At 59.1% G+C, this 54,063-nt stretch carries 59 protein-coding genes, 1 tRNA gene and 1 riboswitch (2 of these 61 running past the window's edge); of the genes, 22 read left to right on the top strand and 38 right to left on the bottom strand.

The window, feature by feature from the left end; genetic code table 11:
* The 9 genes from AC2FD8_RS05205 to cbiE all read right to left on the bottom strand — a co-directional run.
* Positions 1-742, bottom strand: the 5' portion of a protein-coding gene (locus AC2FD8_RS05205; protein WP_496854363.1) for a CaiB/BaiF CoA transferase family protein. It extends 443 nt beyond the left edge of the window; the window shows 742 of its 1,185 coding nt (coding positions 1-742); its start codon is at positions 740-742; its stop codon lies off the left edge, out of view.
* Positions 729-2,348 (bottom strand): thiamine pyrophosphate-binding protein, encoded by a 1,620-nt coding sequence (locus AC2FD8_RS05200; protein WP_496854362.1) that lies wholly within the window; start codon positions 2,346-2,348, stop codon positions 729-731. Before AC2FD8_RS05200 ends, AC2FD8_RS05205 begins: the two co-directional genes overlap by 14 nt.
* Before the next feature lie 81 nt (positions 2,349-2,429).
* Positions 2,430-2,888 (bottom strand): DUF302 domain-containing protein, encoded by a 459-nt coding sequence (locus AC2FD8_RS05195; RefSeq protein WP_496854361.1) that lies wholly within the window; start codon positions 2,886-2,888, stop codon positions 2,430-2,432.
* A 77-nt stretch (positions 2,889-2,965) separates the two neighbouring features.
* Positions 2,966-3,709, bottom strand: coding sequence for a precorrin-6A synthase (deacetylating) (gene cobF / locus AC2FD8_RS05190; protein WP_496854360.1), 744 nt, complete (start codon positions 3,707-3,709; stop codon positions 2,966-2,968).
* A complete protein-coding gene (gene cobA, locus AC2FD8_RS05185) occupies positions 3,702-4,430 on the bottom strand; it encodes a uroporphyrinogen-III C-methyltransferase (RefSeq protein ID WP_496854359.1) in 729 nt (242 codons plus the stop codon). Before cobA ends, cobF begins: the two co-directional genes overlap by 8 nt.
* Entirely contained in the window at positions 4,427-5,755 is a 1,329-nt protein-coding gene (locus AC2FD8_RS05180) for a cobyrinic acid a,c-diamide synthase CobB (RefSeq protein WP_496854358.1), read from the bottom strand. The genes cobA and AC2FD8_RS05180 overlap by 4 nt, the downstream gene beginning before the upstream one ends.
* On the bottom strand, positions 5,748-6,542 hold the full coding sequence (gene cobM, locus AC2FD8_RS05175; protein WP_496854357.1) for a precorrin-4 C(11)-methyltransferase: 795 nt from the start codon (positions 6,540-6,542) through the stop codon (positions 5,748-5,750). Before cobM ends, AC2FD8_RS05180 begins: the two co-directional genes overlap by 8 nt.
* Positions 6,539-6,922 carry a cobalamin biosynthesis protein gene (locus AC2FD8_RS05170; RefSeq protein WP_496854356.1) on the bottom strand — a complete coding sequence of 128 codons (384 nt, stop codon included), beginning with the start codon at positions 6,920-6,922 and terminating at the stop codon, positions 6,539-6,541. Before AC2FD8_RS05170 ends, cobM begins: the two co-directional genes overlap by 4 nt.
* On the bottom strand, positions 6,904-8,103 hold the full coding sequence (cbiE, locus tag AC2FD8_RS05165; RefSeq protein WP_496854355.1) for a precorrin-6y C5,15-methyltransferase (decarboxylating) subunit CbiE: 1,200 nt from the start codon (positions 8,101-8,103) through the stop codon (positions 6,904-6,906). Before cbiE ends, AC2FD8_RS05170 begins: the two co-directional genes overlap by 19 nt.
* Between cbiE and AC2FD8_RS05160 the strand changes: the two genes are divergently transcribed.
* Positions 8,102-8,866, top strand: coding sequence for a cobalt-precorrin-6A reductase (locus AC2FD8_RS05160; protein WP_496854354.1), 765 nt, complete (start codon positions 8,102-8,104; stop codon positions 8,864-8,866). The two genes, cbiE and AC2FD8_RS05160, sit on opposite strands and share 2 nt — an antisense overlap.
* On the opposite strand, the gene cobJ is transcribed toward AC2FD8_RS05160, so the two are convergent.
* The 7 genes from cobJ to AC2FD8_RS05125 are packed head-to-tail and all read right to left on the bottom strand — an operon-like array spanning position 8,839 to position 16,809.
* Positions 8,839-9,591, bottom strand: coding sequence for a precorrin-3B C(17)-methyltransferase (gene cobJ, locus AC2FD8_RS05155; RefSeq protein ID WP_496854353.1), 753 nt, complete (start codon positions 9,589-9,591; stop codon positions 8,839-8,841). The genes AC2FD8_RS05160 and cobJ overlap by 28 nt on opposite strands.
* Positions 9,588-10,316 (bottom strand): precorrin-2 C(20)-methyltransferase, encoded by a 729-nt coding sequence (locus AC2FD8_RS05150; RefSeq protein ID WP_496854352.1) that lies wholly within the window; start codon positions 10,314-10,316, stop codon positions 9,588-9,590. The genes cobJ and AC2FD8_RS05150 overlap by 4 nt, the downstream gene beginning before the upstream one ends.
* Complete coding sequence (locus tag AC2FD8_RS05145) at positions 10,313-10,942, bottom strand: precorrin-8X methylmutase (protein ID WP_496854351.1); 630 nt, start codon at positions 10,940-10,942, stop codon at positions 10,313-10,315. The genes AC2FD8_RS05150 and AC2FD8_RS05145 overlap by 4 nt, the downstream gene beginning before the upstream one ends.
* On the bottom strand, positions 10,942-12,081 hold the full coding sequence (gene cobG / locus AC2FD8_RS05140; RefSeq protein WP_496854350.1) for a precorrin-3B synthase: 1,140 nt from the start codon (positions 12,079-12,081) through the stop codon (positions 10,942-10,944). Before cobG ends, AC2FD8_RS05145 begins: the two co-directional genes overlap by 1 nt.
* Entirely contained in the window at positions 12,078-15,371 is a 3,294-nt protein-coding gene (cobN, locus tag AC2FD8_RS05135; protein ID WP_496854349.1) for a cobaltochelatase subunit CobN, read from the bottom strand. Before cobN ends, cobG begins: the two co-directional genes overlap by 4 nt.
* A gap of 5 nt (positions 15,372-15,376) precedes the next feature.
* Positions 15,377-16,432, bottom strand: a complete 1,056-nt coding sequence (cobW, locus tag AC2FD8_RS05130; protein ID WP_496854348.1) for a cobalamin biosynthesis protein CobW — start codon at positions 16,430-16,432, stop codon at positions 15,377-15,379.
* The gene (locus tag AC2FD8_RS05125) at positions 16,429-16,809 is read right to left on the bottom strand and encodes a DUF1636 family protein (protein ID WP_496854347.1); all 381 of its coding nucleotides are present in this window, start codon (positions 16,807-16,809) and stop codon (positions 16,429-16,431) included. Before AC2FD8_RS05125 ends, cobW begins: the two co-directional genes overlap by 4 nt.
* Positions 16,810-16,903: 94 nt before the next feature.
* Positions 16,904-17,106: riboswitch (cobalamin riboswitch) on the bottom strand.
* A gap of 143 nt (positions 17,107-17,249) precedes the next feature.
* On the opposite strand from AC2FD8_RS05125, the gene AC2FD8_RS05120 reads away from it, so the two are divergent.
* A complete protein-coding gene (locus AC2FD8_RS05120) occupies positions 17,250-17,492 on the top strand; it encodes a hypothetical protein (protein WP_496854346.1) in 243 nt (80 codons plus the stop codon).
* A 151-nt stretch (positions 17,493-17,643) separates the two neighbouring features.
* The gene (locus AC2FD8_RS05115; RefSeq protein WP_496854345.1) at positions 17,644-17,922 is read left to right on the top strand and encodes a hypothetical protein; all 279 of its coding nucleotides are present in this window, start codon (positions 17,644-17,646) and stop codon (positions 17,920-17,922) included.
* Positions 17,923-18,115: 193 nt separating this feature from the next.
* Here the strand turns inward: AC2FD8_RS05115 and AC2FD8_RS05110 are convergent, their stop codons facing one another.
* Together AC2FD8_RS05110 and AC2FD8_RS05105 are read right to left on the bottom strand one after the other, a co-directional pair.
* Positions 18,116-19,096 (bottom strand): hypothetical protein, encoded by a 981-nt coding sequence (locus AC2FD8_RS05110; RefSeq protein WP_496854344.1) that lies wholly within the window; start codon positions 19,094-19,096, stop codon positions 18,116-18,118.
* A 221-nt stretch (positions 19,097-19,317) separates the two neighbouring features.
* Positions 19,318-19,391, bottom strand: a tRNA-Cys gene (locus AC2FD8_RS05105).
* Positions 19,392-19,612: 221 nt separating this feature from the next.
* On the opposite strand from AC2FD8_RS05105, the gene AC2FD8_RS05100 reads away from it, so the two are divergent.
* The 3 genes from AC2FD8_RS05100 to AC2FD8_RS05090 all read left to right on the top strand — a co-directional run bounded on the left by AC2FD8_RS05100 (position 19,613) and on the right by AC2FD8_RS05090 (position 22,624).
* Positions 19,613-20,266, top strand: a complete 654-nt coding sequence (locus tag AC2FD8_RS05100; protein WP_496854343.1) for a protein-L-isoaspartate O-methyltransferase family protein — start codon at positions 19,613-19,615, stop codon at positions 20,264-20,266.
* Positions 20,267-20,360: 94 nt separating this feature from the next.
* Positions 20,361-21,779 (top strand): TolC family outer membrane protein, encoded by a 1,419-nt coding sequence (locus AC2FD8_RS05095; RefSeq protein ID WP_496854342.1) that lies wholly within the window; start codon positions 20,361-20,363, stop codon positions 21,777-21,779.
* Between the two features lie 89 nt (positions 21,780-21,868).
* Positions 21,869-22,624 carry a hypothetical protein gene (locus tag AC2FD8_RS05090; protein WP_496854341.1) on the top strand — a complete coding sequence of 252 codons (756 nt, stop codon included), beginning with the start codon at positions 21,869-21,871 and terminating at the stop codon, positions 22,622-22,624.
* Between the two features lie 4 nt (positions 22,625-22,628).
* On the opposite strand, the gene AC2FD8_RS05085 is transcribed toward AC2FD8_RS05090, so the two are convergent.
* Positions 22,629-24,086, bottom strand: coding sequence for a cobyric acid synthase (locus tag AC2FD8_RS05085; protein ID WP_496854340.1), 1,458 nt, complete (start codon positions 24,084-24,086; stop codon positions 22,629-22,631).
* A gap of 61 nt (positions 24,087-24,147) precedes the next feature.
* Between AC2FD8_RS05085 and AC2FD8_RS05080 the strand changes: the two genes are divergently transcribed.
* Positions 24,148-24,717: a cobalamin biosynthesis protein CobQ gene (locus tag AC2FD8_RS05080; RefSeq protein ID WP_496854339.1), complete on the top strand. Its 570-nt coding sequence runs from the start codon at positions 24,148-24,150 to the stop codon at positions 24,715-24,717.
* 167 nt (positions 24,718-24,884) lie between these two features.
* On the opposite strand, the gene AC2FD8_RS05075 is transcribed toward AC2FD8_RS05080, so the two are convergent.
* Entirely contained in the window at positions 24,885-25,205 is a 321-nt protein-coding gene (locus AC2FD8_RS05075) for a DUF6280 family protein (RefSeq protein WP_108785849.1), read from the bottom strand.
* 218 nt (positions 25,206-25,423) lie between these two features.
* On the opposite strand from AC2FD8_RS05075, the gene efp reads away from it, so the two are divergent.
* Entirely contained in the window at positions 25,424-25,987 is a 564-nt protein-coding gene (gene efp / locus AC2FD8_RS05070) for an elongation factor P (RefSeq protein ID WP_496854338.1), read from the top strand.
* A gap of 55 nt (positions 25,988-26,042) precedes the next feature.
* Here efp and AC2FD8_RS05065 read toward each other — a convergent pair whose 3' ends face one another.
* From AC2FD8_RS05065 to AC2FD8_RS05055, 3 genes are all read right to left on the bottom strand, one after another.
* Positions 26,043-26,978: an ABC transporter transmembrane domain-containing protein gene (locus tag AC2FD8_RS05065; RefSeq protein WP_496854337.1), complete on the bottom strand. Its 936-nt coding sequence runs from the start codon at positions 26,976-26,978 to the stop codon at positions 26,043-26,045.
* Between the two features lie 108 nt (positions 26,979-27,086).
* Complete coding sequence (ygfZ, locus tag AC2FD8_RS05060) at positions 27,087-27,824, bottom strand: CAF17-like 4Fe-4S cluster assembly/insertion protein YgfZ (RefSeq protein ID WP_496854336.1); 738 nt, start codon at positions 27,822-27,824, stop codon at positions 27,087-27,089.
* Between the two features lie 89 nt (positions 27,825-27,913).
* Positions 27,914-28,741: a hypothetical protein gene (locus tag AC2FD8_RS05055; RefSeq protein ID WP_496854335.1), complete on the bottom strand. Its 828-nt coding sequence runs from the start codon at positions 28,739-28,741 to the stop codon at positions 27,914-27,916.
* Between the two features lie 103 nt (positions 28,742-28,844).
* On the opposite strand from AC2FD8_RS05055, the gene AC2FD8_RS05050 reads away from it, so the two are divergent.
* A complete protein-coding gene (locus AC2FD8_RS05050) occupies positions 28,845-29,615 on the top strand; it encodes an alpha/beta hydrolase (protein WP_496854334.1) in 771 nt (256 codons plus the stop codon).
* A gap of 130 nt (positions 29,616-29,745) precedes the next feature.
* Here AC2FD8_RS05050 and AC2FD8_RS05045 read toward each other — a convergent pair whose 3' ends face one another.
* The 4 genes from AC2FD8_RS05045 to parE form a co-directional block, all read right to left on the bottom strand.
* A complete protein-coding gene (locus tag AC2FD8_RS05045) occupies positions 29,746-30,711 on the bottom strand; it encodes a UDP-glucuronic acid decarboxylase family protein (protein WP_496854333.1) in 966 nt (321 codons plus the stop codon).
* A 15-nt stretch (positions 30,712-30,726) separates the two neighbouring features.
* Complete coding sequence (locus AC2FD8_RS05040; RefSeq protein ID WP_496874287.1) at positions 30,727-31,587, bottom strand: hypothetical protein; 861 nt, start codon at positions 31,585-31,587, stop codon at positions 30,727-30,729.
* Positions 31,588-32,552: 965 nt separating this feature from the next.
* Complete coding sequence (locus AC2FD8_RS05035; protein WP_496854331.1) at positions 32,553-33,494, bottom strand: abortive infection family protein; 942 nt, start codon at positions 33,492-33,494, stop codon at positions 32,553-32,555.
* Positions 33,494-35,452, bottom strand: coding sequence for a DNA topoisomerase IV subunit B (parE, locus tag AC2FD8_RS05030; RefSeq protein ID WP_496854330.1), 1,959 nt, complete (start codon positions 35,450-35,452; stop codon positions 33,494-33,496). The genes AC2FD8_RS05035 and parE overlap by 1 nt, the downstream gene beginning before the upstream one ends.
* Before the next feature lie 182 nt (positions 35,453-35,634).
* Here parE and AC2FD8_RS05025 point away from each other — a divergent pair, with 182 nt between their 5' ends.
* From AC2FD8_RS05025 to AC2FD8_RS05010, 4 genes are all read left to right on the top strand, one after another.
* The gene (locus AC2FD8_RS05025; RefSeq protein ID WP_496854329.1) at positions 35,635-36,609 is read left to right on the top strand and encodes an NAD(P)H-binding protein; all 975 of its coding nucleotides are present in this window, start codon (positions 35,635-35,637) and stop codon (positions 36,607-36,609) included.
* A 231-nt stretch (positions 36,610-36,840) separates the two neighbouring features.
* Positions 36,841-37,449 carry a carboxymuconolactone decarboxylase family protein gene (locus AC2FD8_RS05020; RefSeq protein WP_496854328.1) on the top strand — a complete coding sequence of 203 codons (609 nt, stop codon included), beginning with the start codon at positions 36,841-36,843 and terminating at the stop codon, positions 37,447-37,449.
* Positions 37,450-37,573: 124 nt separating this feature from the next.
* Positions 37,574-38,503 (top strand): polyphosphate kinase 2, encoded by a 930-nt coding sequence (gene ppk2 / locus AC2FD8_RS05015; RefSeq protein WP_496854327.1) that lies wholly within the window; start codon positions 37,574-37,576, stop codon positions 38,501-38,503.
* 149 nt (positions 38,504-38,652) lie between these two features.
* Positions 38,653-40,005, top strand: coding sequence for an MATE family efflux transporter (locus AC2FD8_RS05010; protein ID WP_496854326.1), 1,353 nt, complete (start codon positions 38,653-38,655; stop codon positions 40,003-40,005).
* Positions 40,006-40,008: 3 nt separating this feature from the next.
* On the opposite strand, the gene AC2FD8_RS05005 is transcribed toward AC2FD8_RS05010, so the two are convergent.
* Entirely contained in the window at positions 40,009-40,410 is a 402-nt protein-coding gene (locus AC2FD8_RS05005; protein WP_496854325.1) for a hypothetical protein, read from the bottom strand.
* Positions 40,411-40,423: 13 nt separating this feature from the next.
* Positions 40,424-41,626 (bottom strand): pyridoxal phosphate-dependent aminotransferase, encoded by a 1,203-nt coding sequence (locus tag AC2FD8_RS05000; protein ID WP_496854324.1) that lies wholly within the window; start codon positions 41,624-41,626, stop codon positions 40,424-40,426.
* 92 nt (positions 41,627-41,718) lie between these two features.
* On the opposite strand from AC2FD8_RS05000, the gene AC2FD8_RS04995 reads away from it, so the two are divergent.
* The 3 genes from AC2FD8_RS04995 to AC2FD8_RS04985 all read left to right on the top strand — a co-directional run bounded on the left by AC2FD8_RS04995 (position 41,719) and on the right by AC2FD8_RS04985 (position 42,942).
* Positions 41,719-42,117 (top strand): helix-turn-helix domain-containing protein, encoded by a 399-nt coding sequence (locus tag AC2FD8_RS04995; RefSeq protein ID WP_496854323.1) that lies wholly within the window; start codon positions 41,719-41,721, stop codon positions 42,115-42,117.
* Positions 42,110-42,367 carry a succinate dehydrogenase assembly factor 2 gene (locus AC2FD8_RS04990; protein WP_496854322.1) on the top strand — a complete coding sequence of 86 codons (258 nt, stop codon included), beginning with the start codon at positions 42,110-42,112 and terminating at the stop codon, positions 42,365-42,367. Before AC2FD8_RS04995 ends, AC2FD8_RS04990 begins: the two co-directional genes overlap by 8 nt.
* A 77-nt stretch (positions 42,368-42,444) precedes the next feature.
* Positions 42,445-42,942, top strand: a complete 498-nt coding sequence (locus tag AC2FD8_RS04985; protein WP_496854321.1) for a MarR family winged helix-turn-helix transcriptional regulator — start codon at positions 42,445-42,447, stop codon at positions 42,940-42,942.
* A 103-nt stretch (positions 42,943-43,045) separates the two neighbouring features.
* Here AC2FD8_RS04985 and AC2FD8_RS04980 read toward each other — a convergent pair whose 3' ends face one another.
* Genes AC2FD8_RS04980 through AC2FD8_RS04970 form a run of 3 tightly spaced genes read right to left on the bottom strand, consistent with a single transcriptional unit; the run spans position 43,046 to position 44,879 of the window.
* Positions 43,046-43,753, bottom strand: coding sequence for a DUF1194 domain-containing protein (locus tag AC2FD8_RS04980; RefSeq protein ID WP_496854320.1), 708 nt, complete (start codon positions 43,751-43,753; stop codon positions 43,046-43,048).
* Complete coding sequence (locus AC2FD8_RS04975) at positions 43,750-44,484, bottom strand: DUF1194 domain-containing protein (RefSeq protein ID WP_496854319.1); 735 nt, start codon at positions 44,482-44,484, stop codon at positions 43,750-43,752. Before AC2FD8_RS04975 ends, AC2FD8_RS04980 begins: the two co-directional genes overlap by 4 nt.
* Positions 44,451-44,879: a VOC family protein gene (locus tag AC2FD8_RS04970; protein ID WP_496854318.1), complete on the bottom strand. Its 429-nt coding sequence runs from the start codon at positions 44,877-44,879 to the stop codon at positions 44,451-44,453. The genes AC2FD8_RS04975 and AC2FD8_RS04970 overlap by 34 nt, the downstream gene beginning before the upstream one ends.
* Before the next feature lie 178 nt (positions 44,880-45,057).
* On the opposite strand from AC2FD8_RS04970, the gene thyX reads away from it, so the two are divergent.
* Together thyX and AC2FD8_RS04960 are read left to right on the top strand one after the other, a co-directional pair.
* The gene (gene thyX, locus AC2FD8_RS04965) at positions 45,058-45,969 is read left to right on the top strand and encodes an FAD-dependent thymidylate synthase (protein WP_496854317.1); all 912 of its coding nucleotides are present in this window, start codon (positions 45,058-45,060) and stop codon (positions 45,967-45,969) included.
* 58 nt (positions 45,970-46,027) lie between these two features.
* A complete protein-coding gene (locus AC2FD8_RS04960) occupies positions 46,028-46,330 on the top strand; it encodes a hypothetical protein (RefSeq protein ID WP_496854316.1) in 303 nt (100 codons plus the stop codon).
* Positions 46,331-46,417: 87 nt separating this feature from the next.
* Here the strand turns inward: AC2FD8_RS04960 and AC2FD8_RS04955 are convergent, their stop codons facing one another.
* A complete protein-coding gene (locus tag AC2FD8_RS04955) occupies positions 46,418-46,624 on the bottom strand; it encodes a cold-shock protein (RefSeq protein WP_008758035.1) in 207 nt (68 codons plus the stop codon).
* A 213-nt stretch (positions 46,625-46,837) separates the two neighbouring features.
* Here AC2FD8_RS04955 and AC2FD8_RS04950 point away from each other — a divergent pair, with 213 nt between their 5' ends.
* The gene (locus AC2FD8_RS04950; protein WP_496854315.1) at positions 46,838-47,155 is read left to right on the top strand and encodes an ArsC/Spx/MgsR family protein; all 318 of its coding nucleotides are present in this window, start codon (positions 46,838-46,840) and stop codon (positions 47,153-47,155) included.
* Between the two features lie 41 nt (positions 47,156-47,196).
* Positions 47,197-47,565 carry a hypothetical protein gene (locus AC2FD8_RS04945; RefSeq protein ID WP_496854314.1) on the top strand — a complete coding sequence of 123 codons (369 nt, stop codon included), beginning with the start codon at positions 47,197-47,199 and terminating at the stop codon, positions 47,563-47,565.
* A gap of 1 nt (position 47,566) precedes the next feature.
* Here AC2FD8_RS04945 and AC2FD8_RS04940 read toward each other — a convergent pair whose 3' ends face one another.
* From AC2FD8_RS04940 to thrS, 5 genes are all read right to left on the bottom strand, one after another.
* Positions 47,567-48,085: a DoxX family protein gene (locus AC2FD8_RS04940; RefSeq protein ID WP_496854313.1), complete on the bottom strand. Its 519-nt coding sequence runs from the start codon at positions 48,083-48,085 to the stop codon at positions 47,567-47,569.
* Positions 48,082-48,843 (bottom strand): HvfC/BufC family peptide modification chaperone, encoded by a 762-nt coding sequence (locus AC2FD8_RS04935; protein ID WP_496854312.1) that lies wholly within the window; start codon positions 48,841-48,843, stop codon positions 48,082-48,084. Before AC2FD8_RS04935 ends, AC2FD8_RS04940 begins: the two co-directional genes overlap by 4 nt.
* The gene (gene bufB, locus AC2FD8_RS04930; RefSeq protein ID WP_496854311.1) at positions 48,840-49,697 is read right to left on the bottom strand and encodes an MNIO family bufferin maturase; all 858 of its coding nucleotides are present in this window, start codon (positions 49,695-49,697) and stop codon (positions 48,840-48,842) included. The genes AC2FD8_RS04935 and bufB overlap by 4 nt, the downstream gene beginning before the upstream one ends.
* Positions 49,698-49,770: 73 nt before the next feature.
* Positions 49,771-50,073: a BufA1 family periplasmic bufferin-type metallophore gene (locus AC2FD8_RS04925; RefSeq protein WP_496854310.1), complete on the bottom strand. Its 303-nt coding sequence runs from the start codon at positions 50,071-50,073 to the stop codon at positions 49,771-49,773.
* Positions 50,074-50,294: 221 nt separating this feature from the next.
* On the bottom strand, positions 50,295-52,253 hold the full coding sequence (gene thrS / locus AC2FD8_RS04920; protein ID WP_496854309.1) for a threonine--tRNA ligase: 1,959 nt from the start codon (positions 52,251-52,253) through the stop codon (positions 50,295-50,297).
* A gap of 250 nt (positions 52,254-52,503) precedes the next feature.
* Between thrS and AC2FD8_RS04915 the strand changes: the two genes are divergently transcribed.
* Both AC2FD8_RS04915 and AC2FD8_RS04910 read left to right on the top strand, forming a co-directional pair.
* Entirely contained in the window at positions 52,504-53,253 is a 750-nt protein-coding gene (locus AC2FD8_RS04915; protein WP_496854308.1) for an alpha/beta fold hydrolase, read from the top strand.
* Positions 53,253-54,063, top strand: partial view of an alpha/beta hydrolase gene (locus tag AC2FD8_RS04910; protein ID WP_496854307.1) — the 5' portion only. The gene runs 182 nt beyond the window's last position; the window shows 811 of its 993 coding nt (coding positions 1-811); its start codon is at positions 53,253-53,255; its stop codon lies off the right edge, out of view. The genes AC2FD8_RS04915 and AC2FD8_RS04910 overlap by 1 nt, the downstream gene beginning before the upstream one ends.

The raw sequence follows: 54,063 nt of genomic DNA, 5'->3' as shown, positions 1-54,063 counted from the left end.
CGTCGTAGGGCACGATATTAGGGTGCCCATTGCCGCGCCGCTGAGGCACCTGTCCCGAAGTCAGGTAGTTTGTGCCCTCATTGATCAACCACGAGATCTGCGCATCCACCAAGGCAAGGTCGATCTGTTGCCCTTCACCGGTCAGGTCGCGATGGCGCAGCGCTGCCAGAATGCCGACGGTTGCGTACATGCCGCACATCACATCGGCGATGCCTACGCCCACCTTCATCGGCGCGCCTTCGGGGTCGCCGGTCAGAGACATGATCCCGCCATAGCCCTGCGCCATCAGGTCATAGCCGGGCTTGTCGGAGTTTGGTCCCGTCTGCCCGTAGCCGGAAATCGAGCAATAGACGAGGCCGGGAAGATCCTGCGACAAGCTGTTGTAATCCAGCCCGTATTTCGCCAGCCCGCCGGGCTTGAAATTCTCGATCAGGATATCAGCATGCGAGGCCAACCGTTTGATCTGGGCTTGCCCTTCCGGCGTTGCAATGTCGATGGCGACGGATTTCTTGTTTCGGTTGGCCGACATGAAATAAGCGCTCAGGTCGGAACGGTTGCCCGCTTCATCCTCAACATACGGCGGGCCCCATTGCCGCGTATCATCCCCACCGGTCGAGGGGTTTTCGATCTTGATGATACTTGCGCCCAGATCGCCCAGCAACTGGGTGCAGGTCGGTCCGGCCAGAATGCGCGACAGGTCCAGAACCTTTACGCCTTTCAGCGGCCCGTTAGATTCGGCCATCATATCCTCCACGCTCGATCTCGGCAGCGATGACGGTGAAGCGGTCAGCTTTGACCGCCTCATCCAGTGCTGCACGCAGTTCTGCGCGGTTGCGGACCGTGTGTCCATAGCCTCCGAACGCGCGACCCAGAGCGGCAAAGTCATGGCGGTCGAAATCGACCCCGTTATTGCCCATCTGCCGCTGGCGTTGTTTCAACTCGATCAGGGCGAGGGAGGCGTCGACAAAGACCAGAAAGATCGGGTTGCCGCCCATTTCAGCAGCGGTCGATAGCTCTCCGGCGACCATCAGGAACCCGGCATCGCCCGAAAAGCTGATCACCGGGCGGTTCGGTTCCGCCATTTTCAGCCCGATCGCCATTGGTACAGCGCAGCCCATGGTACAAAGGGCCGAGGACTGGATCAGCCCGCGTGGTTCTGAACACTCCCACATCTGGCTGAGGAGGATGCGGTGTGCGCCGCTATCTGCCGTTGCCAGAGTGTTCGCGGGCAGGGCGGCACGGGTTTCGGCGATCACACCTGCTGGGCCCCATTCGTCATCCTGTGGGAAGGCTTCCGCCAACGCGGCTTTGACCGTCGCGGGTTCTCCGGCGGGCCAGGTGGCACGGGCGGGGTTGCCTTTGGCGATGGCTTCAAGGGTTTCGCCGGTATCGGCGACAAGGTTCAGTCCGGCCTGATGCATGTAGTGATCATTGACCACGGCCGAGATGTCGATCACGCGCGTTTCCTCGGGATCCCAGATCTCACGCCAGCCGGGGCGCATTTCGATGGGGTCATAGCCCAGACAGAGAACCAGATCGGCCTGTTCCACCAGCGAGACAAGGTGTTTGTCGGCCAGCGGGGACAATCCGGCACCGCCCAGACACAAGGGGTGATCTTCGGGCACCACGCCCTTCGCCTTGTAAGTCGTAACGAAGGGGATGCTGAAATGCTCCAGAAACGCCTGAACCACGCTGCGCGAGTCGTCATAGAGGACATCCAGCCCGATGATCGCAATCGGACGCTCGGCCTCGGCCACCCAGCGACGGGCTTTGGACAGGCAATCGCCTTCGGGCGCCACGGCGGCAACCTTGGCCAGACGGCGGCGTTTCGTCGATGAGATGCGGGTATCCGCGACCGAGATCGGCACGTCGATATGCACCGGGCCGGGGCGGGGCTGGTTGGCAAGCGACACCGCTTTGTCGGCGATGATATCGGCGCCATCGGCGGTCAGGGTAAAGGTTCCCTTGGTGATCGAGCGATAAACTTGGCTGTGATCCATGACCTGATGCGTGTAGGTCAGCGCCTCATCCGCGTCGACGCAGCCGGTCAGCACGATCATCGGCACCCGGTCTTGCAGCGCGTTTGCAACCACGTTGATCCCGTTCATCGCGCCGGGGCCAAGGGTTGCAACCAGTATCGCGGGCGCGCCATCGCGGTGATGGACGGCTTCGGCCATGAACCCGGCTGCGTTCTCGTGTTTGGTCAGATGAAAGGTGATGCCGGCCCGTTCCAGCGCGTCCACCAGTGTCAGAACTTCGCCGCCCGGCATGCCGAACGCGTGGCGGCACCCTGCCTCATACAATCGTTGAGCCAGTAGATCCGCCGCACGGGGAGAGAGGTCCTGCATCAGTCATGCTCCGAGAAAAAAATATGTGACAGCAAATGTCTGACACACCGGCAAGAGGCAAGCGGGTTCACATCAGTGTGACTATTTGACGGCTGTTTCCGCGATGGATTGAAACTTTTGGTCCAGTTCTGCGGCAATATCGGACAGGGCCTGACCGCCCTGATCCGCGTAGGGCTCAAACACAAAGCTGGGGGTTTTGTAGGACAAGTTCGCAGTGCCGTCGTCATTTTCGGTGACATACAGGCGAATCGGAGCCTCGATCATCGCTGCGGTCGAGGTTTCGAGTACCCGCACCGCATAGTCGTTGTTGAACACGCCGATCACGCGATTGCCCGGAATGGTGATCCCACGGGCCGCCGCCGCTTTGGTCGGCCCGGCCTGAGTAACAACGATCAGCCCATGTTCTTTAACGGCGGCCTTAGTGTCGGCCACCAGCGTATCGTAGGATTTCACGGTATCATGAACAGCCCATCCCGGCAGGGCCTGATCCGCCAGGGCAGGCGAGGCCAGCAAGTAGACTGCAGCGCAGATTGCTCTCATCACAAGGACTCCGTCTTGTTGGTGCCCAACTAGAGCAGGTTTCACCTGCCTGTGCATTCACATTTTCGTATGCGTCTTCAGGGCGACCGTTTTTGCAGCAGGTAGATATCCATGATCCAACCATGATCGGCCCTAGCCTGCGTACGGGTGGTCAAGATGGTCTCGGCCACCTCATCCAGCGGGCCGTGGATCAGGATCTCTTCTTTCATGCCGACATAGGCGCCCCACCAGATATCGAACGCCTCCATGTCCAGAGCCTGGAACGAACACTCGCCGTCCAGCATCACGGCAACCTTGGTGGCGTCCGAGGGCCAGCCTTCGTCGCGAATACGACGGCCGGTCGTCACCACATAAGGCGCGCCGATGTCGTTGATGGGAATGGCATGGGCCGACGTCAGCGCCTGTAGCGCGGTAATCCCCGGAATCACGCGTTTGCGCGGTTGCGGGTCCAGCCGAGAGGCAATCCGCAGGGAGCTGTCGTAAAGCGAGGGATCCCCCCAGATCAACAGGGCGATCTTCGAGGCCTCAGGATGGGCCGCCATCGCCTCTTGCCAGCGCAGGGCAATGGCATCGTGCCACTCATCCACACCTTGTAGATATCCGTCATCCGAGCGGCGCTTGGGGATATCGAAATACGCGATTTGCGGAGGGGTCTCAGTGACCATGGCGATGATCTCTTCGCGCAGCCCGGCCAGATCGGCTTTGTTTTCGCCCTTGCGGGGGATCAGGATCAAATCCGCCTCGCGGATTGCCTGCGCGCCTTGCAGGGTCACGTGATCGGGATTTCCGGTGCCAATTCCGATCAGGGACAGCTCATACATCCTCGAACTCCGCCAATGGACCATAAAGGATCAGGGCAGGGGCCGTTCCGATCTCGGATTTCAGCGTTTCGGCCAGCGCGCCAATGGTAGAGCGGTGCAGCTTCTGATCTGGTGTGGAAACAGACTCCGCCATCAGGGCGGGCGTATCCAGCGGCAGGCCGTTGGCATTCAGGGCCTGGACCAGCAGCGGAAAGGTCCGTTTGCCCATGAACACAACGGTGGTTGCCGAAGCATCCGCCAAAGCGGTCAGGTTCAGATCGGGGGGCAGCTGCCCGCTGACATCATGTCCGGTGACAAATTGCACCCGCCGGGCCGTCAGCCTGCGGGTCAGCGGAATACCGGCAGCGGCAGCGGCCGCGATGGCCGAGGGGATGCCAGGGATGATCTCATAGTCGATCCCGGCGGCGCGCAGGGCAACGATCTCTTCCTCAAGCCGTCCGAACATGCCGCCATCACCGGATTTCAGCCGAACGACGCGCTGTCCGGTCTGCGCGTATTCCACCAGCAGACGGCTGACATGATCCTGTTTGGGCGAGGGCCGCCCGGCGCGTTTGCCAACGCCCACAAGGTCGGCATCTGGTTGCGCGTGGCTCAGAATCGGCCCGCTGCTCAGATCGTCGAACAACACGGCGTCTGCCTTTTGCATCCGGTCCACGGCCTTCAGGGTAAGCAATTCCGGGTCTCCCGGACCAGACCCGATGAAAGACACAAACCCACTCATGCCGAGGCCTCGGCGATCAGGTGAAAGAACGTACCCGTGACGTTGCCACGGCGTGATCCGGTCTGCGGGCCTTCATCCCCTTCGGCATCGAACACGCGCGCCAGCGGTGCATCAGGTTGTTCGATGATCGAGGAATAGTGGAACTCATGCCCCCGCAGCGATGCGCCTTGGGCAAACCCGGGCATCGGCGCCAGCAGTTCGGCCCGGCGATACCCGAGATTGAACTTGCGCTTCTGGTACGAGGTCTGCAGCCCCAGCAATCCGGCCATCTGGTGCGGCACGCCCTCTTTGTCGATCAGAACCTCACCAAGGGCCATGTAGCCGCCGCATTCCCCATGCACCGGCTTTGTTTCCGCGTGTTTCCGCAAACCGGCCAGGAACGTGCCCGCGGCGGCCAGAGTGCCTGCGTGCAGCTCTGGATACCCACCTGGTAACCAGACAAGATCGGCATCATCGGTAGGGGCTTCGTTGGCCAAGGGCGAAAACGGCAGGATTTCAGCCCCGGCCGCGCGCCAGCCTTCCAGCAGATGCGGATAGGTGAACGAAAACGCCGCATCCCGTGCCAGCGCGATCCGTTGCGCCGGAGGCCGCGGCAGCGCGGCTGACGATGGCCTCTTGGGGCTTGAGGAAGCCGCCACCTTGATCGCCTCAAGGTCCACATGTTCCCGCAGGAAGGAAGCATAACCGACGATGGCGCTTTCCAGATCGGGATGCTCAACCGCCTGGACCAGCCCCAGATGGCGTTCTGGCAGGGTCAGGTCTCCGCGGCGGGGCAACACGCCCAGTACCGGCAGGCCTGCCCGCTCCATACCCAATCGCGTCAATCGCTCATGCCGAGGGCTAGCGCAGCGGTTCAGGATCACGCCTGCAAAAGGCAGGTCGGGGTTGTACATTCTGAACCCCAGCGCGGTCGCTGCTGCCGATTGGGCCTGACCGCCCACATCCAGCACCAATACAACCGGCCAGCCCATACGTTGCGCGGTTTCAGCGCTCGATCCGTGGCCCAGTTCGCCGGGTTTGGCGACGCCGTCAAACAAGCCCATCGAGCCTTCGGCGACCACGATATCTGCCCCTTCGGCCTGATCCGAGATCGCGCCAAGCAACCCGTCGCCCATCGCCCAACTATCAAGGTTGAACGACGCCCGCCCCGCCGCCGCGCGGTGGAAGGCCGGGTCGATATAGTCCGGGCCGCTCTTGAAAGGCTGAACGGTCAGACCATCCTCGGCCAGTGCCCGCAAAAGGCCCAGCATCACCGTGGTTTTGCCCGTTCCCGAAGAAGGGGCCGAGATCAGAATGCCCGGAGGGTTCGTCATCGCGTCATTCATCTTCGGGGCTCCAGCTTGACCATGGGCTGTCCGCGCTTTGTGGGCGATAGCGGCGGTCGTAGTCTTTTGAATACAGGCAGCTTTCCTCGAACCCTTCCCCAGCCAGCGCGGGGCCAACCATGATCAGCGCGGTGCGCGAAATACTCTCATCCAGCGCGTCTTTAAGGGTGGCCAATGTCGCACGGATGATCCGCTCATCCGGCCAACTGGCCCGGTAGACGACAGCCACAGGACAATCGGCCCCGTAGGCGGGGCTCAGATCGGCAATCACCTTGTCCAGGTTGCCGATCGACAAATGAATGGCCAGTGTCGCGCCGGTACGGGCGAAGTTCTCCAACGTTTCGCCTTCGGGCATCGAGGACGCACGGCCCGGGGTCCGCGTCAGAACTAGGGATTGTGCCAGGCCGGGCAGTGTCAGTTCGGTGCCCAAGGAAGCCGCAGCCGCTGCGAATGAGGGCACACCGGGCGTGACACTGACGGGGATGCCCATCTCTTTCAGGCGGCGGATTTGTTCACCCATTGCCGACCAGACAGACAGATCGCCCGAATGCAGGCGTGCCACGTCTTGACCCGCCTGATGGGCCGCGTCGATCTCGGCCATGATCTGATCCAGATCCATCGGCGCGGTGTTGACGATCTTCGCGCCTTCGGGACAGTGGCCCAGAATCTCTTCAGGCACCAGAGATCCCGCATAGAGGCAAACGGGGCAGGAGGCGATGATGTCGCGCCCGCGCAGGGTCAGCAGATCGGCAGCGCCCGGTCCGGCGCCAATGAAATGAACGGTCATGAGTGTCCTCCGATGGCAATGGCGCATGTCGCCAGCCGGTCGTCCGAGATATGTCTGGGTGAAAGAAGCCGCGCGCCATTCCCGGCGGCGACCAATGCGGATGCTTCGGCCACGCTCCCGGTGCCATAGGTGGCACGGCTACGGTTCGAGCATGTCAGGGTGCGCTGCCCGGCCAGATCGGCGGCGGCAACGAAATACAGTGGCAAGGACAGGCTGTTAGCCAGCGCGGACAGGGCCGGATGCCCCTCTTTGTCAGCCACGGTTGCAAGCGCCTGAACGTCGTGACCCGAGGCCGCCGCGCGGTATGCAATGTGCAGGCTGTCCGCCGTCGCAGCCGATGAAAATCCGATCCCGGCCACGATCATAGCGTCACGCTCCATTGCACCACAGGATAGGCCGATTTCCAGCCCCGGCGCGGCCCGAGTGGGGCAGAATGGGCCAGTTCAATGCGTAGCAGTTCCCCGCCACAAACCTGATGCCATTGGGCCAAAAGCGCCTCGCTTTCCAGCGTCACAGCGTTGGCGACCAAACGGGTTCCGGCGGGCAAAGTATCGCGCAGCCAAGTCAGCAATTCCGCACTTAGGCCACCTCCGATGAACACGACATCGGGTAAAGGCAGACCCGACAGCGCATCCGGCGCGGTGCCATGAATGACGTTCAACCGATCCTGCCCCAAAGCGTCGGCATTGCGGCGAATGCGTTCAGCACGGTCGGCACGTGGTTCGATGGTTGTGGCCGTCAGGGTTGGATCACACATCAGCCATTCAATGCTGATCGAGCCTGTACCGCCGCCAATATCCCACAGATGCTCACCACGTTGCGGGGCCAATGCCGACAGGGTGAGCGCACGGATAGGGCGTTTGGTAATCTGGCCGTCGGTCTCGAAAATCTCGTCGGGTTTACCGGACGCCTTGGGGAAAACGCGCCCTTCGCCCGCAACCTCCAGCCCGACACAGACCGGGTGATCGAACGTGCCCAAAAGCGCCTCGGTCAATGAGACGGAGCGCGCGCGTTCACGCGGGCCTCCCAGGGCCTCCATCACGTGCAGTTGGGTATCGGCGAATCCCGTTTCGGTTAAATAGGTCGCAAGTTCCGCAACAGCCGCACCATTGCGCAGCAGGATGATCGCCCGCAGACCCGGAGACAGGTGGGGTCGCAAACGCGTCAGAGGAGCGGCGTGTAGGCCAAAGGTCTGGGTGCCTTCCAACGGCCACCCCAAACGAGCGGCGGCCAGCGAAAAGGTCGATTGGCCGGGCCGTGCGGTCCACTCGGCGGCCTCGAAATTGCGTGCAATCACCGAACCGGCGCCGAACCAGAACGGATCGCCCGAGGCCAGAACCACCGTCGCACGGCCCCGAAGCCCGGTCAGGATCGGCAGACCGTCGGAGAACGGCACCGGCCATTCGATCCGCTCGGCCCGTGTTTCGGGCAACAGTGACAGGTGGCGAGGCGGGCCCATGATGACCTCGGCCCGATCCAGCACTTGACGGTTTGCGGGCGACAGGCCATCAAGCCCATCTTCACCCAGGCCCAGAACGGTTAGCCACGGAGTATCAGACATGACCAACCTCCTGATCCCCAATGTGCTTATTCTGGGCGGCACGACCGAGGCGAACGCGTTGGCCAAAGCCGTTTCCGAACATGGGCTTGCGGCGATATACTCCTACGCAGGGCGGGTTGAAAAACCGCGCCCGCAGCCCTTGCCGGTTCGGGTCGGTGGATTTGGTGGCGTGCAAGGGCTGGCAGCTTACATCCGCGACAACGGGATCAGCCATGTGATCGACGCGACCCATCCTTTCGCCTCGCAGATGAGCCGAAACGCGATTGAGGCCTGCCATGAGGCGCAAACGCCACTGGCCGCGCTGACGCGACCGGCCTGGCGCGCGCAGCCCGGCGATAACTGGCGACATGTTCGCGATATTCCCGCCGCAGTTGACGCGTTGAACGTCGAGGCGCAACGCGTGTTCCTTGCCGTTGGTCGGATGCATCTTGAGGACTTCTCTGCCCAGCCCCAGCATCACTATCTGCTGCGTCTGGTCGATGCGCCCGACGCGCTGCCCTTGCCGAATGCCGATGTGGTTGTCGCCCGAGGCCCCTTTGTCGAGGCTGACGACCGCGCGTTGATGCAACGACAAGGGACGCAGTTGGTTGTGTCCAAGAACGCAGGCGGCACGGGCGCGCGGGCCAAGCTGGACGCGGCGCGGGCGCTGGGCCTGCCAGTGCTGATGATCGACCGTCCGGTCCTGCCAGAGCGGACCGAGCTGTCGACGATTGCACAGGTTCTGGACTGGCTGGCTCATTCCGGGGTGAACCTCGGGGTGTAGACAATCGGCGCACCGTCGCGCTCGATCACGCGGGTGCGGGATGATCCGACAATGACCACCGTCTGCATATCCGCCATTTCGGGCGTGGCCTCGGCCAGAGTGGAAATTCGGATCGCTTCGTCCGGGCGCGATACGGCGCGCGCGAACAGGATCAGGCGTTCGGGTTCACATTCCTCGCGCAAGATTTCCAGCGTCTTTACAAAGCCTTCTGGGCGCGATTTCGAGCGCGGATTGTAAAACGCCATCGAAAAGTCCGCCTGTGCCGCCAGACGCAGCCGCTTTTCGATCAGGGACCAAGGCTTGAGGTTGTCGCTTAGGTTGATGGCGCAGAAATCATGCCCCATCGGCGCCCCCGCGCGGGCTGATGCTGCCAGCATCGCCGTGATCCCCGGCAGCACGTCGATCTGAATGTTGCGCCACTCGGCGGGGCCGTTCTCCAGTGCTTCGAACACCGCAGCGGCCATCGCAAAGACACCCGGATCACCCGAGGACACAACGACGACGCGTTTCCCCTCGGCCGCCATCTTCAGCGCATGTTGCGAGCGGTCGATCTCAACCCGGTTGTCGCTGGCATGCAGCGTCAGGCCGGGGCGTTCGGCCACGCGCGCGACATAGGGGATGTAGCCGACCACATCGGTCGCCTCGGCCAGTGCGGCGTTGACTTCGGGCGTGACCAGGTCTTCATTGCCCGGCCCGAGGCCCGCGATCTTGACCCAGCCGCTCATGGCCGCCGCCCCTGACCGTGCACCAGGATGATCGAGAAATAGGGGGTGATCCCCTCACAATTCTCGGACAGTTTGCAGACGCGCTGGTTCGGCATTTGTGCGTATTCCACGATCCACGCGCGATCATACATCCCGGCGGTTTTCAGCGCGCGCTTCACCTTGTCGATATTGCGACCGATCTTCATCACGACCAGCGCGTCGGTTTGCGCCATACGCTCGGCCAGAACCTCTTCGGGCAGGGTGGCGGCCAGAACGGTCAGGATATCGTCGCCCCATGTGATCGGATCGCCTGTTGCTGTCCAAGCGCCGGACATACCGGTGATGGCCGGGACAACCTCGACGGGGGCGATATCGCGCAGGCGGGTGTAGAGATGCATGAACGAGCCGTAGAAAAACGGGTCACCTTCGCATAGCACAACGACATCTTCGCCCTTCTCAGCAATGGCTTTCAGATGCTGCGCGCAGTCCTCGTAGAACGCTGCCAGCAGCTCATTGTAGCGCGGATCGTTCAGGGGGATCTCGGTTGTGACGGGGTATTCCATCGGGAACTCCACCGCACCTTCCGGGATCATACCGTTGACGATCTGGCGGGCCTGACCAGCGCGGCCCGGCTTGCGGAAAAACGCCACGTGGCGGGCATTGCGCAGCAGGCGATCGGCCCGCACGCTCATCAGGTCGGGGTCACCGGGGCCGAGGCCAACGCCATATATCTTGCCAGCGCTCATTCGGCGCGGCTCGCGATGGCGTTGATGGCGGCGACAGTGATGGCGCTGCCACCGAGACGGCCTTTGACGATGCAGGACGGCACCGGCTGCGCCTCCCACAGGGCATCTTTGGATTCGACTGCGCCAACAAAACCCACCGGGCAACCGATGATGGCGGCGGGGCGCGGGCAGTCGGGGTCTTCCAGCATGTTCAGCAGATGAAACAGAGCCGTCGGCGCGTTGCCGATGGCGACCACAGCGCCCTCAAGATGCGGGCGCCACAGTTCGAGTGCTGCGGCAGAGCGTGTGTTGCTCATCTCAGCGGCTAAGGGGCGCACGCGCTCGTCATGCAGGGTGCAAATCACCTCATTCTCGGCGGGCAGACGGAAACGGGTCACGCCTTCGCTGACCATACGCGCATCACACAGGATCGGCGCGCCGTTTTCCAGCGCGGTGCGTGCAGAGGATACAAATCCGGATGAGAAATGGACGAACTCTTCCAGCCCGACCATGCCAGCCGCGTGGATCATTCGAACGGCGACCTGCTCTTCATCGGCGTCGAACCGGGCCAGATCGGCCTCAGACCGGATGGTTGCAAAGCTCTCCTTGTAGATCGCCGCGCCGTCGGTTTCGTATGTGTAGGGCATCAGGTGAAGTCCATCGTCATCAGTGTTTCGGGGCTTAGCCCGCGCAGGATTGGCTCATCCCCCGCGCGGCCCTGTTTGACAAGATCAAATCGTCCGCTCTGGCCGACTAAAGTCACATCCGCGGGGCCCATCCGGGCGCACCCTTTGGAACACCCAGACACATGAAGTGTGCCGGGGACAAGCAGGGCCAGCGCGCGCGCGATATCGCGGGTTTCGGCCTGCGCCTGCGGGCAGAACGGAGCGCCGGGGCAGGCGTCAGTGGTCATAAGCGGGTCGGTGCCATCCGTGACAAAACCCGGTGCAGGTATCGCCGCCCCGCCTTCCAGCAGGATCAGCCGCCACGGGGTGACACGCAGGGCAGAGGCGCCGCTGTCGCGGATCAGCGCGTGCAGCTCATTTGCTGGCAATTGCCCGAAGGCTGCGCCATAGAGGCTGCCCAGATCGCAAGCGCCCGGTTGCAACAGTGCGCCGATGGGTCCGGGCTCGCGGCCCTGCCATTCCGCAGGCAGACCAAGAGCGGCCACGGCCCGGGCCATGCGGCGGGTGTCTGGTGTGAAGACCTCGGCAAACCATGTGGCCAGAGCAATCAGGTGATCAATGGCCTCGGCCTCGGAGACGACACGTCCGGTCTGCGCCCCATCTGCGCGAAGGATCAGACCTTCGGCGGAACGCTCCAACCGGATATCGGCCGAATCCGCCGCCAGCAGGCGCTCCGGACCCGTGTCGATTGCAAAGCCGAATTTGGCCGGTAGCGCGGGCAGCTCGCTCAGGCGGTCGATCAATTCCTGCGTCAACCGCGCGGTCAGATCGCCCGGCTGATAAAGCAGTGAGACCAGAATGTTGCGCCGGACCTCGATATCCGGCTCTGCGTCCAGCAGCCCTAGCGCGGACAGCTCGGACAGCAATGCCTGGTGTTCCCCTTCCTGTACGCCGCGCAACTGCAGGTTTGCGCGGTTGGTCAGGTCGATTGTGCCATTGCCGAAATGGTCTGCCAGCTCACACAGGCCAAGTGCCTGTGACGCGGTCAACCGCGCCAGCCGAGGGCGCACGCGCACCACCAACCCATCCCCAGACATCATCGGTCGGTGGGCGCCGGGGCACCACCCTTGAACGACTGGTTTTGGGGTGGGCGCGCTCATCCCAGCCCCTCCAGATCCACCCGGATCGAGTTGCGCCTTGTATTCCACAACCCTGCATCCAGCAACGCGCGGAACCGGTCCTGCATGGCCTGATGGGCCTGCGGATTGGCCTGCTGCAGAAAGGCATCCACATCTTCATCGCCCAGTGTCGCATCGTGGTAGAGGTCGAACAGATGCGGCGCAACGGTACCCGCGAGATGCGCAAACGAGGCCATGTGATCTAGCGTCGCGGCAATCTCGGCCGCGCCCCGGAAGCCATGCCGTTGCATCCCGGCGATCCAGTCCGGATTGGCAGCGCGGGCGTGGACGACGCGGCTGATCTCTTCCGGCAGAGTGCGCGCGCGGGGATTGTCCGGGTTGGTATTGTCCAGATGATACAGCTGCACGTCGCCGCCCGTGACCTTCTTGGCGGCGGCAAAACCGGCCTCATGCGTGGCGTAGTCATTGGCCAAAAGCAGGTCGGTCTCGGTCAGGTCCTGCAGATGAACAAAGCTGTCGGCATTGGCCACGCGCTGGGTGATGCCCGCCTTATCCTGAACGACAGTCTCCCCCTCCAGCGCGAACGAGCTGGCCTCAAGCCACGCTTCACCCGCCTGCGCGCGGGCCTCGTCGGTATAGACCTCGGACAGTTGAGTCATGTTGACGCCATAGCTGCCGGGGGCGGGGCCGAATACGCGGGCCGACGGGGCCTGACCGGCATAGGGGTTCCAGTCGGTCGCCTCATCCCGCGCCGTCAACGCACGAATCGCCTGACCGTAAAGCGCCGAAAGGGTCGGGAAGACGTCCCGGAACAGACCCGACACACGCAGCGTTACGTCCAGACGTGGGCGGCTGAGGTCGGTGATCGGCAGCACCTCGATCCCCGAGACCCGCTCAGACCCTTTATCCCAGACTGGTTTGACGCCCAGCAGGTGCAACGCCATGGCAAATTCCTCGCCCGCGGTGCGCATGGTGGCCGAGCCCCACAAATCGACGATCAGCCCCTTGGGATAGTCGCCTTCTTCCTGAAGGTGGCGCCGGACCAGTTCCTCGGCCAGTTTGACACCTTGGGTATAGGCCGCGCGGGTCGGTACTGAGCGGGGGTCGGTGGTAAACAGGTTCCGCCCGGTGGGCAGCACGTCCGAGCGACCGCGATAGGGCGAGCCGGACGGACCAGCCTCAATTCGTTTCCCCGCCAGGGCGTCCAACAATGCTTGCCGTTCCGAATGGGCGGACGGGGCGGTATCGAAATTGGCTGCCACTTCGGGCGTGCGGCCAAAGATGTGCAGCCCGTCGCCGAACTGGCTTTCTTTGATGTCGCAGACAAAGCGGTCGATGCGGGTGATTGCCTCGGCGGTGCAGGTGGCCTGATCGAGACCCAGATCGTTTTCCAGCCCGATGGCCTGCGCCTCATCCCGGATGTCTTCCTGCAGCCGGTCACGCCGCTTGGGGTCCAGCCCGTCCGCGTTCGAGAATTCATCCAGCAACGATTCCAGCCGCACCATGCGATCCGGAGTGTCGCTTGTCCGCATCGGCGGTGGGATATGGCCCAGCGTGACAGCCCCGATCCGACGCTTGGCCTGCGCCGCCTCGCCGGGGTCGTTGACGATGAAGGGGTAGATCACTGGCAGGTCGCGGATCAGCGCCTCAGGCCAGCAATTCGCCGACAGAGCAACGGACTTACCCGGCAACCATTCCAGCGTGCCATGCGCGCCGATATGGATCAAAGCGTCTGCGCCCAGCCCTTTGCGGAGCCACAAATAAAAGGCGACATAGCTGTGGCGCGGAGTGCGAGACAGGTCGTGATAGTCGTCATCGCGCAGCTCGGGCGTGCCGCGTTCGGGCTGCAGAGCCACCAGCGCGTTGCCTCGGCGCAGGGCGGTGAAGTGGAACGCTCCCTCGGTAAAAACTGGGTCGTCTTCGGGCTTGCCCCAGACGGTTTGGAGATCGGTGCGCAGTTGCTCGGGCAGGTCAGCTAGGGCTGCCTGATAGTCTTCCCCAGACCATGAAATGCGCGCGTCCAGCAAGGTTTCGGCAATCGGCTCTGCCGGCGCAGTGTCATAGCCCTCGCCTTGCAGGTCGGCCAGCATCGCCTCGGCCGAGGCCAGCGCGTCGAGGCCAACCGCATGGGCCATTTGCCAGTCCTTGCCGGGATAGGTCGACAGCACCAGCGCGGGCACCTGATCTGCTTTGGGCTTTTCGCGCAGGTCCAGCCAGCCGGTGACCCGGTCGATAATCGCTTCGATCCGCTCAGGCTCGGCCCGGTGGGCAAAGCGGGAATATTCCAAATGCGGATCGCGTTTGCCCGGTTCCTTGAACGAGGCAATGCCCGCCGAAATGCGCCCATCGACTTCGGGCAGCACCACATGCATGGCAAGATCGGCAGGGGAAAGGCCCCGTTCGGCCTCGGCCCAAGCCTTGCGGCGGGACGTGGCGAGGGCCATCTGAAACACGGGCACGCCCGCCGCGTCCAAAGGGGACGTACCCGATGCGCCTTTGCCCGAGAAAGAGGTCGCGTTGATGATTGCCGAAGGTTTTAAAGCGAGGATGCTGTCACGCAGCCATTCAGCGGCGGCAGGTGCTTTGAGCGAAGGGGCGAAGAGGCCCACGGCCTCAAACCCGCGATCCTGCAAGCTGCGGATCACGGCGGCGACAGGGGCCGTATCCGCCGAGGTCAGGTAGGCGCGATAGAAGGTGACGATGACACGTTTTGCGTTGCCCGCAAAGGCAGTCTCAACCGGGATCACGCCGCGATCAGGACACCACGCGCCAGATTCCGGCAGGGTTTTGGCCCCCATCACCGGACCAGCGTAAAGCCCCGCCGCCAAAGCCATCTGCGCCAGAGCGGCCTGTGCCGCGACCTCGCCACCCGTGTCGCACAGATGCGCCAGGCGGCGCAGGGTCGAGACGGGCAGGGTGGAATAGTCATCCAGCCGCGTGTCCTCGCGACCGTCGGCAGGCAGCACGGCCAGCGCAATTCCCTTGGCCTGCGCCAGCGACAGAACCTGTTGCAGCCCGTAGGCCCAGTAAGGCACGCCGCCAATCAGGCGGATCAGAATGCCCTTGGCGCCCTCAAGCGTCTGTTCCACATAGGTGTCCACGGACAGAGGGTGCTTCAACGCCGTCAGGTTCGCCAACCGCATCGTGGGCATGCGCCCCTCGGGCCCGCCACCACGATGCCAGCCCGCCGCGAAAGCGCCAAGGTCGCTGTCCGAGAAGGACAGCACCACCAGATCCGCCGGGCTCTGGCCCAGATCGGTTGGGGTTTCGGTTTCCTCTAACCCGTGGCTTTCGCGGAAGACGACGTGCATGGGTCTTACTCGGCGGCCTCGGTGACGCCTACGAGGATATCGCGGATTGCAGCTTCCTTGATGTCGTCATGTTCGGCAATCACCACCATGCGTGAGCGGCGTTCTTCACCCGGTTCCCACGGACGGTCGTATTGGTGACGCACACGGGCACCCACGGCCTGCACCAGCAGGCGCATTGGCTTGCCCTGAACAGCGGCATAGCCTTTGACGCGCAGAATGTTCAGCTCATTGGCCAGACGCTCGATCTTGGCGACCAGATCGGCGGGATCGGACTGTTCCGGCAGATCAACGATGATGCTTTCGAAATCATCATGCTCGTGATCGTGGTGGCCATCGTGATGGCTGGGACGTGCGTCCATGTCATCCTCGGCAGCGGCTTCCAGCCCCAGCACGACGCGCACGTCCACGGCACCTTCGGCCACTTCGACCACGGGCAGGGCGCGCGGAGCTTCGGCAGCGATGATCTCTTTGGCTTTGGCCACGCCTTCGGGGCCGGCCAGATCGGGTTTGGTCAGCAGGATGATATCGGCGCAGGAGATCTGATCTTCGAACACCTCGGACAGGGGCGTTTCATGGTCGATTGAATCGTCGGCGAGGCGCTGGGCGTCCACGGCTTCGACATTCGGGGCAAAGCGACCGGCGGCTACAGCCTCGGCATCGGCCAGCGCGATCACGCCGTCCACGGTGATCTTGGATCGGATATCGGGCCAGTCGAAGGCCTTCAGCAGCGGCTTGGGCAGCGCCAGACCGCTGGTTTCGATCAGGATGTGATCTGGGCGCGGCTCCAGCGCCATCAGGGCTTCGATGGTAGGGATGAAGTCGTCAGCCACAGTGCAGCAGATGCAGCCGTTCGCCAGTTCCATGATGTTTTCCGCCGGGCAGTCGGGGATCGCGCAGGACTTCAGGATATCGCCATCAACGCCGACATCGCCAAATTCGTTGACCACCACGGCCAGCCGCTTGCCCTGCGGGTTCTGCATCAGGTGGCGCACCAGCGTGGTTTTGCCCGAGCCCAGAAAGCCGGTGATCACGGTGACGGGAAGTTTTTCGAGGTTGCTCATTTCAGGGCTCCAATCGGGGGAATGCGGGCTGCGCAGTTTTTGCGGAAATGTTCGGGGCGTTCGCGCCATTTTACCAAGCCGTCTTCGGTCGCCAGATATTTGGTCACACCTTCAACGATGGTTTCGACGTGATCGGTTTCGTTCAGGTTCTCATACACGAAGGTCCAACGAGACGGCCCGCCACGCAGAACGATCGAGCACCCCTGATCGCAATTCGAAAGGCATTCGACGGGTTTTAGGTTGATCCCATCCGGCAGGTCCGCCGCTTCCAGCGCCTTGTGCAACAAGCTGCCCGGGCGCTGTTCGTCATCCTCAACGGGCAGGCCGCGACGGCAGGTGGTGCAAACCAGCAGGTCAACTGGTGTGGTCTCGGTCATGTCTCTCATCCCCCCAAAACCTTTTCGTGGGGGACGGGGTTTCATGCGGGCCACGTTTTCCGACATGGACCCGACACCGGCTCACCCCGTCCGGTTACATCTTCGGGCGTTGGCAGGTCTCCCGGCTTGCGGATATCAGAGCACGCTCTGTCGGATGTCCCGCCTTCCCGGCATTTGGCCAGTGGCTTGGGCACCCTCTCCGGTCACGGTCGCGGGGGCGGCTGCGTTTGACGGAAAATCCGCTGACGCATTCCCTTTTCATCTGTTTTCACAGACACCAACAGATGGCTCATGCGGCACGCACCCGCAACTTGTCAAGCGCGTTGCAGCCCAGACCTCAAAGCCACGTTGAAAAGCGACCTGCTAGCGTCGCTAGGCGGCATAAACGGAACACAGGCGCATGGTCGCATGGCGCAAAAGCGCAAACGGATAGTAAGCCCATGAAGTTGGGTTTCATCGGGCTTGGGAATGTGGGCGGCAAAGGCAACATAGTCCGGTGTTTCGAAAAGCGGTTCGCCAATCTCGTGGTAAGCGTGGCCACGGGCATTCTTGACGATGACGCTCCTCACCTTGTCAGAATCGGGTCAAAGCGTGAATGGCTGGAGGTTGTCGAACAAGGGAAGCTGTCCGTCTGGCCTACTCTTAAGGGATCGGACTACGTGTCGGTTGCTTCGCGGAAGTGATGCTGCTTCCGGATGCGTTGTCGGATCGGGATAAGCGCGGCCAGATCGCATATATCCCCGCCGCTTCAGCCCTTGAGCAACTGATTGCAGAGACGCCGGAGGGCCAAGATGCGCTGCTGGTATCAGAGCTTGGCAGGCCTTTGACGGCCCGTTGGGCATCGAACCAGATTGCCAAGTGGCGGCGCGAAGCTCAGATCCCCCTTGGATCGACGGCAGAGAGAAGACACTGTCTGACACGCGCGGGACGGCGGCGACAAGATTGCTGAATGCCGATCTGTCTTTGCGCCAAATCGCAGTTCTGATGGGTTGGTCGGTTCGCTACGCGGCGCAGGTAATCGAACATTATGCGCAGGTTAGCCCGGGCGAAAGCCATGCGGTTCTGCGCAAGCTCAATCGAGCAAAATCACTGTCTCAAGACACAAAAATGTAAACGCCCCTGTAAACGCGGGGCCTCAAACACGGCAAGGAGTAATGTAAGTGATTGTTTTTAAATGGAGGCGAGTACCTGTTTTGAAATCGAACCCTGTCAGAATTAATGGATAATAAAAACAGATACTTAAACCCATCTCGCATTCTTCGTAACCAAGAAATGTTGCGGGATTTGTTGCGGGATTTTGGTCAGCTCATTTAGAGATCCAAATTTTGTCGTGCTGCTGTGGGTAAGTGTTTGCTGACGCTTTAACTTCGGACGAAACGTAGCCTCTTTGAACCCGCTTTAAACCAGTCCAAAACTTTCGAATTTCCAATATGCGAGAGTTCTTTGAGTAGTCGACGTAATGATCTTCATTCTGACCGTCTTTTTGTCTCATAATGGAGGCGTGTTTAGGATAGTCGCCTTTGGCGATCTGTAACACATGGTCGGCGGAGTGGAGCGTGTTTAAAGCATCTTCCAAGACAGCCTCGGTAGCTGCCCTGAAGTCTTCGTGACAAAGTGCGAGGCACGAAATGAACCCTCGTGTAAAGAACTTCAAGTCCAAGTGCTTAAAGCCCAATGCACAAACTTCATCTCTAGTGCGTCGTTTGAGTCTGTCAGAACTACAGAAGTCCTCGACCGAAATCTTAGGGTCAGTTGTAATTCGTAGGCGAGTCGGTGTGTCATCTCTGACGTTGTCCGTTGGTGACTGATTAAAGTCGCCGAATGCGAGAGTTCCCAGAGGCAAACGGTTGTGCAAAGCATGATTGCGAAGCTCGTACATAACTCGGTACTCAAGGCTGCCATCAAAAACAGAACTGAAGCTGCTTTGAAGGTCTATTTGTCTTCCAACAAGTTTAGAAAGCAAAGACATGCGCCTATGCAATTGTTCCTCGTAGACTCTAGACGCCGTAAGTACTGAGATCAGCTTAAGATTCACATTTTGCCTAGCGTCGTCGAAGAAGTGATCAACGTCTCGTTGCATGTCCTTCTCGAAAAGATACCTAAGTCCGACGCTGATCAGGCTTTCTTCAAACTCGATGAAGGCATTTGCCAACAGGGTAAATGTGTCTTCTACGTCCCAAATTGGCTTGATGACATTCTTGGCATGAAGGATTTCATTGAAACGATCTTCGTCTATTTCGACAGCCATTCCCCCAATAAAACCTTCCGCAAGAAGAAACTGTGCCATGAAAATACCTGTTGTTGTCTAAGCGTTTGCGACCCAAAAATCCGCTCCATTTTCAATGGGAGCGAAACAGGGATTTAGAGGGAACAAGTCCCCAAAAAGTCAACAAGAAACGTGTTGCGGGAAATGTTGCGGGATTTTGCAGAAAGTTAACGTGCGAAAGCCGGGCAACTATTTGAAATCAAACAGTATCAGATGGTTAGGTTTTTCGGTGTTAACTTTTATGGAGGCGAGTACCGGAATCGAACCGGTGTACACGGATTTGCAATCCGCTGCGTCACCACTCCGCCAACTCGCCTTTTCAAGTAAAATCAAATACTTGCCGTGGTGTGGTGGGCGTTTTAGCAGCTTTCATCGGGGGCGTCCAGAGGATTGGCACCGATTTTAAGCTGCAAAACAATATTTGTGGCGGGATGGTTTGAAGAGATCGTGAAGTGGGTTTGCGGCATCTGGGCCGTTGTCGAGTAAGGTCGAATGTGGCACAAGCCAATTATTCAAGGGATTGAAAAGAGAGATCAGATGTCAGATTTCGCAGCCCGGCGCCGCACCATGGTTGATACGCAGGTTCGACCTTCGGATGTGACCAAGTTTCCTATCATCGACGCGATGCTGTCAGTGCCACGTGAAAGCTTTGTGCCGACAGCACAGCGCGAAGCGGCCTATGTCGAAGGGCTGATAGATTTGGGCAATAGTCGCTGCATGCTTGAGCCGCGCACTCTGGCGAAAATGCTGGATGCGCTGAACATCTCGAATGACGAAATGGTCCTCGATATCGCGCCGGCCTATGGCTATTCGACCGCCGTCGCCGCGCGGATGGCACAGTTGGTGGTTGGCGTCGAATCCGACGAAGATCTTGCCTCCGAGGCGCAAGTCATCCTGACCGAAGAAAATGTCGACAATGCTGTTATCCATGTCGGACCTTTGGAAGAAGGGGCGGCCGAGCATGGCCCTTATGACGTGATTATGGTACAAGGCGGTGTCGAGCAGGTGCCCGACACGGTGCTGGACCAATTGAAGGATCAGGGCCGGATCGCCTGTCTTTTTATGGACGGGCAGCTTGGTACGGTTCGCATCGGTCGCAAGGCCGGTGGGGTGGTCAGTTGGCGGGATGCCTTCAACGCCAGTGCGCTGGTTTTGGACGGTTTTTCCAAAGAGTGTGCATTTTCGCTATAGTCCGCTGACTGTTGTTTCCGCCACCTTGATTAGTTGAACATAAAGACGCAAACTGCCGGAGAGGCAGCGTAATTTCGATTTGAGAGGATTTGGTATGCGTGGAAAGACAGCGGGAAAGCTGGTCAAAGCGCTTGCAGTGACTGCGGCCATTGCCCTGAGTACTGTACCCGGACGGGCCGTTTGGGCTGACAATCTGACAGATGCGTTCATCGGAGCGTATAACACCAGCGGTCTGCTGGAACAGAACCGAGCCCTGTTGCGGGCCGCGGATGAGGACGTGGCAATTGCGCTTTCCGCACTGCGTCCGATCATCAACTGGACGGTTCAGGTCAGTCAGGATTACACGAGAACAAGAACTGACTCCGTCAGAACAAGCACCGACCCGTCGCGATTCTTCTCGGGTCTGACGCTCAGCCAGCTTTTGTATGATGGCGGGGCATCGGTGCTGGGCAAGCAGTCCGCACAGGAAACGGTTCTGTCGACGCGCCAGTCGCTGATCGATATCGAGCAGCAAGTTCTTTTCCGGGCCGCAACCGCGTATCTGAGCGTCCTGCTGCAAGAGGAAACGGTTCAGATTCGGCAGAACAACGTGGATCTGTCGAGCGAGGAACTGCGCGCTTCGAACGACCGCTTCGAAGTCGGTGAGGTGACGCGGACCGACGTAGCCCTTTCCGAGGCGCAGCTTGCCAGCTCGCGCGCGGATCTAGCGGATGCCAAGGGGGATCTCAGTACCGCACAGGCTGAATATGTGAATGCTGTCGGTAAACTGCCGGGACGTACAGCCGGGCAGCCGGGGCTTCCGAATCTGCCGCGCTCGCAATCCGAGGCGATCAGCCTTGCACAGCGCAATCATCCTGCGATCCTGTCGGCGCAGCATCAGGTGCGGGCGCTGGATTTGATCGTGCAGCAGCAACGGGCCAACCTTGGGCCCAATGTCAGCCTGAACGCGGATGCGGGTGTGACACAGCGATATGACAATGATGACTACATCAACGACGCCACGGTTTCGCTGAACTTCAATCAGCCGATCTATGCAGGCGGCCGCCTTGCGGCCACCGTGCGCCGGGCCATGGCAACCCGGGATTCGTCGCGGGCCAATCTGTTGAACGTGCAAAAGAACATCACGCAGGGCGCGACAGACGCCTTCGTCCGGTTCCAAACGGCCACGGCCAGCCTGACCGCCTCGACCGAGCGGGTCCGGGCCTCGCAAGTGGCCTTTGACGGGATTCGTGAAGAGGCCACGCTGGGCGCGCGGACCACATTGGATGTGCTGACCGCGCAGCAGGATCTTCTGGACGCACAACTGGCCGAGGTCGCTTCGCGCACAGAACGGTCGCTGGCAGCCTATCAGCTGTTGCAGGCACAGGGTCTTTTGACGGCTGAACGTCTGAGGCTGGCGGTGCAGATCTATGACCCGACGCTGTACTACAATCTGGTCAAGAAGGCTCCGGCGCAGGTCAGCAAGCAAAGCAAGGATCTGGATCGGGTTCTCAAAGCGTTACGGCGGGACTGATCCTATAGACTACTGGTTGTGACGCCCGACGTGTTTGGCTACACTTGGTCTCAAGAAAAGAGCGGTAGAGAACAATGTCGGATAGCGTCATGACCACAGGTATCGAGGATGTACTATCGTCGGTTAAACGTCTGGTGAGCGAGGACGGTCGCAAAGTGTCGGGTGCCGATGCAGCGACCGCCCCACGCAAGCCGGGCCGTCTGGTCCTGACGGACGCGCTGCGCGTTGGTGACGCGCCGAAATCCGACCCCCTGAAACTGGATCCCATATACAGCGCCGAGGATTCGGCCAAGCCGATGCTTCTGCGGGCTTGTGATATTGTTCAGCCGGGCGACGCAGCCAATCACGATGGTGCTGAGGAGGTCGGCGACGAGACCCCGTCGGAAAACCTATCTGGCAGCCTGAGTGCCAAGATTGAAGCCCTTGAGGCCGCCATCGCGCGAACCGAGGACCAATGGGAGCCGGACGGAGACAGCGACGACGCGTATTCAGGGACGTCCTCGAAAGCACTGCATTGGATACCTGCACCTTCCTTTGAGGATGAGGATGCCAAGGATGTGGATGCGCCCTCAGGCGGGGCGGATGCCGCGACAGAAGAACCGGCAACATTCGTTCGGCATGGGGACACTCCTAAAGCAGACCCAGTGGAAGACGACGCGTCTGAGGAAGCGATCGAGGACGAGATCGGGTTGTCTGCGTCCGAGGAGGAGGCCTTGCGTGAGATGATCGCCGAGGTTGTCCGGTCCGAGCTGCAGGGCGCGTTGGGGGAACGCATCACCCGCAATGTCCGCAAGATGGTCCGGCGCGAGATTCACCGCGCACTGGCCTCCAAAGAGCTGGAATAGTCGCTCAGGCCCGATGCGGCGCTTGTGCAAGCTCCAGCACTTGATCCAGATCCATATGCTGTTCGAGGTGATCCGCGAGATCATCCAGCACCTGTTCGACGCCATCTTCATAGGCGGTTTCAGAGGCGACGCCCAAACCCGACAGATACTGCGCGCGGAAGGCGTCGGATGAGAAAATCCCGTGCAGATAGCTGCCCAGAATGCGCCCATTGGCGCTGGCGGCACCTTCGGGGCGCCCTTGCACCTCAAGCCAGGCACGGGCGCAATCGGGCCCTTCGGTGCGGCCCATATGGATTTCGTACCCGCTGACGGGTTCGCGATTGGGCAGGGCGCAGGCTTCGGTCAGAGTGACGTGTTTCTTACCCTCCATGACCGTATGAACGTCCAGCAGCCCGAGCCCGTCGACCGTGCCGGGACGACCATCCACACCCTCGGGGTCCGAGATCGTTTTGCCCAGCATCTGATATCCGCCACATAGACCCAACACGTGACCTCCGCGGCGCACATGTGCGTAGAGGTCGATATCCCAGCCCTGTTTGCGGAAATAGGCCAGATCACCGATGGTCGATTTGCTGCCGGGCAACAGCACCAGATCGGCGTCGCCGGGCAGGGGGCGGCCTGCGGAAATGATCTCGACACTGACGCCGGGTTCGGCTGACAGAGGGTCCAGATCGTCGAAATTGGCCATCCTCTCCAACTGAGGCGCCACAACCTTGCATGCCCCACCAGTATGAGAGCGGATGTCCATCATATCCTCGGCGGGCAGTTTCCAGGCGTCTTGGAACCAGGGTACGACGCCCATGCAGGGCCAGCCGGTCCGCGCGGCGATATCATCGCGCCCTTCATCAAACAGAGATACATCGCCTTTGAAGCGGTTGACGGCAAAGCCCCGGATCATCGCCAGATCACCTTCGTCCAGCACAGCCTGAGTGCCCACGATCTGCGCAATCACGCCGCCTCGATGGATGTCGCCCACCAGCACCACGGGAACTCCGGCGGCGCAGGCAAAGCCCATATTGGCGATGTCGCCCTTGCGCAGGTTGGTCTCAGCCGGGCTGCCAGCGCCTTCGATCAACACCAGATCAGCGTCGCGGCATAGCCGGTCAAAGCTTTCCAACGCGGCCCCCAGCAGTTTGGATTTGTCCTTGCGATAGTCGCCCGCCTTCATGGTTCCCGCGCGCTGGCCTTGCAGGATGATCTGCGCGCCGGTGTCCGTTTCGGGCTTCAGCAGGATCGGGTTCATATCCGTATGCGTCGGGCGCTTGGCCGCGCGCGCCTGCAAGGCTTGCGCGCGCCCGATCTCGCCTCCGTTTTCTGTCACAGCGGCGTTGTTCGACATGTTCTGCGGCTTGAACGGAGCAACCCTCAGACCGCGCCGTGTGAATGCCCGCGCCAACCCGGCTACCAGAACCGATTTGCCGACATTGCTGCCGGTGCCTTGAATCATGATGGCGCGAACCATGGGCGTCTCCTATACGTTAAGGGGCAAATGACCTGATTTGGTGCCAAAGGGAAAGCCCCAGATGAACACGCCTGCGCATCTTTTGATCGGAGCAGCCGCCTTTGCGCGACCCGCGCACGGGCGCATTCTTTGGGCGGCGGTGCTGGGGTCGCTGTTGCCGGACCTGTCGCTGTACCTGATGGCAGGGGTATCGCTGCATATTCTCAACATCCCGCCGCATGTTGTGTTCGACGAGCTGTATTTTTCACCGCAATGGCAGACGGTTTTCGCCATCGACAACTCGTTCATCCTGTGGGGCTTGGCACTGGCACTGGGGCTTTGGCGCGGATGGCGGATCCTGACGGTCGCGGCGTCGGCCGGACTATTGCATCTGATGATGGATTTCGGGCTGCATGCGGGGGACGGTCGCCCCCAGTTCTGGCCGCTGAGCGATTGGGTCTTTCACAGCCCGGTCAGTTATTGGGACACGTCGCATCACGCGATTTGGGTCATGCCGGTGTCGATCGCGCTATGCGTCGGTTCTTATGTCGTGCTTTGGAGCAGGGGGCTGTCGCTGTCCGCGAAGCTTTTCTTCGCGCTTTTGCTTGCGGCCGAGATCTGGGTTGCGCGGCAGTGGATTCTGTTTTTCTAAAGCGTTTTGCGTTTTATCTGAGGCAAAACTATCGAAATGCGCGTTCGACCGTAGGGAGAGACAGCGTATTTCGATTCAAATCAAACGCAAAACGATCTAGTCAGTGCCAAAGAAAAACGCGCCCCAAAGTATGGAGGCGCGCTTTTTCGTAGTGAAATCGCCTTGGATCAGGCGGCTTCGGCTTGTTGGGCGGCGTTGCGACGTTCGCTTTCTTCACGCGACAGGGCGACGGATGTGCGCACACCACGGCCAACGAAATCCATCAATCCGCTTACAACCCGCTCGTTCGGGTCGATACCGGCGCAGGACAGCACCTCGCGACCATCGCGCGAGCGGGCCCAGCGGGCGATTTGTTCGGGGCCATTGCCGTATTTCTTGTCATCAGCGATGGCATCATCCAGTGCGGCCAACACAACAGCCGCGAAAAGTTTGCGTGCACGATTGCCTTGTTCGTTGTTAAAGGCAGTGCCGTCAACGAAATCTCTCATCTCGTCTTCCTTGTTGTTCTTGCTCTTGCATTTTCGGCGTGACGGTCCTTATGACCTATTAGCTCCGATTCGGATACAGCTAAAATGCATAGTTGCGTTGCGTCATTTGCATGGCTTGCTGCGGGTGCAGCACTAGGTCTCGTTGTCTTGTCAGGGCTGGTCCTGCCAGATATAGGGACGGCAACTGACGCATCAACCGTTTGTGAAGGATTAATGTCATGCCCAAGATAAATGGGAACGAAATTCGCCCCGGCAATGTGCTTGAGCATAACGACGGGCTGTGGGCGGCTGTAAAAGTAGATCACGTAAAGCCCGGTAAAGGCGGCGCTTTCGCGCAGGTCGAACTGCGCAACCTGCGTAACGGCTCAAAGCTGAACGAACGGTTCCGGTCGGCGGACAAAGTCGAACGTGTGCGGCTGGAGCAGAAGGATCAGCAGTTTCTGTACGAATCCGACGGCATGCTGGTGTTCATGGATGCCGAGACCTATGAGCAGATCGAACTGCCTGCCGACCTGCTGGGTGAGCGTCGCCCGTTTCTGCAGGACGGCATGACCATCGTGGTCGAGTTCTACGAATCCGAGGCGCTGAACGCCTCGCTGCCCCAAAAGGTCACTTGCAAGATCGTCGAGACCGAGCCGGTCGTCAAAGGTCAGACCGCCGCGAACTCGTTCAAACCGGCGGTTCTGGACAACGGCGTCAAGGTCATGGTGCCTCCGTTCGTCGGTCAGGATGAGATGATCGTGGTGAACACCGAAACCATGGAATATTCCGAGCGCGCCTGATCACCGCCCATATGTATTGCAAAAGACCGCGCCGGCCTGCTGCTGCGCGGTCTTTTCATGTGCGGTGGCGATAGCGTGTCGGGTCGGGGCCGAACAGTTCCAGCATCAATTCATATTTGATGCGGTTGGCACTGACTTGCCGGTAGAAGGCGATCAGGAAGGCCGTCGGTCCCTGTATACGGCTGAGGCCGCTGGTGGCGGCGACTACGGTGCCGACGTCGGTTCTGCCCTGCAGCACCAGCCAGCCGCCCAGCATCAATATGCCGACCGTACCTGCGCCGTTGATCACGCTCAGCAGGAACTTGGCTGAAAGTTTCCACAGAAACATCCGCCTGCGGGTTTCATAGATGTCATCGAACAAGGCGTCGATTTCCTGTTCGACCGCGTCAAGGTCCTCGGTCGTCAGCTGGTCGGTCGCACTGCGCAGGATGCGGACGCGTTCGGCCACAAAGACATTCACTTTGCGTTGCGAGACCAGAACGATCACAATCTGAGGTACGATCATCGAAAAGGCGATCAGGCCCAGACCAGGTTGAGTTGACGAGATATAGCCGATGACGCTGATCAATGTGCCGATCTGAACCACCGGGTCCGAGAATGCGCCGCCTGCGAATTTGCCCAACTCCTCGGCCTCGGCCGAGATTGCAGTGGTCATGGTGCCCTTGCGCACGCTTTCACCGGTTTCGGTGATATCTGAGGACCGCCAAAGGAGACGTTGGCGGATCAGGCGGATCATGTCCTCACCCAAAGTACCTGCGCGGTAGCCCAGAACCCATTTCAGCGCGAGGCTCAGCAGGATCACGGCCATCATGCCAAGACCCAGTACAACCAAACGGTCGGCCTCGACGTCAGTTGAGGTCAGGTGGTTGATGATGTCGCGTTGAAATTCCAGCGGAACGGCAGCCAGCGCAGCGACGGCCAGCGACAGGAGGATGAGGATGATCTGACGCCCGGCGCTTGCGCGCCAAATTGCGGTATACAGTTTGAGCATGCGGGTATCCGGTTCTATCGAATAGCCGCACTGTGGCAGGGCAGGGACGGGGGTTCAAAGGGTCAGAGTTGAGACCGCTTTGACCACGTGCCGATTGGGCAACAAATTTCAGTCGATCAGACGAACTGTGGCCGCGTCGGCCTGCATGTCGCCGGTGGCCCGATCAAAGCGCAGATAGGCGATGGCATGGCCGCCCGATTGCGTGAACAGGGTGCCCACTGGCTTGCCATTGGCCTTTATCGCGCTGCCCACAGGGGCCGCCCCGTCGATGGCGACGCGACACAGACCCTTACGCAGTTCGGTCTTGTGTTTCATACGCGCCGTCACTTCCTGACCGACATAGCAGCCCTTTTTGAAGTCGACGCCATTCAGCGGCTCGAACCGGGATTCGAGGATATAGCTGTCCGGGTGCAATTCGATGCCGGTTTCGGGAATGCAATGGCGCACACGGATCGCATCCCAATCGGTGCCATCCTGCGTTTCCGACGAGGGCGCATAGGCCCTCCAGCCCAAGTCAGGATGACGTGGGTCATGCAATGCGCCCTCTGGTGCAGGTCCCAGGCCGCGCTGCAGGTTCAGGTCCGAGACCTCGATCGCCACATCCGCCCGCAACTTGTACATGCTCAGCCGTATGATCAGGCCATCCGCCAGCGACTCGGCCACGTCCAGCAACACGGCGTCACCGTCGCGTTTCAGGAAGAAGTCAGCCAGGTATTTGCCCTGCGGCGTCAATAGGGCTGCATAGACCAGCCCTGTATCCAACCCGCCGATGTCATTGGTGATCAGGTCCTGCAAAAAGCTCTCGGTGTCCGAGCCGGTCAGGCGCAGTATGCGACGGGTTGGCATGGTGTGGTCCTCATCATCTGCCTCGGCCCCGAGATATAGGGAGTTTTCCGGTCAAGACCAGTGGGTTTCGGCGCTTTGCAAGGCCTGAACTAGCTGTCCGTTTGCGCTTTGTTTGAACCGTCAGGCGTTGTTTCGGTCAACTCCTGCGGCGCGTCAGGGTTCAGAGTTGTGCGCAGTTCGACGATGGATTTCCCCAACCGGAAGGGCGCGGCAAAGCTGACCAGACACAGGGCAACGATCTGCAGTACAAGAATATGGGCGTTGGCCTGTAGATATTCCCATTCCTCTTTCAGCTTGCTGACCTGTTCGATCAACTCATCATAGCTTTGGGCGAGGATCAGGTAGTCTCCGGCAATTGCGGGAACCTTGCGGCGCATATTGTCGATGGCAGTCTGGGTCTTTTCATCCAGTGAGGTGAAGACCAGAAACTGATCAATATCGAACGCGCCTGCCTTGGCAGCCATCTCTTCCATTTCGTCCTTGTCTTGCCGCCCGAATAGAAAGTGTAAACCCTGTAGGGGGGCGACCTCATTCGTGACTGCGATGAAAAGAGGCAGGTCGGCATTGCTAGCGGTTGAGGCCGACAGAAATTCGACCTTTTCGCACAAGACACCGGTATCGGGGTCATAGGCCGGGTCGCAAAACCGCAACCGAAACCGCGCGGCATCGCGGTCAAAGGCTGAAGACGCTGCATAGGCCACGTCAATCTGCCGGTCCAGCCGCGAGCTGTCGGATGTATAAAGCCCCGCCAGAACAGCCACCAGCGCCCCGATCCCGCCGAGAACAACCCAAACCATGTCAGCCAGCTTCCATGCTTTGTGCCCGGCTGGTTTACGGAACAGAAAGCCGGTTCCGACCGATCCGATCAGAAAAAACAGGACTAGCAGAGGCAGTTGATTTTCGGTCACAAATGTCATGGCACAAGTCTAAGTACTCCGCCTCCTCACGCAACAGCGATCACGCGCAGTTGTTTCGTCTTTCAGGATGATCATACTGGGCGGAAATAGGTGGGAGGTTTTGATGGCGAAGCATATTGTCCTGATCCACGGTGCATTTGCAGGCCCCTGGTGTATGGAGGACTACGCCGGTTTCTTCCGTGACCTTGGGTGGACGGTCCACACCCCGGCGCTGCGGTATCATGATGCCGACCCCAAGGCCGAGCCGAATCCGGGGCTGACCGACACCAGCGTTTCAGACTATGCGGATGATATCGCTGCATTTGTCGAAGGGCTCGACAGCAAACCCGTGCTGCTGGGTCACGCCATAGCCGCGGTCGTGGTGCAACAGGTCGCCGCGCGCGGCTTGGCCAGCGCAATCGTGCTGATCAACCCCAACGCGGCTTGGGGCACTTTGCCTGAAACAGACGATGAACGCGCCGTGCCGCGCGCACTGATGGAGGGCGGAGCTTTCTGGAAGCAACCCATGCGGGTTGATTTCGACCTGATGGCCCCGTTCGCGCTAAACAAGCTGCCCGAAGCGCAACAACACGCGGTTTTCGATCGGCTTGGCCCGGAAAGCGGGCGTGTGATGTTCGAGATGTTCTTTTGGATGTTCGACGACCACCACGCAATGAAGGTGGATATCGACAAGGTCGATTGCCCCGTGCTGATCGTTTCGGGCACCGAGGACCGGGCCGTGAACCCCAACACGTGTCGTGCTTTGGCCAAACTCTACGGAGACCGCGCGCGTTTTCTGCCTGTCGAAAACCACGCGCATTTTCTGTTTATGGAGCCGGGTTGGGAAGGGCCAGCCGCGCAGATCGCGGACTGGCTGGACCTGAAGCTAGGTTAGGCACTGGATGCCTATATCTACTGCTTCAGCCTATAAACTTGTCGGGTGCAAACGATGCGGGTCGGTCTGACACCAGCACCCGCCCAGGTCTCCTAAACGCTCGGACCTGAGGGTGATGTACCCACAGGCCTCACTGCGTTTCGGACTGCAATTCGCGGAAGTACTGGATCGTCGCGCCCAATCCTTCCTTGAGCTGCACCTTGGGCTCCCAATTCAGCAGCTTGCGCGCCAACGAGATATCAGGTTGACGCTGCTTGGGATCGTCCTGCGGCAAGTCCTTGAAGATGATCTGCGTATCTGACCCGACCTGCGCACAGACTTCAGTGGCCAGCTCATTCATCGAGAACTCGTTGGGGTTTCCAAGATTCACCGGGCCGGTGACGTCCTTGTCAGTGTCCATCAGGCGCAAAAAGCCCTCGATCAGATCATCGACAAAGCAAAACGACCGTGTTTGTTCGCCATCCCCGAACACCGTGATCGGCGCACCAGTCAAGGCCTGCATGACAAAGTTCGATACCACGCGGCCGTCAGAGGGATGCATCCTTGGTCCATAGGTATTGAAGATCCGGGCCACTTTTATCTCGAGACCCATCTGGCGGTGATAATCGAAAAACAACGTCTCGGCGCAGCGCTTGCCTTCGTCATAGCATGAACGCGGGCCGATCGGGTTGACATTGCCCCAATAATCTTCGGTTTGGGGGTGAACTGAGGGGTCTCCGTACACTTCGGAGGTGGAGGCCTGAAAGACTTTGCACTTCAGCCGTTTCGCCAGCCCCAGCATGTTGATCGCACCATGAACGCTGGTCTTGGTCGTTTGTACCGGATCGTGCTGATAGTGAACGGGTGAGGCCGGGCAGGCCAGATTGTAGATTTCATCCACTTCGACAAAGAGGGGAAACGTCACGTCGTGGCGCAAAAACTCGAAACGTGGATTGCTGTGCAAGTGATCAATATTGCGTTTTGTGCCGGTAAACAGGTTGTCGACGCATAGAACTTCATGACCTTGATCCAAAAGTCGGTCGCACAGATGCGATCCGAGAAAACCTGCGCCACCAGTTACCAGAACACGTTTTCTACTGTCATATAGGCGAGCCAAATCGGGTCCCCCTTTCTATTTCCACGCAAGCGCGTCGCCGCGCAGCCATTTCTTGAATCGTTTCGTGAAACGAATTGGTTTGATCTTCAGTATATTTCGGGCTGCATAGTCATCCATTTCCAAATTGCGCGTGACATTGGCCGGATGCACCAAAGGTCGAGGCAAGGGTTGAGCGCGCGAAGATGCCTCTTTGGCGTCAGGATTTGTCGTATGAGTCGCAGTTTCGTCAAAGCCGATGTTCTGCACCATGTTGTTTTGAGGGATGATTGTCAGGCCCGACTTCATCCATTGGGAGAACTGCCACTGGTAATCCCAGGTATCGACTTTGCCGTTCATAACATCGGAATAGATTGCCATCCAATGCTGCAGTCCTCCGGGGGTTGGGCACATGTTCGCGATGGCTTCAATGGAGGAAGGTGTACCCAGATCGGACAGGTCAAAGTCGTAGTGGGCCCAGGCACGCCGCCAAGTTGCCCAGCCCCACGAGCCCCAAAAGGCCGAGAAAAAATAACTGTCATCCGAGGGCAGATCATCGCTCAGCATATTGAAGGCGGATATGGTCGTCACGTGTGGGTCATCACGATAGCGTTCCAGCATCTCAGCGGCAAAGTCGAAGAAATCAGGGTCAACCAGAACGTCATCTTCCAGAATGATCCCTTCGGGCTCATGTTCAAAAAACCATGTGATTGCGCCTGAAACGGCGCGTCCGCACCCAAGATTTCGTTCTCGAAACAGGGTCTGCACCTCACAAGGCCAATCTATCTCATTCAGGATGGAGCGTGTCTCGTCGCAGATTGCAGCTTCACTTTCCGACCGAGGTCCATCGGCAGCAATATAAAGCCGTTCCGGTCGTGCCTGCCGGATAGTCTCAAACACGACCCTGGTTTTGTCGGGGCGGTTGAAGATCAAAAAGAGGATCGGAGGCATTGATAAATCTTTCCCTTCGGCGCGATACGCTTGGGTTCTATCCCATACTTTCACAAGGGGTTCAAACTGGTCTTTCCGAGGTTCTTGTTGGCAGCACAAATACAACTTGTAGACCGCGTGTCTGTTTCAGGCAATCCGTCACGTCGGAGGCATTTGTATACGTTTCATAAGCACGTATTCAGATTTTGCGAATAAGGCAGACTCTCGGTCCTGCCGCAACAAGAAAAGTAGGGCGGTGTGGGTCGCGGACGTCGCGTGGGACCATGTTGCCAATAACGGGTATCGACGCTGTGAAAGACGACCTGGGTGTTGGTCGAAAACGTACTCTGTGGTCGCCACTTCAGGGTGTCGTCGCTGTCGAGGTCGCAACATAACAGGCGCTTTTGCACGATGGATATCGTGTTGGTGACGCTGTTGTCGCCGACCAATTGGACGAAAGCGTCTTCGGAATAGGCCGAGCCTTCCTAATAGCGGAACCGGGTCGCTGCACCGTCCGGTATGGGGGAAGCAAGGCTAAGCGTTTGCAGTGCAGAGGGTGACGTGACCGCAGGGTCAGGGCCAGCCCGAGGGTTAATGTTTTCATGTCGTCCTCCCGTTCGGAAAATTGTTCGTGGTTAAATTGGGCCTTGGACGTTCGGAACCTCAAATGTCGTTTTTGGATGACGGTTTGAGGGTAACTGTGAACGGGATCAACGGGTTAGGCAGGGGGGTGCGGTGTGCCGGGCTGAAGCCCGGCCTGCGGGGTGTGGAGGCGTGCTGCCCTATCCATCCAATGCATGATGCGGGGCATCATGCACGCGCCCGACCCGCCCTCGGCCCGGGCGCAGTAAGCCAGACTGGGTAGGTTGAATGTTTCCACACCGTTTCGTCTTGGGAAATGTGATGCGTTCTAGCGCGATTCTGGCACTTGCGTTTCACTTTCGGCTTCGTTGGACATACGTCTCGGTGGCAAAGTCAACAAAGGCGATCGCGCAAGAGGCCGCGAGACGGGCGTGCCGAGGTTCGAGACCTATGTATTGACCATCTCGTCCATGGCCAGAACCATATAGTCCTCTCAACTCAGCAATGCCTTTCGTAATAGATGCAAGATTGCTAAGCGTGCGCCGAATGCTTTCTGCTCCTTTAGCTTCATTTGGAATTCCCTCTGGAACCAGCCCAAGAGATTTGCACATCTTTTTCGAAAGCGTAGGAAGGTCGTCTGTTTTTGCGATTGGATCGGCTTCTGGTGACTGAGTTAGTATTGTTTTACAGCACGACTCGATTAAGTCTTTGGCCGTTCCGATTGCCAAGGCGGGGTCGTTTTCTATCGAATCTTGAATTCGCTTAATCTCTGTTTGCATCCAATTTGAGGACAGTTTGTCCGCTGAAGTTACAGCTCTTTGAATTTGGCTGTGAAACTCCCCAAGCCGTGTGGGGATATAAATTGCCCGCCCAGCTATTTTTTGATCTTCTATGAGTTTCCAGCCTGCGGCAATTAGTTGTTCGTTGTAGTGCTTGACGATTTTGGATGCTTCATCAGCATCTGGCCTAACGACTGGGTGCACTGTTTCGCAAAGGAACTTTAGGAACTCCTGATCTGAACACGCAGTCAATTTGAACCTGCGATCAGAGAATATCCAGTCGTCACCCCAGTCATAGTTGTTGACTGTGTGCTGCCAAATGTCTCCGGCAGCGTTTTCGAACCGTGGGTCACGCGACGGAAAACTCTCAAGCAAATAAATTCTGCTTAAGAATTCATCGTGATCCATATCACCGCAGTAGCGAACCTGTTCGAGCCTTAGGGCATCAAAGATGTTCTGGCGCGTTTGAGGGCCTATCGAATTGGATTCAGTTTGAGATGACTTTTCGAAGGCCATCAAACATCCAACTCCTCCACAAACCGCGCGTTCTCCTGAATGTACTGGAACCGCAGTTCGGGTTTTTTGCCCATCAGGCGCTCGACCAGATCGCCGGTCTCGCCGGGTTCGTCCTCATCAATCGTGACGCGGATCAATTTGCGCGAGGCCGGGTCCATCGTGGTCTCTTTCAGGTCCTTGGCGTCCATTTCACCCAGACCTTTGAAGCGCGAGACGTCGATTTTGCCCTTGCCGCCCAGACCTTTCTCAAGCCACTCGTCGCGCTCGGCCTCGTCCAGACAATAGACGCGCTTGGCCCCTTGTGTCAGGCGGTACAAAGGCGGGCAGGCCAGATACAGGTGGCCTGCGTCAATCATCGGGCGCATCTGGGTGAAGAAGAACGTCATCAGCAGCGCTGCGATATGCGCCCCGTCCACATCCGCGTCGGTCATGATGATGATCTTGTCATAGCGCAGGTCGTCGACGTTGAACTTGGTGCCAAGCCCCACACCCAGCGCCTGTGTCAGGTCGCTGATTTCGGCGTTGGTGCCCAGTTTCGAACTGGCCGCACCCAGCACGTTCAGGATCTTACCGCGCAGGGGCAAAAGGGCTTGGGTTTTGCGGTTACGGCCCATCTTGGCAGACCCGCCCGCAGAATCGCCTTCGACGATGAATAATTCCGTGCCGTCCCGTGTTGAACTACTACAGTCCACCAACTTGCCGGGGAGACGAAGTTTCTTAGTGGCGGACTTGCGTTGTGTTTCCTTCTCGGCCCGTCTGCGCAGGCGTTCCTCGGACCTCAGAATGAGGAAATCCAGGATCGCGCCGGCGGATTTCGTGTCCGCGGCCAGCCAGTTGTCGAAATGGTCGCGGACCGAGTTTTCGACCAGCCGCTGCGCCTCGACCGTGGCAAGGCGGTCTTTGGTCTGGCCGACAAACTCGGGCTCGCTGATGAAACAGGACACCAGTGCGCAGCCGCCGGTGATCAGATCCTCGCGGGTGATCTGGGCGGCTTTTTTGTTGTTGATCAGCTCTCCATAGGCCTTGATGCCCTTGAGGACGGCGGCCCAGAACCCGGCGACATGGGTGCCGCCTTCGGGTGTGGGGACGGTGTTACAATAGGATTGGATGAACCCGTCGCGCGATGGCGTCCAGTTGATGGCCCATTCGACCTTACCCGGGGCGCCAAACTTTTCCTGAAAATCGACGGTGCCCGCAAAGGGCTGATCGGCATAAGTGGAGGAGCCGTTCATCGTCTCTTTCAGGTAGTCCGACAGGCCGCCGGGGAAGTGGAACGTCGCCTCGGTCGGGGTTTCGCCGTCCTCGATATGGGACTTCCAACGGATTTCGACGCCCGAAAACAGGTAGGCCTTGGAACGGATCGATTTGAACAGCCGCGCCGGTTTGAATTTGTGGTGGCCGAAGATGTCGGCATCGGCGTGGAAGGTCACAGTCGTTCCGCGCCGGTTGGGAGCCGCGCCGACTTTTTCTACCGGGCCCAGAGGTATCCCGCGCGAGAATCGCTGTTCGAACAGCTGTTTGTCGCGCGCCACCTGCACGACCATCGAATCCGACAAGGCGTTGACGACCGACGCACCCACGCCGTGCAGACCGCCCGAGGTCTGATAGGCTTTTCCTGAGAATTTGCCGCCTGCGTGCAGGGTGCACAGGATCACCTCCAACGCGGATTTGTCGGGGAATTTGGGATGCGGGTCGATCGGAATACCGCGCCCGTTGTCGCGCACCGTCAGGGCGAAATCTGCGTGAAGCTCGACCTCAATCCGGTTGGCGTGACCAGCGACCGCCTCGTCCATCGAGTTGTCGAGGATCTCGGCGACCATATGGTGCAGCGCGCGTTCATCGGTGCCGCCGATATACATGCCGGGGCGTTTGCGGACCGGCTCCAACCCTTCAAGCACCTCGATCGAGGAGGCGTCGTAGGTGGTGGTTGCGCTGGGCGTCAACAGATCGTCGGGCATGGGTGCTGCTCTTGTTTTTGAGTTTCCCCCATTATGGCAGGTGATGTGGTTCGGGGGAAGAGGGGCGCGAGGTGTTGTGGATGGCTTGCGCCTGCCCTGTGTAAGCTGCGCGAATACGGGAGTTGATTGTTGTGGCCAATCGCGCCACTAACAGCCGGTAGCAAAATCTGAAGGCGCTTTATATGACTCAGAAAACGGTACTCATCACCTCGGCAACCGGGCGAATCGGCAAGGAACTGGTGGCTCGGCTTGCCTCGAATGACGCCTTTAGGGTGCGGGCGTGTTATTTCAGCGAAGACAAGGCCGATGGTCTGAAGGCGTTGGGCGCGGATGAGGTGGTAAAGTTTGACCTGTCCGATCCGGCAAGCTGGGATGCGGCGCTGGACGGGGTGGATGCGGTGTATTCCGCCTCGCTGGATCCGATGCTGGAAGGGCATCTGGCGTTTTGCAAGGCGCTGGGCCAGCGTCGCGATCAGATCGAACATGTGGTGCGTGTCAGCTGTATGGGGGCCGATACCAATACGGCGTCTTATATCGCGGATCAGCATGCCTCACGCGCGGGGGCGGGCATACCGCTGATGCTGCAGCATTACTGGTGGGGTGAGAAGGCGCTGATTGACGAGGGGCTGAATGTCACCGCGCTGCGCAACAATTTCTTCATGAACCATCTGCTGAAGACCGATTGTGAGACCATCGCCAATGAGGGTTGGTTTGCCAATCCGCTGGGCGATATGCGCAATTCCTTTGTCGCCACCCGCGACATTGCCGAGGCGGCGGCTGTGGTTCTGACCGAAGGGCCCGCGCGCCATGGAAACAAGTTCTATGACCTGACCGGCCCCGCGCCGCAATCCATGGCCGAGATTGCCGCTGATCTGGGACGCGCGATGGGCAAGCAGATCGAATATCGCCCGCAATCGATGGTGGATTTTGAGGCCGATTTCGGCGCCACACGGGCCGAGTTCTTTGAGTATCTGACCAATGGGTTCTATACCCGGTGCAGCCCTGATTTCTATAATCTGACCGGGCATAAGCCGACGTCTTACTATGAATATCTGACAACCAAGGGCGCCAGCGGGGAAACCGGGCTGGAGGAGCTGTGGCAGGGCAACCTGTGGAAGAAGGGCGAAGATGCCATGAAGGATGCCGCCAAGGTCTGACGGGTTTTCCGGCGTGCCGTGCGCCGTATTTGCAATTCGCATCCCGTTGGATCGGGGTGCGATTTTTTGTTTGTGGCGCGGGGCTTGTCGCTACCCTGAAGCGTTTCGCGTTTTAACTGAGGCATACCCATCGAAATGTGTGTTCGACCGCAGGGAGAGGCTGCGTATTTCGATTCAAATCAAACGCAAAGCGATCTAGTTTGACCCGAGATATCAGGGAGGAGAGACAGGATGAGCTGGATCAGGACGATTTCGTTTGAAGAGGCGACTGGCAAGTTGCGCAAGTTGTATGAGCGGGTGACCGGCCCGGGCAACAATGTGGACAACATCATGATGGCGCATTCGCTGCGGCCGCATTCGATGGAGGGCCACATGGCGATGTACAAGGCGGTGCTGCATCATTCGGCCAACACGATCCCAAAATGGTTTCTGGAGACGCTTGGCGTTTGGGTCAGTGCGTTAAATGCCTGTTCTTATTGCGTTGAACACCACTTCAACGGTTTGCAACGTCTCTTGGCCGATCCTCCAAGGGGCAATGCCATCCGCGCGGCGATTGAGGCGGGCGAGCCAGAGGCAGCCCCTTTGAACACAGCGCAGATCGCAGCGATGCACTATGCGCGCAAGCTGACCGAAACGCCCGGTGCCATGGTCGAGGCGGATATCACAGCCTTGCGCGATGCCGGGTGGGACGATGGCGAAATCCTCGAGATCAATCAGGTCTGCGCCTATTTCAACTACGCCAACCGCACGGTTCTGGGGTTGGGCTGTTCGACGAAAGGGGATGTATTGGGACTGTCGCCCAACAACTCGGATAATCCCGAGGATTGGGGGCATCGCTAGGCTGTTCGCCTCGAAACCTCAGTTCTTTTGTCGAAATTCATCCCAGTTTGATCCCAATCAACGCGGGGTCTTGCGCTTTCTGCTAGCTCGTCCTCAGGACAGACGCCAGCATGAGGAACGCGAAATGGAACCGACCGCCCAGAAGAAACCCGAGGCCGCAAACATCAAGGTCGTGCCCACACCGGCGTCTGAGCCGACCGTTCCCAGCCCCGAGAAAATCCGGCAGGCTTTCGAAAGCGGGACGTACCCCTATGATCGCAAGATGGCGCGCAAGGACTACGAGGCGCAGAAAGCCAAGTTGCAGGCCGAGTTGCTGAAGGTTCAGCTCTGGGCGCAGGATACCGGCCAGCGTTTTGTGCTGTTGTTCGAGGGGCGTGATGCGGCGGGCAAGGGCGGTACGATCAAACGCTTCATGGAACACCTCAACCCGCGTCAGGCACGTGTCGTCGCGCTGAACAAACCGACCTGGGAGGAGAAGGGCCAGTGGTACTACCAGCGCTATATCCAGGAACTGCCAACCGTTGGTGAAATGGTGTTCTATGACCGCTCCTGGTACAACCGCGCGGGCGTTGAGCGGGTTATGGGGTTCTGTGATCCGACCGAGTATCTGGAATTCATGCGTCAGACCCCGGATCTTGAGCGGATGCTGGTGCGCTCGGGTATTCAGTTCTACAAATACTGGTTCTCGGTCACGCAGGATGAACAGCAGCGCCGCTTCAAAAGCCGCGAGACCGATCCGCTGAAGCAGTGGAAGCTGTCGCCCATCGACAAAGCCAGCCTGGACAAATGGGATGACTATACCGAGGCGAAAGAGGCGATGTTCTTCTACACAGACACCGCCGATGCGCCATGGACCGTGGTCAAATCCAACGACAAGAAACGCGCGCGCCTGAACTGCATGCGCCATTTCCTGTCGACGCTGGATTATCCGGACAAAGACGTTTCCGTAGTTGATCAGCCTGATCCGCTGATCGTCGGTCAGGCGCATCATGTGATCCACCGCTCGGATCATATACTGGGAACGGCGCTGCATCCGGACGCCAAATCCAACTAAAGTTCAAAGTTGAAAGAGGCCGTTGAGCGCGAATCTTCAACGGCTTCTTCTTTTTGCGGGCATCTATCTAAAGTCTCATGCTGAGTTTTGCACTTCTGCCTTGATTTTGGGCAGGGCGCGGGCCTATGGCTGGCGGGATGACGAAAGTGATGACATATCCCGCCCATTTCCGGGCGATAGCTGTGCTTGGTCTGCCGCTGATTGGTGGGCATTTGGCGCAGTTCGCAATTGGCCTGACCGATACAGTGATGCTGGGTTGGTACGGGGTTGAGGCGCTGGCTGCAGTAACACTGGCAAGCAGCTATTACTTTGTCCTGTTCCTGTTCGGTGCCGGATTTGGCTGGGCCGTCATGCCCATGGTCGCGACGGCCGCGGCGGAAGAGGACGAGACCAGCATCCGCCGTTCAACCCGCATGGGCCTCTGGCTGTCACTGCTCTACGCTGCGCTGATGATGCCGCTGCTGTGGTGGTCCTATCCGATCCTGATTGCCCTGAAACAGGAACCGCAAGTGGCGCAGACCGCCTCGGAATATCTGCGCGTTGCAGGATGGGGGTTGTTTCCTGCGCTGCTGGTTATGGTGCTGAAATCCTATCTGGCCGCGTTGGAACGTACTCAGATCGTGTTGTGGATCACCGTGATCGCTGCGGTCATAAATGGCGTCACGAATTATGCCCTGATCTTCGGCAATTGGGGCGCGCCCGAGCTTGGGGTCATGGGGGCAGCGATTGCGTCCGTGGTGACGCAGATCGTGTCTCTGGTTGCGGTTATCATCTATGCGGTTCGGGTACTGCCGGAACACAGTCTGTTTCAACGTTTCTGGCGCCCGGATTGGGATATGTTTGGCCGGGTTCTGCGGCTGGGCGTTCCGATTGGCTTGACCACGCTCGCCGAAGTCACTCTGTTTGCGACCTCAGCGATCATGATGGGGTGGCTGGGGCAGGTGCCGCTGGCGGCGCATGGGATTGCGCTGAACCTCGCCTCGGCGACGTTCATGGTGCATCTCGGCCTGTCAAACGTGGCGACCATTCGCGCGGGCAATGCGCTGGGCCGCCGCGACCGCGCCCATCTGGAGCGTGGCGCGATTGCGGTCACCGGCATGTCGCTGGTCGTGTCTGTCCTGACGATCATACTGTTCCTGACCTGCGCCGAGCCTCTGATCTCATTGTTCATGGAGGCAGACAGTGCGCAGCGCGGCGAGATTTTGGCGATTGGCACGGGCCTTCTGGCCATGGCAGCCCTGTTTCAACTGGTCGATGGTGCGCAGGTGATCGCCCTGGGCCTGCTGCGCGGTTTGCAGGATGCAAAAGTGCCGATGATCATGGCAGCCCTCAGCTATTGGGTGATCGGAATCCCGGCCTCTTATTACTTCGGCTTTGTGCAGGGCATGGACGGAATCGGCGTCTGGATGGGCCTTGTGCTCGGTCTGGCCTTTGCGGCGGTTCTGCTGATGGCGCGGTTCTGGATGCGATCTGTCCGCGAGGTGGGCGTACCGGCCGAGTAGCCCTCAGCCGCCCTTCAGCCGGTCCGCTTTCTTGCGCACCAGAACCGAGCGCAGATCGTGCATCGCCATCAACAGCCGGTCGGTGACCTCTTCAAGCTGTTCGTCCGAGGCTTTGGACTGCGCCCATTGCGTGGTCAGGTTCATGTAGTCGACCGCCCGATGAATATCGTCAATATCGCGCTGGGCCAGCAGGGCCTTGCGCGCGTCCATCCAGCGGGCGATCTCGGCCTTGTCGGCCTCGGTCAAGCTGCGTTGGCCATGCGGTTTGACCTCGCCATTGCGAATGTTGATGACCGCGATCTGATCCATTTCGATCCGCTGCTGCCGGTTTTCGGTGTCGATCCTGAACACCACGGCCCCGTTTTCACGAATGCGGAAATAATAGTCTGGCAGCTCTGCGGTCATGCGTGGCTCCGCCTTAGGTCAAAGAGGCACAGAAGCGCTGGATACGCGTGCAGGCCTCGGTCAAGGCCTCATCCGAGGTCGCGTAGCTGACCCGGAAGTTCGGCGACAGGCCAAAGGCTGCACCAAAGACCACGGCGACGTCATGTTCTTCCAGCAGCGCGGTGGCAAACGCTTCATCCGAGTCGATCACCGTGCCCTGCGGCGTGGTCTTGCCGATCAGCCCCGCGATTGAGGGGTAGACGTAAAACGCGCCCTCGGGCGTCGGGCAGGTGATCCCGTCGATGGCGTTCAACATGCCGACGACCAGATCGCGGCGGCGTTTGAATGTCTCGTTGTTCGGAGCCAGAAACGCTTGCGTCCCGTTCAGCGCCTCGACCGCCGCCCATTGGCTGACCGAGCAAGGGTTCGACGTGGACTGAGACTGGATCTTGCGCATGGCAGCAATGATCTCGACCGGGCCAGCCGCATAGCCGATGCGCCAGCCGGTCATCGCATAGGCTTTGGAGACGCCATTGCAGGTCAGCGTGCGATCATAGAGGCCGGGTTCAACTTCGGCCGGGGTGCAGAACTCGAACCCGTCATAGGCGAGGTGTTCATACATATCGTCCGACATGACCCAGACATGCGGGTGGCGCATCAGAACGTCGGTCAGCGCCTTCAATTCGTCCCGGCTGTAGCCCGCGCCAGTGGGGTTTGAAGGCGAGTTGAAAATGAACCACTTGGTTTTCGGCGTGATTGCGGCCTCAAGCTGCTCGGCCGTCAGCTTGAAGCTGTTTTCCAGCGTGGTCTCGACCACAACAGGCGTGCCGCCAGCCAGCAAAACCATATCGGGATAGCTGACCCAGTACGGCGCGGGGATGAGAACCTCATCGCCTTCGTTCATCGTCGCCATCAACGCGTTGTAAAGCGTTTGCTTACCGCCTGTTCCGACCGAGATCTGCGCGGGCGTATAGTCCAGCCCGTGATCGCGTTTCATCTTGGCACAGGCCGCCTGTTTCAACTCGGCAATGCCATCAGGGGCGGTGTATTTGGTCTTGCCCGCCGCGATGGCCGCGATGGCTGCATCCTTGATGTTCTGCGGCGTATCAAAATCCGGCTCACCCGCGCTGAGGGCGATGACATCGCGCCCGGCGGCCTTCAGCTCGGCCGCTTTCGCTGTCATCGCAACGGTCGGAGAGGGTTTTACGCGTGACAGTGTCGCAGACAGGAAACTCATGAGTGGCCTCGGTTTGTATGTTCAACGTGTCTGTCATAGGGTGCGCCCGATTGACGATCAAGCAGTATGACACACCAGAATTGGAGACCCCGATGAACGACGAAACCGACTGGTACGGACCGGATGCTGCAACATTCGGCGACAGGCTGGCCGGAGCGCGCGAAGCGGCGGGGATGACCCAGGCGCAGCTGGCACGCCGTCTGGGGGTGAAGAAGGCAACAATCGCCGATTGGGAAAACGACCTTTCCGAACCCCGCGCCAATCGCTTGTCGATGATGGCGGGTATGATCAACGTCTCGATCATGTGGCTGCTGACAGGCGAAGGCAATGGTATGGAAGCGCCGGTAGAAGAGGGCGAAGTCAATATCGAATTGACCGAGGCTGTAGCCGAATTGCGCGCTATCCGCGGCGAGATGCGGGCCAGCGCGGAACGGGCCGCGCGGTTGGAAAAAAAGCTGCGCTTGATGTTGGAGCAGGGCAACAATGACTGAAGCACGTGAGGTCCGGATCAAACGCCTGCAAATGCGATCCATGCGACGTGGGATCAAAGAGATGGACCTGATCCTGTCGGCTTATGCCGAGCGCAATCTGAACTCGATGGATGCAGCCGGGTTGGATTTGTACGACGCGCTGCTTCAGGAAAACGATCAGGACCTGTATCAATGGGTCACAGGGCAAGTGAATACGCCTGACCCATTCGCCGACCTGATCGCGGATATCGCGCAAACGTTTCAAAAATAAAGACGTTCAGGCTTAACCGATTTTTCGGAAATTCAGGTCATCGTGTCTGAAACGGCACGGCTGAATCGGAGGGTCGGATGAGTATGGAAATGCAGGTCTCTGCGTCAGGGGCCAAAGGTTTCATGACCAGTTATCTTGAGGCGCTCGCTCTGGTCGAGCGTCTGCACCGTCTGTTGCTGGATGTCATCAAGGATGAGTTCGAGCGGGTTGGTGTGCTGGAAATCAATGCAGTCCAGGCGCTTTTGCTTTTCAACATCGGCGATCATGAAGTGACCGCAGGCGAGTTGAAAAGCCGCGGCTACTATCAGGGCAGCAATGTCAGCTACAATCTCAAGAAACTGGTTGAGATGGGGTATATGCACCACCAACGCTGCGAGATTGACCGGCGTTCAGTCCGCGTCCGCCTGACGCCACAGGGGCGCGAGATTCGTGATATCGTATCCGAGCTGTTCTTGCGCCATGCCGAAGGGTTGCAGAACCGTGGTGTTCTGGGATCCGAAGGGATCGAGGATATCACCACCGCACTGCGTCGGGTCGAGCGGTATTGGACGGACCAGATCCGATATATCTACTGATGCAAAGCGTTTCGGGTTTTACCTGAATCATCAAGAGACACGAATGTCCCGAGAACGCTGAAAGCGTGACAGGGTATACGAGTCACAGGTTTAACCCGAAACGCTATAAGGCTTGGGATAGTTCGATTCCCTGCAGTTCTCGGATCAGTTTGCGGGTCATGGCGTCCTCATAGGCTTCAAAACCCAATGCGACCTCGACAAACGCATCTGGGCCAAGGATGACCCGGGCGTTGTAGTAGGCGGATAGCTCTCCAATCTGGACATATCGCTGATCGCCGTAGTTGGAATCGTCGACGCCGATCACCAAACCGTTGATGGTGATCCCGGTACCCTGCAACAGCGCTTTGGCGGCGCGTGGATGGAGGCCGAGATTGTGTTTCCCATCTCCGGACAAATCCAGCGTGCGCTTCCAACACTCCGCTTGCTGGCGCAGAAGCTCCGCGCCAAACATCATCGCATCGCCCACGGCTGTGCCTTGCGGGGCCGAACTGCGGGTCACGTCGTTCAGTGTCGTTGCGATCCTGCCTAGATCAGATTCGGTGCGGATTTCAGTCCAGTCCAAAAGCACGCGCTGATGGCCGGGCTCGCTCCATTCGAACACCGCGAGGCGAATGGGAAATGCGGGGTTTGCCAATATGATCTTGCGGATTTCAGGGCGCCGCAACGCAGCGGCCAAACCGTCGATCTGCAATCTGTATTCGTGGGTATCGACAGAGCCGGATACATCCAACCCAAGCGCCAGAGCTTGACGGCATTGCGCTGAAACGGATCCTGCCAGCAGGCAAACAACAAGCGCGAGAAACCGGGTCATCTTTGGCCTGTTTCCTGCAAAGATCCCAGTTGCAGGCCGCTCAATTCTCGTTCCAGCTTGCGGCGCATGGCACGTTCAAAGTCTTCAAAACCTTGCGCTATTTCAAGAAAAGCACCCGGTCCGTGCAGGACGTTTTCCTGGAAGAACGGAACCAGAAACAACTCGCCCTCGAAATCGGCGGCATTGATCACCAATCCGTTCACCGTGACAGCGTCGAAGGGAAAATGCTTGTAGGCGATTTTGGGCCCATAGCCGTCATTGTTCGCCCCGTCTCCGGACAGATCAATGGTTTGAAACAGACAGTCCGGACCATCCTGCAACATGGTAGCCCCGTAAGCCAGCGCATGCCCCATCGCGGTGGCAGACCCGGAATCCGAACGCTCGGACTGGCTGATCCGGGTTGCGGCGGCCAGCAGGTCGCCCTCGTTTTCGATCAACTTCCACGGCAAGACGACATGCTGGGTGGATCGGCCGCTCCATTCATAGACGGCCAGCGCAACGGGAGCGGTGGACGAGAAAAAGGCGGCTTGAACCTCGGGCGAAAGCATCGCTGCGGCAAGGCCCCGTCGTTGCAGAGCATCCTCGGCCTGATCTACGGAGACCGAGATATCCAACGCCAGCAGAAGGGCCAACCGGCAGTCCTCGGCCGGCGCAGGGCTGGCCAGTGCGGCCAACCCCAGTGCTGTCAGAATGCGGATCACCAGTGCCCGGTACTCTCCATGCTGCTCCATGGCTCGGCGGGCTCAAGTGCGTCACCGTTTTGCAGCAACTCGACCGAGATGTTGTCGGGCGAGCGAATGAACGCCATCCGACCGTCGCGTGGCGGGCGGTTGATCACGATACCATTGTCCTGCAGGTGCTGGCAGGTCTCGTAGATGTTGTCGACACCATAGGCGAGGTGGCCGAAATGGCGGCTGTCACTGGGCAGCGCATCGTCGCCATCCCAATTATAAGTCAGCTCGATCGGACGATCCTCTTGTCCCGGAGGGGCCATGAAGATCAACGAGAACCGGCCTTGTTCACTTTCGTAGCGGCGCGTTTCCTTCAGGCCCAGCAGCTCATAGAACGCCATTGATTTCTCAAGATCCTTCACGCGGACCATGGTGTGCAAGTATGTCAGCCCCATCTTGGCCTTCCTTCTATTGTTCGCTTGGGTCGCAGCTTAGCGCGGTTGTGGGACGTGTCGAGAGGGGACGGGGGACACGATTTCGAACTTCGCGTTGTTTATGGCAGATATCGCGGTTCCAGTGGTGGTGTTGTCGATATATAGTGGGCGTCGACTCATTCTTGGAAAGGATAATTTCATGCCTCTGTCTGCCGACCAACTGGCCGAGATCGAAGCGCAGCGCGCGCAATCGCATCCAACTCGCCGGGTTGTTGCACCGGGCATGGAAGATCATCTGTACACGGCCCATCAGGTGCTGGACCATGGTTTTGTCCGTGTTATCGACTATATGGGCGACGATGCAGCCATCTGTCAGGCGGCGCGCGTGTCCTACGGCAAAGGCACCAAGTCTGTGCAGAATGATGAGGGCCTGATCCGATATCTGATGCGTCACTGGCATTCGACCCCGTTTGAGATGTGCGAGATCAAGTTGCATGTAAAACTGCCGGTTTTCGTTGCACGCCAGTGGATTCGCCATCGGACGGCCAATGTGAACGAATACTCGGCGCGCTATTCGATTCTCGACCGTGAGTTCTATATTCCCGCCCCTGACCACGTGGCCGCGCAGTCCGAGGTCAACAACCAGGGTCGTGGGTCCGCCTTGGAAGGGGAAGAGGCCGCGCGTGTGCTGGAAATCCTAAAGGCCGACAGCGCCCGCTGCTATGACAATTACGAGGCGATGATCAATCAGGACGGGCAACAGGGTCTGGCGCGCGAACTGGCGCGGATGAACCTGCCCGCCAACATCTACACCCAGTGGTATTGGAAGGTGGATCTGCACAATCTGTTCCACTTCCTGCGTCTGCGCGCCGATCCGCATGCCCAGTACGAGATCCGGGTCTACGCCGATATGATGTGCAATATCGTCGCCGATTGGGTGCCTTTCGCCTACAAGGCGTTCGAGGACTACCGGCTGGGTGCCGTCAACCTCTCGGCCCAGATGGTCGACAGTCTGCGTCGGATGTTGGCGGGTGAGACTGTGACCCAGGAGAACTCGGGCATGACGGCGCGGGAATGGCGTGAGTTCGAGGATGTAATCCGCAAGGATTGAGTCTCGGGAGCATATCTTTTGTATATACGTTTTGTCATGAAGCTGTTACATTGGCTTCATGACTTATCTGTTTCGCCTGATCCCATTGAGTCTTGTGCTGGCGTCACCGACGCAGGCCAAATCGCCCATAGCCGAAATACTGTGTGAAGCGACCCCCCGGTTGCAAGAGAAACTGACCCGCCAATTCGGCGCCGAACGCGTGGCAACCGGCATGCGCGGGCCCGAGCAGATTATGGAGGTCTGGAGCAGCGACCGCGGCGACTGGACCATGGTCGTCACCTACGCAACAGGCACATCCTGCATCGTCGCAATGGGTGAGGACTGGCATGCCCGTGCCAACGAAAAGCCGACACGCGGGTAGCGTCAATGCCTAAAGAATGTTCGGCTGACGGCCTGAAATTGGCCGTCAGCCATGATTGGAAACACCCCACATCTGGTGGGGTGGAGGTTACAACGGCTTCAAATCAGCTGCCATTTGGCGGCCATCACGCCCGTCCTGCAACTCGTACGAGACTTTTTGATTGTCTGCGAGTCCGGTGAGGCCGGATCGTTCTACGGCCGAGATATGAACAAACACATCTTTGCCCCCCTCATCAGGGGCAATAAACCCATAGCCTTTGGTAGTGTTAAACCATTTCACGGTGCCGGTAGGCATGTCCCGTGTCTCCTTCTACTTGCGCATTGTCCCACAAATTGGTGGGGGCTGTGTCGACGTTGTTACGTATCGGGCTGATTTCTGGGTCAGATACAGTCCGAAACGCACGTTTCGTCTTTTTCAACATTGCACGGTGAAGTAAAAAATCAAGAATTACCGCTGGGAACCAACCAGTTTGCATAAAAAAGTTACAAATGCAGGAGCAGCCCAAAAATGCGCCTTTATGGTTTAAAAAACTGCGATACGTGCCGTAAGGCGCTGAAATCGCTTCCAGAAGCGACCCTCGTGGATGTCCGAGCGGACGGAGTTCCGCCCAAGACACTTTCGCAAGCTTTTGCCACGTTCGGCGGGGCTTTGCTCAATACCCGGTCAACCACCTGGCGCGGATTGGACGATGCAGAACGCGCCCGGCCGCCGTTGGAGTTGTTAGCCGATCACCCGACGCTGATGAAGCGCCCTCTGATCGAAAAGGACGAAGAGGTATTTCTGGGCTGGACCGCTGAAACGCGGGCCTCTCTTGGTGTTGCGTAGTTGCGTACCTATCTGCTGATACGAACTGTAAAGGAAGATACATGCGAAACGCTGCCATGATTTTGGGCGTCATCGCCGGTTTGATCGGTATGATTGTCGGTTTTTTTGGATATGGCTATGTCGAGGCCATCAAACATTTTGGTGATCTCGAAGGGATTGCCGAGCAGGTGGATAACCCCGACTTGATTCAGACAGCCTCGATCCTTGCGCCTTTGTTGGCGATTGCGGGCGGGGCCATGGCCCATGCGCGGGCGTTGATTGCGGGGATCTTGTTGTTGGCCTCAGCTGCCGGGATGTACTATGCGTTCGGTTTTGGTGTCTTCACCATGTTCCCGATCGCCTTTGCCGCTGTGGCCGGGGTGTTTGGGCTCGCCGCGGGAAAACCGGACGAACCCAAGGCTCATTTCTGAGTTATTTCAGGCGCAGGATGCGGTCTAGCGACAGCGGGCCTGCGCCGTTGATGACCATCACCAGAAAAAGGAAGGTCCACATGGTGCGCTGATCCACCAGATCGGGCGCTGCGTTGAACAGATTACCCAGTTTCACGCCATGGCCGGTCACGTCGACAATCGTCTGCACCCAGACAAACCCGATCATTGCGACCGCCGCCAAACGCGTGAACAGGCCAACCAGCAGCAGCGCGGGCAGGACGAACTCGGCCACGGTGCCAAAGAAGATCACGATCCGCTGGAAAAACGTCATCTGCGTGACGTCCCAAAGCACGGCTTCGGCGGCTTTGGGAAAGATCTGCCCAAAGGCCCCGCTGGACGGCGAGAAGATCGACCCATCAATCTTCAGCATGGCCGAATTCCAATAATAGACCAGAAGTACAGCAATAAACACGAGCCTGGCGAGGGTCGGCGTCAGCCAACCGGACGCGTGGTCCACCTTTCCAAAAATGGAGTTGTGGATTGAGATGAGCGCAGTCATGACTCCAGCCTTTCGATAGTCACAGAGGTTATTGCACCGCCTTGTAAAAGCAGTGCCAGAGTGGTTCCAAGATCAAACTCAGGCGTTTCAGCGGCGGTCTTTTCAAACGCGTCGCCGATGGTATCGCCGGCTTGCATATATGCGATCCAGTCTGCTCCGCCTTGGGGCAGCAGCTGTGGGATGGGATCATATTCGGGGCGGGTGACAAGAACGTCCTCGGCCTGCGCAACAGGTTTTGGGGCGTCCGCGTCCGAGTTGTAACGCCAGACCGCATGAATCGGCCAATCAGAACGGATCACCTGCATCGCTGGGGCAAAATCCAGCCGCGCGCGCATGACGTCTTCGGGGGGTACGGCCAGTGCGTCGGCGGATGCGGGTGTGCTGTCTGCCGCGTGGTATGACCGCCGCAGCGCAAGTTCCAGCCGCGCGATATCGGGAAGGTACCCCAGATGCGACAGCTGAGGCATTCCGGCGACAAAGTCGGGAAACGCCTCACCATAGAACATCATCAAGGGGGATGTGGGCGGGTGCTGGCGCAGGAAAATGCCGGAAAGGCCGTCCATGTTCTGCGGCCCCAGCAGCTTGGTGATCACGGGAAAGGCCTGTTGCATGGCCTCGGTCAGTGAGACTGCGACATTATTTCGGTAGACGCTGAACCGCCGCCCAGCGGGTTGATTTTCCGAATCCAGCAAACCGTCCGGGACCGGGGTGGACGCGTCAAGAAGCGCAGCGCGAAACTGAGTTTGCGACACGCTCATGCCGGGATCCGCTCCAGCGCTGCTTGAGCGCGCACGGCCTCGTCCCGCAGGACCGGCCAGTCCGGGACATCCGTGTCCCACTCGACCAAAAGCGGTTTTGGCCCGGCCCGATCCAGAACATAGTCCAAAAGCGCCCAGACCGGATCAACGACCTCACGCCCGTGGCTGTCGATCAGCAGGGGTTTGCCGTGATCGTCCTCATCTTCATCGTGACCGCCCAGATGAATTTCACCTACCTTTTCAAGCGGGTATGCGTCGATATAGCCCTGGGGTGAAAAGTCCAGATTGGTGGCCGAGACAAAGACGTTGTTCACGTCCAGCAACAGCCCGCAGCCGGTTCGGTTTGAAACTTCGCGCAGGAAGTCGGGCTCGGACCAGGTGCTTTCCTCAAACGCCAGATAGCTTGAAGGGTTTTCGAGCAGCATTTGCCGCCCGACAGTCTCTTGCACCTGATCGATATGATCGCAGATGCGGGTCAGTGTGGCATCGGTATAGGGCAGGGGCAGTAGGTCGTTCAGAAAGTGGCTGTCATGGGTCGACCAGGCCAGATGCTCGGAAAAGCTGGCCGGGTTCAGCCAGCCGATCAGATGTTTCAGACGCGCCAGATGGTCCGCATCCAGCGGCCCTTCGCCGCCGATCGAGAGGCCAACGCCATGGACCGAGATCGGGAATTGTTCTGACAGATGGCGAAGCTGCGCCAGCGGGCGGCCACCATCGCCCATGTAATTCTCGGCATGAATTTCCAGCCATGCGACAGGCTGCGCGTGTTCAAGGATCTGTGCAAAGTGCTGCGGTTTGTACCCAACACCCGGCGCTGCGGGCAGGCGATTCGACCTGAGTGCGTCGTCCAGCATCAGTCAGTTCCCTATGATCACGTGAAAAGGGGCGGGCGATTTGGCCCGCCCCTTGGATCTTGTGTGGCAGATCTTATGCCGGCAGGTCGCGTTCCTGCTCTTCCAGCGAACCTTTGCGCGGGGTGCCGTCTGCCTGTGCGGGCAGTTCGATATCGGCGCAGGTGCCTGCATCAACCAGGGTCCAGGCGTTGCCCTGATAGTCTACGGTCGAGGTGCCGGCGCATGTGGTGCCGGGGCCTGCCGCGCAATCGTTCTGACCAGCCAGCGAAACGCCATAGCATTTCTCTTTGGCTTGTGCCGAGGCGGTGGTGGCTGCGCCCGAAACGGCGGCTGCGACTGCTGTTGCGATAACCAGGGATTTGGCTGTGTTCGACATCTCAATAATCCTTTTGATGACTGCGTATGTCTGCTTGTGACAATGACAAAGGTAACGACTAGTGAGCCACAGTTAAATTCACGAGGCCGTGTCTCACAAGGGCGTCAGGCTATGTCATGCACTCTTGCAGGTTAACAAATTGTTTTTGAATTGAAAAATGGAAAATGTTTCAATCCGGCCCCGATTTCAGGGCCGGATGAGGGGGCGGAATCTGCCCAATGTTACAGCAGGTCGGGTGGAGTGGCTGCCTTGGACAGCTCAATTGTTACAGTCTCAAGCGATTGAACCTGCGTCTGTTTTTCGCCCAGACGGCGAACGCTGACTGTGCGATCATCCACCTCGCGGTGACCCACCGCCAGGATGACCGGAACCTTTCCGACCGAGTGTTCGCGGACCTTGTAGTTGATCTTTTCGTTGCGGATATCCGCTTCGGCCCGAACGCCAGCGGCGCGCAGCGTTTCAACAACCTCGGCCACATAGTCATCCGCATCCGATGTGATCGAGGCCACAACGACCTGACGCGGGGCCAGCCAGAACGGCAGCTTGCCTGCGTGTTCTTCGATCAGAATGCCGATGAAGCGTTCGAACGAGCCCAGGCAGGCGCGGTGCAGCATGAAGGGGCGGTGTTTCGACCCGTCTGCGCCGATGAAGTTCGCATCCAGCCGTTCAGGCAGGTTGGGATCGACTTGCAGGGTGCCGCATTGCCAGTTTCGGCCGATGGCGTCGGTCAAGGTAAATTCGAGCTTCGGGCCGTAGAACGCGCCTTCGCCTTCGAGGACCTCATAGTCGTACCCGGCGGCCTTGCAGGCTTCGCCCAGGGCTTTTTCGACGAAATCCCAGCTTTCATCGCTGCCGATCCGCTTTTCCGGACGGGTGGACAGTTTGATGGTCCAATCGTGGAAGCCAAGGTCGGCATAGACTTTCGACAGGAAGGCGATGAACTTCGCGGTCTCGGATTCGATCTGATCTTCGGCGCAGAAGATATGGCCGTCGTCCTGAGTAAAGCCGCGCACCCGCATGATCCCGTGCAGCGCGCCCGAGGGCTCATAGCGCGCACATGAGCCGAACTCGGCCATGCGCAGCGGCAGATCGCGATAGGATTTCAGGCCCTGATTGAACACCTGCACATGGCAAGGGCAGTTCATCGGCTTCAACGCGTTGATCGCCTTTTCGCGGGCATGTTCCTCGTCGACTTCAACGATGAACATGTTCTCTTGATACTTGTCCCAGTGGCCCGAGGCCTCCCACAGTTTGCGGTCGACGACCTGTGGGGTGTTGACCTCGACATAGCCGTCGCGGTCCTGCATCCGGCGCATGTAGTCCTGCAGGGTGGTGTAGATTTTCCAGCCGTTGGGATGCCAGAACACCTGACCCGGAGCCTCTTCCTGCATGTGATACAGGTTCATCTCGCGGCCCAGCTTGCGGTGGTCGCGCTTGGCGGCCTCTTCCAGCATGTTCAGATGCGCTTTGAGCTTTTCCTTGCCGGTGAAAGCCACGCCATAGATACGCTGCAACATCGCGCGGTCGCTGTCGCCGCGCCAATAAGCGCCAGCGATGGACATCAGTTTGAAAGCGTCGCCCGGCAGTTGACCGGTGTGCTGCAGGTGCGGGCCGCGGCACAAATCCTGCCAATGGCCGTGCCAATACATCCGCAGAGGCTCATCACCCGGAATGGCTTCGATCAGCTCGACCTTATAGGGCTCATTGTTGGCCTTGTAGAATTCGATCGCGCGGTCGCGATCCCAGACCTCGGTGGTGACGGGATCACGCTTGTTGATGATTTCTTTCATCTTTTTCTCGATGAGGCCGAGATCTTCAGGCGTGAACGGCTCTTCGCGGTCAAAGTCATAGTACCAGCCGTTTTCGATAACGGGGCCGATGGTGACTTTGGTCGCGGGCCAGATTTCCTGCACAGCGCGGGCCATGACATGCGCCAGATCGTGGCGGATCAGCTCATTTGCCTGCGCTTCGTCCTTCATGGTGTGGATGGCGATTTGGGCATCCGCATCGATGGGCCATTGCAGGTCCCAGTGCTGACCGTTGACTGTGGCCGAGATGGCCTTTTTCGCCAGCGAGGTTGAGATATCGGCAGCCACCTGCGCGGGCGTTACGCCTGCGTCATAGGACCGTGCATTGCCATCGGGAAAGGTGAGAGAGACGGATTTTGAATCCAGGGCCATGTCGGCTCTCCTCGTCGGTTTGGCGCCCACTGAACGCCCGGTTGCGGGTTATATGTGTATGGCTGATTTGGCAGGTGGTTGTGCTTGTGTCAAGTGGCGGAGCGAGGGGCCAGCCCCGCCGCCATTGGCGCTCGAACCAATGGCGAACCAATGGCGGCTCCCCGAGGTATTTTTAGCCGGATGAAGTGGGATCGCGGAATTGCACTTGGGCGGGGGGCATGCATGATGTCAGGAAAGCAAAGAGGGTTTCATGGCAGCAACAGAATTTTTGGAAACGGCGCAGGGGCGGCGGTTGGCCTATCACAAGAGTGAAGGGGCCGGTCCGACCATTGTTTTTCTGGGCGGTTTGAAATCGGATATGGAGGGCACCAAGGCCGTTCATCTTGAGGCTTGGGCGCAGGCGCGGGGGCAGGCGTTCTTGCGGTTTGACTATTCCGGGCATGGAGAAAGCTCTGAGGCGTTCACAGACGGCTGCATTGGCGATTGGCATGAAGATACGCTGGCAGCGGTGGGTGCCTTGACCGAGGGGCCTTTGGTGGTCGTAGGGTCCTCAATGGGCGGCTGGCAAGCGTTGCTGCTGGCCAAGGCGGTGCCGGAGCGAATTGTTGGCATGGTGACCATCGCCGCAGCCCCTGATTTTACCGAGGACGGCTATTGGGCGTCCTTCTCAGTTGCGCAGAAGGCAGCGCTGGAGGAGGTTGGGCATGTGGAATTGCCTTCGGACTATATGGAGCCTTACGTCATCACAAAGCGTATGATCGAGGATGGTCGGCAGCGCCTGGTTCTGCGGGACGCGTTGGATCTGCCGTTTCCCGTGCGTTTTTTGCAGGGGACGGCTGATACGGCGGTGTCGACTGAAACAGCCATACGCCTGTTAGAGCATGCGACCGGTCCGGATATGCGACTGTTGCTGGTCAAGGATGCGGATCATCGGTTCTCGGACGGGCCGTGCCTAGGGATGATCGAAAACGCCGTTCTCGACGTTTTGGGGAGGAAATGATGCGCTGGTTCGGGTGGGTGCTAGGCCGAGTTTTGCTGGCTCTGATCGTTGTGGGCGGTTTGATCTATTGGTTCGGGCCGCGGGAAGAGGTGAACCTGGACCCCGATTTCGACCCTCGCAAGTTCGGTGAAGGTGTTCAGGTCTATTTTGAAAGCACGGAATCTGCCTTTGACGATATCGTGCCTGGCGTTGAAAAACGTGTGATCTGGCAGGACGGGTTCAAAGAACAGCGGACGCCCTATTCGGTGCTGTATCTCCATGGGTTCTCGGCCAGTTCCGAAGAGATTCGCCCTGTGCCTGATATGGTTGCCGATGCTTTGGGGGCAAATCTGGTGTATGCGCGCTTGCAAGGTCATGGGCGCAGTGGGGCCGCGATGGGCGATGCGACTGCCTCGGGCTGGATGCAGGACATGGCCGAGGGGCTGGCGGCGGCCAAAGCTGTTGGCGACAAGGTTGTGGTCATTTCGACATCGACGGGGGGCACGCTTGCAGCGGCGGCGGCTTTGAACCCGGACCTCAGCGAGAATGTCGCGGCGATGGTTTTCGTATCGCCGAATTTCGGGGTGAATGCGACAGGGGCGTTCATACCCGGCTTGCCGTGGGCTCGGGATTGGTTGCCATTGTTGATGGGGCCGGAACGGGACGTATCCGGGCCCGATCCGGAAAAGAACAAGTATTGGACAGCCGTCTATCCGTGGGAGGCCGTGGTGCCGATGACAGTTCTGGTCGAAACGGTATACGGTCTTGATTTTTCGCAAGCTTTGGTGCCGGCGCTGTTCTGGTTTTCCGATGATGATCAGGTTGTGCGGC

This window comes from Ruegeria sp. YTSC192, assembly GCF_059609705.1.
Note: the sequence above shows the minus strand (reverse complement) of the source record. Positions and strands in the feature narration are given on the sequence as shown.

Excerpts from the sequence above, each read along its gene's own strand:
- AC2FD8_RS04990 (WP_496854322.1), top strand. The coding sequence starts at position 42,110 with ATGACTGAAGCACGTGAGGTCCGGATCAAACGCCTGCAAATGCGATCC.
- cobF (WP_496854360.1), bottom strand. The coding sequence starts at position 3,709 with ATGTATGAGCTGTCCCTGATCGGAATTGGCACCGGAAATCCCGATCAC.
- AC2FD8_RS05085 (WP_496854340.1), bottom strand. The coding sequence starts at position 24,086 with ATGGTTCGCGCCATCATGATTCAAGGCACCGGCAGCAATGTCGGCAAA.
- AC2FD8_RS05080 (WP_496854339.1), top strand. The coding sequence starts at position 24,148 with ATGAACACGCCTGCGCATCTTTTGATCGGAGCAGCCGCCTTTGCGCGA.
- cobM (WP_496854357.1), bottom strand. The coding sequence starts at position 6,542 with ATGACCGTTCATTTCATTGGCGCCGGACCGGGCGCTGCCGATCTGCTG.
- AC2FD8_RS05195 (WP_496854361.1), bottom strand. The coding sequence starts at position 2,888 with ATGAGAGCAATCTGCGCTGCAGTCTACTTGCTGGCCTCGCCTGCCCTG.
- AC2FD8_RS05100 (WP_496854343.1), top strand. The coding sequence starts at position 19,613 with ATGTCAGATTTCGCAGCCCGGCGCCGCACCATGGTTGATACGCAGGTT.
- ygfZ (WP_496854336.1), bottom strand. The coding sequence starts at position 27,824 with ATGCCAACCCGTCGCATACTGCGCCTGACCGGCTCGGACACCGAGAGC.
- AC2FD8_RS05145 (WP_496854351.1), bottom strand. The coding sequence starts at position 10,942 with ATGCCCTACACATACGAAACCGACGGCGCGGCGATCTACAAGGAGAGC.
- thrS (WP_496854309.1), bottom strand. The coding sequence starts at position 52,253 with ATGGCCCTGGATTCAAAATCCGTCTCTCTCACCTTTCCCGATGGCAAT.
- AC2FD8_RS05005 (WP_496854325.1), bottom strand. The coding sequence starts at position 40,410 with ATGACCGCAGAGCTGCCAGACTATTATTTCCGCATTCGTGAAAACGGG.
- AC2FD8_RS04935 (WP_496854312.1), bottom strand. The coding sequence starts at position 48,843 with ATGAGCGTGTCGCAAACTCAGTTTCGCGCTGCGCTTCTTGACGCGTCC.
- AC2FD8_RS04970 (WP_496854318.1), bottom strand. The coding sequence starts at position 44,879 with ATGGGGCTGACATACTTGCACACCATGGTCCGCGTGAAGGATCTTGAG.
- bufB (WP_496854311.1), bottom strand. The coding sequence starts at position 49,697 with ATGCTGGACGACGCACTCAGGTCGAATCGCCTGCCCGCAGCGCCGGGT.
- AC2FD8_RS05095 (WP_496854342.1), top strand. The coding sequence starts at position 20,361 with ATGCGTGGAAAGACAGCGGGAAAGCTGGTCAAAGCGCTTGCAGTGACT.
- AC2FD8_RS05170 (WP_496854356.1), bottom strand. The coding sequence starts at position 6,922 with ATGGAGCGTGACGCTATGATCGTGGCCGGGATCGGATTTTCATCGGCT.
- AC2FD8_RS05075 (WP_108785849.1), bottom strand. The coding sequence starts at position 25,205 with ATGAGAGATTTCGTTGACGGCACTGCCTTTAACAACGAACAAGGCAAT.
- AC2FD8_RS05065 (WP_496854337.1), bottom strand. The coding sequence starts at position 26,978 with ATGCTCAAACTGTATACCGCAATTTGGCGCGCAAGCGCCGGGCGTCAG.
- AC2FD8_RS04915 (WP_496854308.1), top strand. The coding sequence starts at position 52,504 with ATGGCAGCAACAGAATTTTTGGAAACGGCGCAGGGGCGGCGGTTGGCC.
- AC2FD8_RS04940 (WP_496854313.1), bottom strand. The coding sequence starts at position 48,085 with ATGACTGCGCTCATCTCAATCCACAACTCCATTTTTGGAAAGGTGGAC.
- AC2FD8_RS05120 (WP_496854346.1), top strand. The coding sequence starts at position 17,250 with ATGAAGTTGGGTTTCATCGGGCTTGGGAATGTGGGCGGCAAAGGCAAC.
- AC2FD8_RS04975 (WP_496854319.1), bottom strand. The coding sequence starts at position 44,484 with ATGGAGCAGCATGGAGAGTACCGGGCACTGGTGATCCGCATTCTGACA.
- cobG (WP_496854350.1), bottom strand. The coding sequence starts at position 12,081 with ATGAGCGCGCCCACCCCAAAACCAGTCGTTCAAGGGTGGTGCCCCGGC.
- AC2FD8_RS04960 (WP_496854316.1), top strand. The coding sequence starts at position 46,028 with ATGACTTATCTGTTTCGCCTGATCCCATTGAGTCTTGTGCTGGCGTCA.
- AC2FD8_RS04985 (WP_496854321.1), top strand. The coding sequence starts at position 42,445 with ATGAGTATGGAAATGCAGGTCTCTGCGTCAGGGGCCAAAGGTTTCATG.
- AC2FD8_RS05160 (WP_496854354.1), top strand. The coding sequence starts at position 8,102 with ATGACCAACCTCCTGATCCCCAATGTGCTTATTCTGGGCGGCACGACC.
- AC2FD8_RS05010 (WP_496854326.1), top strand. The coding sequence starts at position 38,653 with ATGACATATCCCGCCCATTTCCGGGCGATAGCTGTGCTTGGTCTGCCG.
- AC2FD8_RS05125 (WP_496854347.1), bottom strand. The coding sequence starts at position 16,809 with ATGACCGAGACCACACCAGTTGACCTGCTGGTTTGCACCACCTGCCGT.
- cobN (WP_496854349.1), bottom strand. The coding sequence starts at position 15,371 with ATGCACGTCGTCTTCCGCGAAAGCCACGGGTTAGAGGAAACCGAAACC.
- AC2FD8_RS05180 (WP_496854358.1), bottom strand. The coding sequence starts at position 5,755 with ATGAATGACGCGATGACGAACCCTCCGGGCATTCTGATCTCGGCCCCT.
- cobJ (WP_496854353.1), bottom strand. The coding sequence starts at position 9,591 with ATGAGCGGCTGGGTCAAGATCGCGGGCCTCGGGCCGGGCAATGAAGAC.
- parE (WP_496854330.1), bottom strand. The coding sequence starts at position 35,452 with ATGCCCGACGATCTGTTGACGCCCAGCGCAACCACCACCTACGACGCC.
- cobW (WP_496854348.1), bottom strand. The coding sequence starts at position 16,432 with ATGAGCAACCTCGAAAAACTTCCCGTCACCGTGATCACCGGCTTTCTG.
- AC2FD8_RS05090 (WP_496854341.1), top strand. The coding sequence starts at position 21,869 with ATGACCACAGGTATCGAGGATGTACTATCGTCGGTTAAACGTCTGGTG.
- AC2FD8_RS04945 (WP_496854314.1), top strand. The coding sequence starts at position 47,197 with ATGCGAAACGCTGCCATGATTTTGGGCGTCATCGCCGGTTTGATCGGT.
- AC2FD8_RS04950 (WP_496854315.1), top strand. The coding sequence starts at position 46,838 with ATGCGCCTTTATGGTTTAAAAAACTGCGATACGTGCCGTAAGGCGCTG.
- AC2FD8_RS04995 (WP_496854323.1), top strand. The coding sequence starts at position 41,719 with ATGAACGACGAAACCGACTGGTACGGACCGGATGCTGCAACATTCGGC.
- AC2FD8_RS04955 (WP_008758035.1), bottom strand. The coding sequence starts at position 46,624 with ATGCCTACCGGCACCGTGAAATGGTTTAACACTACCAAAGGCTATGGG.
- cobA (WP_496854359.1), bottom strand. The coding sequence starts at position 4,430 with ATGAGTGGGTTTGTGTCTTTCATCGGGTCTGGTCCGGGAGACCCGGAA.
- AC2FD8_RS04925 (WP_496854310.1), bottom strand. The coding sequence starts at position 50,073 with ATGTCGAACACAGCCAAATCCCTGGTTATCGCAACAGCAGTCGCAGCC.
- AC2FD8_RS05200 (WP_496854362.1), bottom strand. The coding sequence starts at position 2,348 with ATGCAGGACCTCTCTCCCCGTGCGGCGGATCTACTGGCTCAACGATTG.
- AC2FD8_RS05110 (WP_496854344.1), bottom strand. The coding sequence starts at position 19,096 with ATGGCACAGTTTCTTCTTGCGGAAGGTTTTATTGGGGGAATGGCTGTC.
- efp (WP_496854338.1), top strand. The coding sequence starts at position 25,424 with ATGCCCAAGATAAATGGGAACGAAATTCGCCCCGGCAATGTGCTTGAG.
- cbiE (WP_496854355.1), bottom strand. The coding sequence starts at position 8,103 with ATGTCTGATACTCCGTGGCTAACCGTTCTGGGCCTGGGTGAAGATGGG.
- AC2FD8_RS05150 (WP_496854352.1), bottom strand. The coding sequence starts at position 10,316 with ATGAGCGCTGGCAAGATATATGGCGTTGGCCTCGGCCCCGGTGACCCC.
- AC2FD8_RS05020 (WP_496854328.1), top strand. The coding sequence starts at position 36,841 with ATGAGCTGGATCAGGACGATTTCGTTTGAAGAGGCGACTGGCAAGTTG.
- AC2FD8_RS05025 (WP_496854329.1), top strand. The coding sequence starts at position 35,635 with ATGACTCAGAAAACGGTACTCATCACCTCGGCAACCGGGCGAATCGGC.
- AC2FD8_RS05035 (WP_496854331.1), bottom strand. The coding sequence starts at position 33,494 with ATGGCCTTCGAAAAGTCATCTCAAACTGAATCCAATTCGATAGGCCCT.
- AC2FD8_RS05000 (WP_496854324.1), bottom strand. The coding sequence starts at position 41,626 with ATGAGTTTCCTGTCTGCGACACTGTCACGCGTAAAACCCTCTCCGACC.
- thyX (WP_496854317.1), top strand. The coding sequence starts at position 45,058 with ATGCCTCTGTCTGCCGACCAACTGGCCGAGATCGAAGCGCAGCGCGCG.
- AC2FD8_RS05055 (WP_496854335.1), bottom strand. The coding sequence starts at position 28,741 with ATGACATTTGTGACCGAAAATCAACTGCCTCTGCTAGTCCTGTTTTTT.
- AC2FD8_RS05050 (WP_496854334.1), top strand. The coding sequence starts at position 28,845 with ATGGCGAAGCATATTGTCCTGATCCACGGTGCATTTGCAGGCCCCTGG.
- AC2FD8_RS04980 (WP_496854320.1), bottom strand. The coding sequence starts at position 43,753 with ATGACCCGGTTTCTCGCGCTTGTTGTTTGCCTGCTGGCAGGATCCGTT.
- ppk2 (WP_496854327.1), top strand. The coding sequence starts at position 37,574 with ATGGAACCGACCGCCCAGAAGAAACCCGAGGCCGCAAACATCAAGGTC.